The 57,530-nt window shown below is 64.1% G+C and carries 55 protein-coding genes and 1 tRNA gene (1 of these 56 running past the window's edge); 47 read left to right on the forward strand and 9 right to left on the reverse strand.

Annotation, left to right across the window (positions count from 1 at the left end; all coding sequences use genetic code 11):
• Positions 1-122 precede the first annotated feature (122 nt).
• Positions 123-198, reverse strand: a tRNA-Arg gene (locus tag AC5RWO_RS16365).
• Between the two features lie 240 nt (positions 199-438).
• Between AC5RWO_RS16365 and argS the strand changes: the two genes are divergently transcribed.
• From argS to murA, 23 genes are all read left to right on the forward strand, one after another.
• Positions 439-2,082 carry an arginine--tRNA ligase gene (gene argS, locus AC5RWO_RS16370; RefSeq protein ID WP_498732599.1) on the forward strand — a complete coding sequence of 548 codons (1,644 nt, stop codon included), beginning with the start codon at positions 439-441 and terminating at the stop codon, positions 2,080-2,082.
• Between the two features lie 4 nt (positions 2,083-2,086).
• Positions 2,087-3,562 (forward strand): diaminopimelate decarboxylase, encoded by a 1,476-nt coding sequence (lysA, locus tag AC5RWO_RS16375; protein WP_498732600.1) that lies wholly within the window; start codon positions 2,087-2,089, stop codon positions 3,560-3,562.
• Between the two features lie 70 nt (positions 3,563-3,632).
• The gene (locus AC5RWO_RS16380; RefSeq protein WP_498732601.1) at positions 3,633-4,952 is read left to right on the forward strand and encodes a homoserine dehydrogenase; all 1,320 of its coding nucleotides are present in this window, start codon (positions 3,633-3,635) and stop codon (positions 4,950-4,952) included.
• Positions 4,953-6,053 (forward strand): threonine synthase, encoded by a 1,101-nt coding sequence (gene thrC / locus AC5RWO_RS16385; RefSeq protein WP_139004874.1) that lies wholly within the window; start codon positions 4,953-4,955, stop codon positions 6,051-6,053.
• A gap of 7 nt (positions 6,054-6,060) precedes the next feature.
• The gene (thrB, locus tag AC5RWO_RS16390; protein WP_498732602.1) at positions 6,061-7,023 is read left to right on the forward strand and encodes a homoserine kinase; all 963 of its coding nucleotides are present in this window, start codon (positions 6,061-6,063) and stop codon (positions 7,021-7,023) included.
• 310 nt (positions 7,024-7,333) lie between these two features.
• Complete coding sequence (rho, locus tag AC5RWO_RS16395; protein ID WP_498732603.1) at positions 7,334-9,472, forward strand: transcription termination factor Rho; 2,139 nt, start codon at positions 7,334-7,336, stop codon at positions 9,470-9,472.
• 130 nt (positions 9,473-9,602) lie between these two features.
• Positions 9,603-10,682, forward strand: coding sequence for a peptide chain release factor 1 (prfA, locus tag AC5RWO_RS16400; protein ID WP_498732604.1), 1,080 nt, complete (start codon positions 9,603-9,605; stop codon positions 10,680-10,682).
• Between the two features lie 6 nt (positions 10,683-10,688).
• Positions 10,689-11,534: a peptide chain release factor N(5)-glutamine methyltransferase gene (gene prmC / locus AC5RWO_RS16405; RefSeq protein ID WP_498732605.1), complete on the forward strand. Its 846-nt coding sequence runs from the start codon at positions 10,689-10,691 to the stop codon at positions 11,532-11,534.
• 28 nt (positions 11,535-11,562) lie between these two features.
• Positions 11,563-12,288, forward strand: coding sequence for an L-threonylcarbamoyladenylate synthase (locus AC5RWO_RS16410; RefSeq protein WP_498732606.1), 726 nt, complete (start codon positions 11,563-11,565; stop codon positions 12,286-12,288).
• Positions 12,285-14,102: a polysaccharide biosynthesis protein gene (locus tag AC5RWO_RS16415; RefSeq protein ID WP_498732607.1), complete on the forward strand. Its 1,818-nt coding sequence runs from the start codon at positions 12,285-12,287 to the stop codon at positions 14,100-14,102. Before AC5RWO_RS16410 ends, AC5RWO_RS16415 begins: the two co-directional genes overlap by 4 nt.
• Positions 14,099-15,103 carry an MraY family glycosyltransferase gene (locus AC5RWO_RS16420; protein ID WP_498732608.1) on the forward strand — a complete coding sequence of 335 codons (1,005 nt, stop codon included), beginning with the start codon at positions 14,099-14,101 and terminating at the stop codon, positions 15,101-15,103. The genes AC5RWO_RS16415 and AC5RWO_RS16420 overlap by 4 nt, the downstream gene beginning before the upstream one ends.
• Before the next feature lie 107 nt (positions 15,104-15,210).
• A complete protein-coding gene (locus AC5RWO_RS16425; RefSeq protein WP_498732609.1) occupies positions 15,211-15,708 on the forward strand; it encodes a Cg1360 family ATP-synthase-associated protein in 498 nt (165 codons plus the stop codon).
• A complete protein-coding gene (locus AC5RWO_RS16430) occupies positions 15,708-15,974 on the forward strand; it encodes a hypothetical protein (protein ID WP_498732610.1) in 267 nt (88 codons plus the stop codon). The genes AC5RWO_RS16425 and AC5RWO_RS16430 overlap by 1 nt, the downstream gene beginning before the upstream one ends.
• Positions 15,975-16,060: 86 nt before the next feature.
• Positions 16,061-16,867, forward strand: coding sequence for a F0F1 ATP synthase subunit A (gene atpB / locus AC5RWO_RS16435; RefSeq protein WP_074701682.1), 807 nt, complete (start codon positions 16,061-16,063; stop codon positions 16,865-16,867).
• Positions 16,868-16,932: 65 nt separating this feature from the next.
• Complete coding sequence (atpE, locus tag AC5RWO_RS16440; protein ID WP_074701684.1) at positions 16,933-17,136, forward strand: ATP synthase F0 subunit C; 204 nt, start codon at positions 16,933-16,935, stop codon at positions 17,134-17,136.
• A 46-nt stretch (positions 17,137-17,182) separates the two neighbouring features.
• Positions 17,183-17,746: a F0F1 ATP synthase subunit B gene (locus tag AC5RWO_RS16445; protein ID WP_074701685.1), complete on the forward strand. Its 564-nt coding sequence runs from the start codon at positions 17,183-17,185 to the stop codon at positions 17,744-17,746.
• Positions 17,746-18,561 (forward strand): F0F1 ATP synthase subunit delta, encoded by an 816-nt coding sequence (locus tag AC5RWO_RS16450; protein WP_498732611.1) that lies wholly within the window; start codon positions 17,746-17,748, stop codon positions 18,559-18,561. Before AC5RWO_RS16445 ends, AC5RWO_RS16450 begins: the two co-directional genes overlap by 1 nt.
• A 113-nt stretch (positions 18,562-18,674) precedes the next feature.
• Entirely contained in the window at positions 18,675-20,312 is a 1,638-nt protein-coding gene (gene atpA / locus AC5RWO_RS16455) for a F0F1 ATP synthase subunit alpha (RefSeq protein WP_498638383.1), read from the forward strand.
• A gap of 94 nt (positions 20,313-20,406) precedes the next feature.
• Positions 20,407-21,300, forward strand: a complete 894-nt coding sequence (locus tag AC5RWO_RS16460; RefSeq protein ID WP_498638381.1) for a F0F1 ATP synthase subunit gamma — start codon at positions 20,407-20,409, stop codon at positions 21,298-21,300.
• Between the two features lie 73 nt (positions 21,301-21,373).
• On the forward strand, positions 21,374-22,834 hold the full coding sequence (gene atpD, locus AC5RWO_RS16465) for a F0F1 ATP synthase subunit beta (protein ID WP_498732612.1): 1,461 nt from the start codon (positions 21,374-21,376) through the stop codon (positions 22,832-22,834).
• A gap of 4 nt (positions 22,835-22,838) precedes the next feature.
• Entirely contained in the window at positions 22,839-23,126 is a 288-nt protein-coding gene (locus AC5RWO_RS16470) for a F0F1 ATP synthase subunit epsilon (protein ID WP_074701693.1), read from the forward strand.
• 18 nt (positions 23,127-23,144) lie between these two features.
• Positions 23,145-23,576: a DUF2550 domain-containing protein gene (locus AC5RWO_RS16475; protein ID WP_498732613.1), complete on the forward strand. Its 432-nt coding sequence runs from the start codon at positions 23,145-23,147 to the stop codon at positions 23,574-23,576.
• A gap of 75 nt (positions 23,577-23,651) precedes the next feature.
• Complete coding sequence (gene murA / locus AC5RWO_RS16480; protein ID WP_498732614.1) at positions 23,652-24,953, forward strand: UDP-N-acetylglucosamine 1-carboxyvinyltransferase; 1,302 nt, start codon at positions 23,652-23,654, stop codon at positions 24,951-24,953.
• A gap of 76 nt (positions 24,954-25,029) precedes the next feature.
• Here murA and AC5RWO_RS16485 read toward each other — a convergent pair whose 3' ends face one another.
• Together AC5RWO_RS16485 and nucS are read right to left on the reverse strand one after the other, a co-directional pair.
• Positions 25,030-25,233 (reverse strand): cold-shock protein, encoded by a 204-nt coding sequence (locus AC5RWO_RS16485; protein ID WP_074701697.1) that lies wholly within the window; start codon positions 25,231-25,233, stop codon positions 25,030-25,032.
• Between the two features lie 288 nt (positions 25,234-25,521).
• Positions 25,522-26,217 carry an endonuclease NucS gene (nucS, locus tag AC5RWO_RS16490; RefSeq protein ID WP_498732615.1) on the reverse strand — a complete coding sequence of 232 codons (696 nt, stop codon included), beginning with the start codon at positions 26,215-26,217 and terminating at the stop codon, positions 25,522-25,524.
• A 58-nt stretch (positions 26,218-26,275) separates the two neighbouring features.
• Between nucS and AC5RWO_RS16495 the strand changes: the two genes are divergently transcribed.
• A complete protein-coding gene (locus AC5RWO_RS16495) occupies positions 26,276-26,602 on the forward strand; it encodes an Rv1322 family protein (protein ID WP_498732616.1) in 327 nt (108 codons plus the stop codon).
• A 21-nt stretch (positions 26,603-26,623) separates the two neighbouring features.
• On the opposite strand, the gene AC5RWO_RS16500 is transcribed toward AC5RWO_RS16495, so the two are convergent.
• Positions 26,624-27,910, reverse strand: a complete 1,287-nt coding sequence (locus AC5RWO_RS16500) for an AI-2E family transporter (RefSeq protein WP_498732617.1) — start codon at positions 27,908-27,910, stop codon at positions 26,624-26,626.
• A gap of 281 nt (positions 27,911-28,191) precedes the next feature.
• On the opposite strand from AC5RWO_RS16500, the gene AC5RWO_RS16505 reads away from it, so the two are divergent.
• The 8 genes from AC5RWO_RS16505 to AC5RWO_RS16540 all read left to right on the forward strand — a co-directional run bounded on the left by AC5RWO_RS16505 (position 28,192) and on the right by AC5RWO_RS16540 (position 38,246).
• Positions 28,192-29,913 (forward strand): DUF8094 domain-containing protein, encoded by a 1,722-nt coding sequence (locus AC5RWO_RS16505; protein ID WP_498732618.1) that lies wholly within the window; start codon positions 28,192-28,194, stop codon positions 29,911-29,913.
• A gap of 59 nt (positions 29,914-29,972) precedes the next feature.
• Complete coding sequence (locus AC5RWO_RS16510) at positions 29,973-30,941, forward strand: co-chaperone YbbN (RefSeq protein WP_498732619.1); 969 nt, start codon at positions 29,973-29,975, stop codon at positions 30,939-30,941.
• A gap of 11 nt (positions 30,942-30,952) precedes the next feature.
• Positions 30,953-32,065 carry an NADH:flavin oxidoreductase/NADH oxidase gene (locus AC5RWO_RS16515; RefSeq protein ID WP_498732620.1) on the forward strand — a complete coding sequence of 371 codons (1,113 nt, stop codon included), beginning with the start codon at positions 30,953-30,955 and terminating at the stop codon, positions 32,063-32,065.
• A gap of 48 nt (positions 32,066-32,113) precedes the next feature.
• Positions 32,114-32,986, forward strand: coding sequence for an ABC transporter ATP-binding protein (locus AC5RWO_RS16520; RefSeq protein WP_498732621.1), 873 nt, complete (start codon positions 32,114-32,116; stop codon positions 32,984-32,986).
• On the forward strand, positions 32,968-34,539 hold the full coding sequence (locus AC5RWO_RS16525) for a transporter (protein ID WP_498732622.1): 1,572 nt from the start codon (positions 32,968-32,970) through the stop codon (positions 34,537-34,539). The genes AC5RWO_RS16520 and AC5RWO_RS16525 overlap by 19 nt, the downstream gene beginning before the upstream one ends.
• Before the next feature lie 99 nt (positions 34,540-34,638).
• Positions 34,639-34,947 (forward strand): DUF3039 domain-containing protein, encoded by a 309-nt coding sequence (locus AC5RWO_RS16530; protein ID WP_074701707.1) that lies wholly within the window; start codon positions 34,639-34,641, stop codon positions 34,945-34,947.
• An 84-nt stretch (positions 34,948-35,031) separates the two neighbouring features.
• Positions 35,032-36,468, forward strand: a complete 1,437-nt coding sequence (locus AC5RWO_RS16535; protein WP_498732623.1) for an MFS transporter — start codon at positions 35,032-35,034, stop codon at positions 36,466-36,468.
• The gene (locus AC5RWO_RS16540; protein WP_498732624.1) at positions 36,465-38,246 is read left to right on the forward strand and encodes a DEAD/DEAH box helicase; all 1,782 of its coding nucleotides are present in this window, start codon (positions 36,465-36,467) and stop codon (positions 38,244-38,246) included. The genes AC5RWO_RS16535 and AC5RWO_RS16540 overlap by 4 nt, the downstream gene beginning before the upstream one ends.
• A gap of 27 nt (positions 38,247-38,273) precedes the next feature.
• On the opposite strand, the gene AC5RWO_RS16545 is transcribed toward AC5RWO_RS16540, so the two are convergent.
• Positions 38,274-38,906, reverse strand: a complete 633-nt coding sequence (locus AC5RWO_RS16545; protein ID WP_498732625.1) for an isochorismatase family protein — start codon at positions 38,904-38,906, stop codon at positions 38,274-38,276.
• Positions 38,903-40,243: a nicotinate phosphoribosyltransferase gene (locus AC5RWO_RS16550; RefSeq protein WP_498732626.1), complete on the reverse strand. Its 1,341-nt coding sequence runs from the start codon at positions 40,241-40,243 to the stop codon at positions 38,903-38,905. Before AC5RWO_RS16550 ends, AC5RWO_RS16545 begins: the two co-directional genes overlap by 4 nt.
• A 90-nt stretch (positions 40,244-40,333) precedes the next feature.
• Between AC5RWO_RS16550 and clpS the strand changes: the two genes are divergently transcribed.
• The 7 genes from clpS to AC5RWO_RS16585 all read left to right on the forward strand — a co-directional run bounded on the left by clpS (position 40,334) and on the right by AC5RWO_RS16585 (position 45,325).
• On the forward strand, positions 40,334-40,684 hold the full coding sequence (clpS, locus tag AC5RWO_RS16555; RefSeq protein WP_498732627.1) for an ATP-dependent Clp protease adapter ClpS: 351 nt from the start codon (positions 40,334-40,336) through the stop codon (positions 40,682-40,684).
• Positions 40,685-40,686: 2 nt separating this feature from the next.
• Positions 40,687-41,262: a DUF2017 domain-containing protein gene (locus AC5RWO_RS16560; protein WP_498732628.1), complete on the forward strand. Its 576-nt coding sequence runs from the start codon at positions 40,687-40,689 to the stop codon at positions 41,260-41,262.
• A 117-nt stretch (positions 41,263-41,379) separates the two neighbouring features.
• Complete coding sequence (gene murI / locus AC5RWO_RS16565; RefSeq protein WP_498732629.1) at positions 41,380-42,348, forward strand: glutamate racemase; 969 nt, start codon at positions 41,380-41,382, stop codon at positions 42,346-42,348.
• The gene (locus AC5RWO_RS16570) at positions 42,345-43,139 is read left to right on the forward strand and encodes an MBL fold metallo-hydrolase (protein WP_498732630.1); all 795 of its coding nucleotides are present in this window, start codon (positions 42,345-42,347) and stop codon (positions 43,137-43,139) included. The genes murI and AC5RWO_RS16570 overlap by 4 nt, the downstream gene beginning before the upstream one ends.
• Before the next feature lie 28 nt (positions 43,140-43,167).
• Entirely contained in the window at positions 43,168-43,938 is a 771-nt protein-coding gene (rph, locus tag AC5RWO_RS16575) for a ribonuclease PH (RefSeq protein WP_074701717.1), read from the forward strand.
• Positions 43,935-44,570, forward strand: a complete 636-nt coding sequence (rdgB, locus tag AC5RWO_RS16580; protein WP_498732631.1) for an RdgB/HAM1 family non-canonical purine NTP pyrophosphatase — start codon at positions 43,935-43,937, stop codon at positions 44,568-44,570. The genes rph and rdgB overlap by 4 nt, the downstream gene beginning before the upstream one ends.
• Positions 44,571-44,644: 74 nt before the next feature.
• Positions 44,645-45,325 (forward strand): DedA family protein, encoded by a 681-nt coding sequence (locus AC5RWO_RS16585; protein ID WP_498732632.1) that lies wholly within the window; start codon positions 44,645-44,647, stop codon positions 45,323-45,325.
• A 16-nt stretch (positions 45,326-45,341) separates the two neighbouring features.
• On the opposite strand, the gene AC5RWO_RS16590 is transcribed toward AC5RWO_RS16585, so the two are convergent.
• Positions 45,342-45,944, reverse strand: coding sequence for an HAD family hydrolase (locus AC5RWO_RS16590; protein WP_498732633.1), 603 nt, complete (start codon positions 45,942-45,944; stop codon positions 45,342-45,344).
• A gap of 191 nt (positions 45,945-46,135) precedes the next feature.
• Between AC5RWO_RS16590 and AC5RWO_RS16595 the strand changes: the two genes are divergently transcribed.
• The 4 genes from AC5RWO_RS16595 to AC5RWO_RS16610 all read left to right on the forward strand — a co-directional run bounded on the left by AC5RWO_RS16595 (position 46,136) and on the right by AC5RWO_RS16610 (position 49,278).
• Complete coding sequence (locus tag AC5RWO_RS16595) at positions 46,136-46,525, forward strand: GntR family transcriptional regulator (protein WP_498732634.1); 390 nt, start codon at positions 46,136-46,138, stop codon at positions 46,523-46,525.
• Positions 46,522-47,457, forward strand: coding sequence for an ABC transporter ATP-binding protein (locus AC5RWO_RS16600; RefSeq protein WP_498732635.1), 936 nt, complete (start codon positions 46,522-46,524; stop codon positions 47,455-47,457). Before AC5RWO_RS16595 ends, AC5RWO_RS16600 begins: the two co-directional genes overlap by 4 nt.
• Positions 47,454-48,143, forward strand: a complete 690-nt coding sequence (locus tag AC5RWO_RS16605; protein ID WP_498732636.1) for a hypothetical protein — start codon at positions 47,454-47,456, stop codon at positions 48,141-48,143. The genes AC5RWO_RS16600 and AC5RWO_RS16605 overlap by 4 nt, the downstream gene beginning before the upstream one ends.
• Before the next feature lie 115 nt (positions 48,144-48,258).
• Entirely contained in the window at positions 48,259-49,278 is a 1,020-nt protein-coding gene (locus AC5RWO_RS16610) for a 3'-5' exonuclease (RefSeq protein WP_498732637.1), read from the forward strand.
• A gap of 5 nt (positions 49,279-49,283) precedes the next feature.
• Here AC5RWO_RS16610 and AC5RWO_RS16615 read toward each other — a convergent pair whose 3' ends face one another.
• Positions 49,284-50,210, reverse strand: coding sequence for an oxidoreductase (locus AC5RWO_RS16615; protein WP_498732638.1), 927 nt, complete (start codon positions 50,208-50,210; stop codon positions 49,284-49,286).
• Between the two features lie 29 nt (positions 50,211-50,239).
• A complete protein-coding gene (locus tag AC5RWO_RS16620; RefSeq protein WP_498732639.1) occupies positions 50,240-51,292 on the reverse strand; it encodes an ADP-ribosylglycohydrolase family protein in 1,053 nt (350 codons plus the stop codon).
• A gap of 169 nt (positions 51,293-51,461) precedes the next feature.
• On the opposite strand from AC5RWO_RS16620, the gene AC5RWO_RS16625 reads away from it, so the two are divergent.
• The 4 genes from AC5RWO_RS16625 to AC5RWO_RS16640 form a co-directional block, all read left to right on the forward strand.
• Positions 51,462-52,502, forward strand: coding sequence for an MIP/aquaporin family protein (locus AC5RWO_RS16625; RefSeq protein WP_498732640.1), 1,041 nt, complete (start codon positions 51,462-51,464; stop codon positions 52,500-52,502).
• 136 nt (positions 52,503-52,638) lie between these two features.
• Complete coding sequence (locus tag AC5RWO_RS16630) at positions 52,639-53,799, forward strand: exonuclease SbcCD subunit D (RefSeq protein ID WP_498732641.1); 1,161 nt, start codon at positions 52,639-52,641, stop codon at positions 53,797-53,799.
• Positions 53,796-56,873 carry an AAA family ATPase gene (locus tag AC5RWO_RS16635; protein WP_498732642.1) on the forward strand — a complete coding sequence of 1,026 codons (3,078 nt, stop codon included), beginning with the start codon at positions 53,796-53,798 and terminating at the stop codon, positions 56,871-56,873. Before AC5RWO_RS16630 ends, AC5RWO_RS16635 begins: the two co-directional genes overlap by 4 nt.
• Before the next feature lie 72 nt (positions 56,874-56,945).
• Positions 56,946-57,530 carry the beginning of an MFS transporter gene (locus AC5RWO_RS16640; RefSeq protein WP_498732643.1) on the forward strand. 735 nt of this gene lie beyond the right edge of the window, so 585 of the gene's 1,320 nt are visible here — the first part of the coding sequence; it begins with the start codon at positions 56,946-56,948; the stop codon falls past the right edge of the window.

The raw sequence follows: 57,530 nt of genomic DNA on the forward strand, positions 1-57,530 counted from the left end.
CGCCCTAGTCGCCGAAGAAGGACTCTGGATCCGCTCCGGATGGGCAGGCAGGCCATGAAACACGCCCGGGTCATACACACTTTTTTGCCTATAAGCCGGTATTCCAGCGGCGGGGTTTTCTGTGGTGCCCTCGATAGGATTCGAACCTACGGCCTTCTGCTCCGGAGGCAGACGCTCTATCCCCTGAGCTACGAGGGCGCGGTGCCGGGTAAATCTGCCAGCACCTTTTGGGACGTCAATGAGCTTATCAGGAACTACCCCCACAGACACAAACTGTCAGCGTCCGAGGAAGGCATCGCGGTGAATTTGGCGAACTGCCGGGTGGAAAACCCTGGAGAAACCGTGCGACGGCACCTGTCCTGCAGGTCTTCCGCGGTGGCAGCCACAGGCCACGGGGCGGCGGCAGAATCCAGTTTGCACTGCACTTATGCTTAACGGGTGACTCCTGAAGAACTTTCCGCTGCCATTACCGCCTGCCTGCAGGATGCCGTCGACGCAGGTGACTTCACCGTCGAGATGCCCCGCGAGGTGCGGGTGGAGCGACCGAAGAGCCGCGAGCACGGTGACTGGGCCACAAACGTGGCCATGCAACTGGGCAAGAAGGCGGGAATGAATCCGCGCCAGTTCGCCGAAATCCTAAGTGCCCGGCTTTCCAAGATCGACGGCGTTGCCAAGGTCGACATCGCCGGTCCCGGGTTCTTGAACATCACGCTGGATGCCGCGGCCGCAGGATCACTGGCCCAGACTATCGTCGAAACCGGCGATAGCTACGGAACCGGTGAGGAGTACGCCGGCACCAAGATCAACCTGGAGTTCGTCTCCGCCAATCCCACCGGGCCCATCCACTTGGGCGGGACACGCTGGGCTGCCTTGGGGGATTCGCTGGCCCGTATCCTGCAGGCGCAGGGGGCAGAAGTTACACGCGAGTACTACTTCAATGACCATGGCAACCAGATTGACCGCTTTGCCCGGTCCCTGCTCGCCAGCGCCAAGGGCGAGCCCGCACCGGAAGACGGCTACGGCGGCGACTACATTGCGGATATTGCCAACGCCGTGCTGGCCCAGAATCCGGACGCACTCTCCGCTGCAGACCCGCAGGAAGAGTTCCGCAGCCGGGGCGTCGAGCTGATGTTTACTGCCATCAAAAAGTCGCTGCATGAGTTCGGCGTCGATTTTGATGTCTACTTCCACGAAAACGCGCTCTTTGAAGACGGCGCCGTCGACGCGCTGCTGGAACAGCTCAAGACCTCCGGCAGCCTCTACTTCGACGAGGGCGCCTGGTGGCTGAAGTCCACGGACTTCGGCGACGACAAGGACCGGGTGGTCATCAAGTCGGACGGCCATGCAGCCTACATCGCCGGCGACATCGCCTACTTCAAGAACAAGCGCGACCGCGGCTTCGATCTGTGCATCTACATGCTCGGAGCCGACCACCACGGCTATGTGGCGCGGCTGAAAGCTGCTGCCGCCGCCATGGGCGACAGCGCGGACCGTGTTGAGGTCCTCATCGGCCAGATGGTGAACCTGGTCAAGGACGGCAAGCCGGTCCGGATGTCCAAGCGCGCCGGCACGGTGGTCACTATGGAGGACCTGGTGGAGGCAGTTGGTGTGGACGCGGCCCGCTATGCGCTGACCAGGTCGCACGCAGATTCCAATATCGACGTCGATCTGGACCTGTTGACCAAGCGCAGCAACGAGAACCCGGTGTTCTATGTGCAGTACGCCCATGCCCGTACCTGTGCCGTTGCGCGCAACGCCGTAGCCGCAGGGGTGGACCGCAGCGCCTTCGACGCATCCTTGCTGGACCACGCCACCGAAAACGAACTGCTGGCCTACCTCGGCGCCTACCCGTCCGTCGTGGCCACCGCGGCCAAGCTGCGCGAACCGCACCGGGTGGCCCGCCATCTGGAAGTCATCGCCGGCGCCTACCACCGCTGGTACGATTCCTGCCGCGTGACGCCGTTGGGCGATGGCGAAGTAACTGACCTGAACCGCACCCGACTGTGGCTCAATGACGCAACCACGCAGGTTCTGGCCAATGGCCTGGGCCTGCTGGGCGTCAGCGCGCCGGAACGGATGTAAGCACATGACTTCAACAATTCGCGAAGCCTCCCCGCTCGCTCCCCAGTGGCTGAGCTATCCGGAAGACGCCAACCAACTGCAGCCGAAGATGTGGGCCCGCGGCGTGGCCCGCGGTGCCAGCGGCGAGTTGGAGATCGACGGCGTTGGCGTCAGTGACCTCAAGGCCCGTTTCGGCTCGCCGCTCTTCGTCATGTCGGAGACGGACTTCCGCGCCCGCGCCCGGGACTTCAAGGACTCCTTCGACGCCGCTTTTGCCGACCTGTGCGGGGGAGTGGACGTCTACTACGCCGGAAAGTCCTTCCTCTGCATCGAGGTAGCGCGCTGGGTGGAGCAGGAAGGCCTGCGGCTGGATACCTGCTCCGGCGGCGAACTGGCCGTGGCTGCCCGCGCCGGCATTCCCGGCGAGAAGCTCGGCCTGCACGGGAACAACAAGTCCGATGCGGAACTGAACCGGGCCCTGGACATGAAGCTGGGCCGGATCGTGGTGGACAGCCTGGATGAACTCCAGCGGCTGGCAACCATTGCCGCCGCCCGGTCCGAGCGGGCCAACGTCATGCTGCGCCTAACGCCCGGCGTGCACGCCCACACGCATGAGTTCATCGCCACCGCGCACGAGGACCAGAAGTTCGGCCTCTCCATGGCAGGAGCGGACACCGAGTCCGGCACAGCGAACGACGGCGGGACGTCGCCTTCCGCGGGCAACTCACCGGCCGCACGGGCAGTCAGCCAGGCCCTGGCATCCGAGTCCATCAATCTGCTGGGACTGCATTGCCACATCGGTTCCCAGATCTTCGAACCCGAAGGTTTCGCCCTGGCTGCGGAGCGGCTGCTGACCTTCGTCGCCCAGATCCGCGATGAACATGGCGTGGAGCTCCCGGAGCTGGATCTGGGCGGCGGCTACGGCATCGCCTACACAGAGGTCGATACGCCGCGCCCGCCGGCCGAACTCGCGGAGGCGATGGCCGCCGTCGTTAGTTCCACCTGCCGCAGGCTGGAACTGAAGGTCCCGCGGATCTCGATCGAACCGGGGCGCGCCATCGTGGGTCCGAGCACGTTCACTCTGTATGAAACGGGCACGCTGAAGACCGTGAACGTGGACAGTGAGGACGGGCGGACCTATCCGCGGCGTTACATTTCAGTGGACGGCGGCATGAGCGACAACGCCCGCCCGGTTCTATACGACGCCGACTATTCGGCTGTGCTGGCTTCCCGTGTGACGGATGAAGACCCGATTATTTCCCGCGTGGTTGGCAAACATTGCGAAAGCGGTGACATTGTAGTCAGGGACGTTTATCTGCCTGGTGACGTAGCCGCCGGGGATCTGCTGGCGGTGCCGGGCACCGGTGCGTACTGCTGGGCGCTGGCCAGCAACTACAACTATGTGGCACGGCCGCCGGTTGTTGCGGTTAGTGACGGCCAGGCACGGCTGATTGTGCGCGGCGAAACAGAAGAGGATCTTCTGGCCCGCGACTTGGGCTGAAGCCCGGTCAGTCTGCTCGGGGGCGGCGGATTTCTTGGAAACAACAATGGCTTTGGGAGTAAGTACAGCAATGAACACGCTGAAAGTGGCACTGTTGGGATGCGGAAATGTCGGATCCCAGGTGGCCCGGATTCTCCTGGACGACGCCGCTGAACTGGCCTCGCGTTCGGGAGCCCGGCTGGAGCTGGCCGGAATCGCTGTTCGCAACGTTGACGCGCCGCGCGACGTCGACCTGCCTCGGGATCTGTTCACCGACGACGCCGAGACGCTGGTCAAGGACGCGGACATCGTCATTGAGCTCATGGGCGGGCTGGAACCGGCGCGTTCGCTGATCCTGCGCTCCATCGAGCACGGTGCCTCCGTGGTCAGCGGGAACAAAGCGCTGCTCGCGGCCGACGGGCCCGCCCTGTACGAGAAGGCTTCTGCCGCCGGCGTCGAGCTTTACTATGAGGCGGCCGTGGCCGGAGCCATTCCGATTCTGCGCCCCATTCGGGAAAGCCTCTCCGGGGACCGGATCAAACGGGTGCTGGGCATCGTCAACGGCACGACCAACTACATTCTCGACCAGATGGACACCACCGGCGCAGCCTTCGAGGACGCGCTGAAGGCCGCCCAGACCCTCGGCTACGCCGAGGCGGATCCAACGGCCGACGTCGAAGGGCTGGATGCCGCGGCGAAGGGCACCTTGCTTGCCTCGCTGGCTTTCCACACCATGTTCCCGCTGGACGCGGTCAAGTGCGAGGGCATCACCGGCATCACCGCCGCCGACATCGACGCGGCCAAAGACACCGGCTTCGTGATCAAACTGCTGGCGATCGCCGAGAAGCAGCCGACCAAGGACGGCGGCGAAGGGGTGTCCGTGCGCGTGCATCCGACCCTGCTGCCGCGTACCCACCCACTGGCTGCTGTCCACGGCGCCTTCAACGCCGTGTTCGTCGAGGCGGAGAACGCCGGCGAACTGATGTTCTACGGCCAGGGAGCCGGCGGACGTCCCACGGCCTCGGCCGTACTCGGCGATGTTGTCAGCGCCGCCCGCCGCATGGTCAGCGGCGGCCGTGGACGCACCGAAACAACGGGCAAGCACCTGCCGGTCCTGGGCGAAGACAGCATCCTCACCAGCTACTACATCGACATCGATGCAGCGGACCAGCCCGGCGTCCTGGCCAAGATTGCCCACGTCTTCGCCGACCATGGTGTATCGATCGAAGTCATGCGCCAGACCATGCACACGGAAGACCTGGTCTCGATCGCCGACGGGACGGCGTCCGCGGAACTGCGCATCATCACCCACCGCGGCACTGAGGAATCGCTGGCCGCGACGGTGGAAGCCATCAAGGATCTCGACATTGTTAATTCAGTTACTTCCGTACTGCGAGTAGAAGGAGTCTAAGTGGCCCACCAATGGCGCGGCGTTATCCGCGAGTACGCCGAACGTCTGCCCGTCACGGACCGGACCGAGATCATCACACTCGGTGAAGGCGGAACGCCGCTGGTCCATGCCAAGGCCCTCTCCGAGCTGACCGGCTCCGCCGTGTACCTGAAGGTGGAGGGGATGAACCCCACGGGCTCCTTTAAGGACCGCGGGATGACCATGGCCATCACCGCGGCCGTGGAGGCCGGAGCCAAGGCCGTAGTGTGCGCGTCAACGGGCAACACCTCGGCTTCCGCTGCCGCCTACGCCACGCAGGCGGGCCTGAAGTGCGCTGTCCTGGTGCCGGCCGGGAAGATCGCGATGGGCAAGATGAGCCAGGCCATCGCCCACGGCGCCGAGATCATCCAGATCAACGGCAACTTCGATAACTGCCTCGAAGTTGCCCGGAAACTTTCGGAGGCGTACCCGGTTTTCCTGGTCAACTCCGTCAACCCCGCGCGGATCCAAGGCCAGAAGACGGCTGCCTTCGAGACTGTCGACTTCCTCGGAGATGCCCCGGACATCCACGTGATGCCCGTGGGCAACGCCGGCAACATCACGGCGTACTGGAAGGGCTACCAGGAGTACGCCAAGCCCTACGAGTCCGAGACTGCCGGCACCCTCGAAGCCGTCGCCACTAAGACGCCCACGCTGTGGGGCTTCCAGGCTGCCGGTGCGGCACCGTTGGTGCTGGGACACCCGGTCACCGAGCCGGAAACCATCGCCACCGCCATCCGGATCGGCAACCCCGCGTCCTGGGATACCGCGATTGCCGCCCGTGACGAGTCGGGTGGGCTGATTGATTCGGTGACTGACGAGGAAATCCTCAACGCGCACCGCTGGCTGTCCTCCAAGGAAGGCGTGTTCGTCGAGCCGGGTTCGGCAGCGGGCGTTGCGGGCGTCATCAAGAAGCACGCTGCCGGAGAAGTTCCTGCAGGCAAGACCATTGTGATCACGGTGACCGGCCACGGCCTGAAGGATCCCCAGTGGGCCTTGCAGACCGAAGACGGCCATGAGGTTACACCCGTCAAGGTTGATTTCGACGTCGTGAGCGTGGCTGCAGCTCTTGGTCTCGAATAACACCGCCGTGAGGACCGCAGAGCGTACCGCCGTGGTGCCCGGGCAGCGCGTAAGCGTCCGGGTGCCGGCGACCAGCGCCAACCTCGGGCCCGGCTTCGACAGCCTCGGCCTGGCCGTAAGCCTGTATGACACGGTCAGCGTTGAAACCACCGACGACGGCGTATTCCATGCCGAGATCTCCGGTGAAGGCGCCGCAAACCTGCCCACGGATGAAAGCCATCTGATCATCCGCACCATCCAGGACACGCTGGGACGTGCGGGCTACCGTGCGGAAGGCTTGCGGCTGCAGGCCGAGAACGTGATTCCGCACGGCCGGGGACTGGGATCCTCTGCAGCGGCCATCGTCTCCGCGGTGCTGCTTGCCAACTCGTTGCTGCCCGTGGCTGCCCGGCTCAGTGCCCAGGAAGTCCTGCAGCTTTGTTCCGCCCAGGAAGGCCATCCTGACAACGTGGCACCGGCGCTGGCGGGCAAGCTGGCCATTTCCTGGGAATCGGCGGGTTCTTTCTTCAGCACTGCCGTTGATGTCGCTACGGAAATTGTTCCGGTCGTGGCCATTCCATCCTATGAATTGTCAACCGAAATGGCCCGGAACCTGCTGCCGGTCTCGGTGCCGCACCATATCGCCGCGGCCAATGCCGGACGGGCGGCTCTGTTGGTGCAGGCGCTCACGCGTGACCCGGAACTGCTGCTCGCGGCGACGGTGGATGAGCTGCACCAGAGCCACCGGGCGCCTGCCATGGCACCGAGCGCAGACCTGCTGCAGTCGCTGCGTGCGTCCGGTTTCGCCGCTGTTGTCTCCGGTGCCGGACCGACGGTGATGACGCTGGCTGCAGGGTCCGCGCAGGCGGATGAGGTCGAGCGGCATATCGCCGCCGCATTGGAGTCCTCGCAAATGCCGGACGGCTGGCGTGTCCTTAAACTGACGGTTGACACAGATGGTGCTAAAGTGGAAGTGCACCGCCGGAAATAACCGGCTTGGCAATCTGTCGAAAGTCCCGCGTGGACATACAACATCCGGCAGCGAACCAAAGATCGGTGCAACCTTCCAGGATCCGTCACGGAATTACTGAGTGCTGTAAGTGCGCGTAAGAGTGCGGGCAGCATATCCCTAAGACCATGGTGAACGAGATCCATTCAAGGTTTTTCTCATGTCACTCGGCGTTGCCTGGTCTCACACTTGGGCAACCCCGACCCGGCCTTGTTTCTTATGCATAGGCCGGGACGCAAACAACGCGGTCCACTTCACATGCGGACCGCCCGACGAGGGGGAAGGATCCTTCGTGACTGAAACCACTGACCTGGCTGCAGGTGTGGATACATCATCAGACTCTGCTGCGCCGAAGAGCGCAGGACTTGCCGGACTCAAGCTTGCCCAGCTGCAGGCCTTGGCCGGCCAGCTCGGCATCACCGGCGGTTCCAGGATGCGCAAGAGCGACCTGGTGGCGGCTATTTCGGACCACCAGCGTGGTTCCGCAGTAGCCGACCGTCCTGCCAAGAAGACCACCGGCCGTGCAAGTGCCAAAGAAGCTGCTCCCGCAGCTGAAGAGCCCGCGGCTCCTGCAGCCGATACCGCGGACAAAGCGGAGGCGAAAGACAGCGGTGACCTCAACAAGGCCGCCGAACGCGTCAGCCGGACCCGCAACCGCAATCGCCGCGCGACCAGCGACGGCAACGTGACGCCGGAAACGGCGCAGGCACCCGCTACAGCCGAAACGTCAACAGACGGCGAAGGTGCCGGCTCCAAGGCTGCCGACGCCCAGCGTGCCGACGCCCAGCGCGCCGATGTGCAGCCCGCCGAGGCGAAGCCGGAATCCGAAGGCGGCCGCGAGGGCCGTCGTAGCCGCGGCCGTAGCCGCCGCGAGGACCAGCCGGAGCAGCAGGCCGAAAAGCCCGCTGACAAGCCGGAACCGTCCGAAACTCCTGTTGAGGGTGCGAAGGAAGGCCAGACCGAGCGCGCTGACCGCGGTGAGCGCAGCGACCGTAACGATCGTGGCGACCGCAATGACCGGCGTGAGCGCAGCCGTACCCGCGGCCGCGACAGCGAGTCCGCCGGCAGCGACAACCGGGAAAGCCGCAGCGACAGCCGCAGTGACAACCGTGGCGAGGACGGGGACGACGGCGGCCGCGGACGCAACCGCCGCAACCGGAACCGCCGCGACCGCGACACGGATACCAGCAACCGGTACCGTGACCGCAACGAGCGCCGCCGCGGACGCGGCCAGAACCCGGACGTGGACGATACCGAGGTTACCGACGACGACGTGCTGCTGCCCGTGGCTGGCATCCTCGACGTCCTCGAGAACTACGCGTTCGTGCGCACCTCCGGCTACCTGCCCGGTCCGAACGACGTCTACGTTTCGCTGGCACAGGTCAAGAAGTACAACCTGCGCAAGGGCGACGCCGTGGTTGGTGCCATCCGCGCCCCGCGGGACGGCGAAAACGCCAACCAGAACAGCCGCCAGAAGTTCAACGCCCTGGTGCGTCTGACCTCCGTCAACGGCAAGCCTGCCGAAGATAACAAGGACCGGGTCGACTTCACCAAGCTGGTTCCGCTGTACCCTTCGGAGCGCCTGCGCCTCGAAACGGAACCGAAGAAGATCGGCCCCCGCGTTATCGATCTGGTCGCGCCGATCGGCAAGGGCCAGCGCGGTCTCATCGTTTCGCCGCCGAAGGCCGGTAAGACGCTGATTCTGCAGTCCATTGCCAACGCCATCACCATCAACAATCCTGAGGTCCACCTCATGATGGTTCTGGTTGACGAGCGTCCCGAAGAAGTCACCGACATGCAGCGCACGGTCAAGGGCGAGGTCATTGCCTCCACCTTCGACCGTCCCGCCGACGACCACACCACGGTTGCCGAACTCGCCATCGAGCGCGCCAAGCGCCTGGTGGAAATGGGAATGGACGTCGTCGTTCTGCTCGACTCGATGACCCGTCTGGGACGCGCCTACAACCTGGCTGCTCCGGCTTCCGGTCGTATTCTCTCCGGTGGCGTGGATTCCTCCGCGCTGTACCCGCCGAAACGCTTCTTCGGTGCTGCCCGCAACATCGAAAACGGCGGTTCTCTGACCATCCTGGCCACCGCGTTGGTTGAAACCGGTTCCAAGATGGACGAAGTCATTTTCGAAGAGTTCAAGGGCACAGGCAACATGGAGCTTCGCCTGTCCCGCAATCTGGCGGACAAGCGGATCTTCCCTGCCGTGGACGTCAACGCTTCCGGCACCCGTCGCGAGGAGAACTTGCTCTCGTCGGAGGAAGTCAAGATCATGTGGAAGCTGCGCCGGGTCCTTTCCGGACTCGATACGCAGCAGGCGCTTGAGCTCCTCACCAACAAGATCCGGGACACCCAGTCCAACGTCGAGTTCCTGATGCAGGTACAGAAGACGACGCTGGGCGCGAAGTCCGACAACGACAAGTAGCTGCCCTGACCGCTCATGATCTCTCCGGTCCCGCAAATGCGGGAGCGGAGAGATCTGGGCGGTTCGTTGTTTAAGCGGCCGGTTGGTGTCTTATCTAGACTTATTGAAGAAGTCGAAAGAGGTTTGAGAAATGTTTGAGTCCGTAAAGGGATTGCTCGAGGAGCATGCAGAGCTGCAGAAGCGGCTGAGCGATCCGGCCGTATACGCGGATCAGGGACTGGCTCGCAAGCTGGGCCGCCGGTCGGCGCAGCTGAACGGAATTGTTGAGGCGTACAACCGCTGGAGCCAGCTGGAGGGCGACCTGGGCGCGGCACGGGAAATGGCCGCAGAGGACCCCGAGTTCGCAGCCGAAATCCCTGGGCTTGAAGCTGATCTCGAGACAGCACAGGCAAGACTGCGCCGGTTGTTGATACCGCGGGATCCGGACGACGCACGAAATGTCATCATCGAGGTCAAGGGCGGTGAAGGTGGCGACGAAGCCGCCTTGTTCGCCGGTGATCTGCTGCGCATGTACACCCGTTATGCGGAACAGCGCGGCTGGAAGACCGAGATCATCTCCGCCACCGAGTCTGATCTGGGCGGGTACAAGGACGTGTCCATGGCGATCAAGGGTTCATCCAACGATCCTGCGGAAGGTGTCTGGGCCAGGATGAAGTTCGAAGGCGGCGTGCACCGGGTCCAGCGCGTTCCGGTCACGGAATCCCAGGGCCGTATCCACACCTCCGCCGCAGGCGTCCTGGTCCTGCCGGAGGTGGACGAGCCGGAAGAAGTCGACATCAGCCAGAACGATCTGAAGATCGATGTCTACCGCTCCTCCGGGCCGGGCGGGCAGTCGGTCAACACGACGGATTCCGCGGTCCGCATCACGCACATCCCCACCGGGATCGTGGTCGCGATGCAGAACGAAAAGTCCCAACTGCAGAACCGTGAAGCAGGCATGCGTGTGCTGCGTGCCCGGTTGTTGGCGCACCAGCAGGAGCAGATCGACGCAGCCAACTCCGAGACCCGTAAATCGCAGATCCGGACCATGGACCGCTCGGAACGCATCCGCACGTACAATTTTCCGGAAAACCGCATCGCGGACCATCGCACCGGCTACAAGGCCTACAACCTTGACGCCGTCATGAACGGGGAGCTTGAACCTGTCATCCAATCAGCTATCGAGGCGGACGAGCAGGCGCGGCTTGAGGCACTCGGCGAGGATCGCTAGGCACCGGTGACCGGAGAAACGCTTGCCGAGGCTCTCGCCGAGGCAACTCAGATATTGGAACGGGCGGGAGTGCCCAGTCCACGCGTAGATGCCGAGCTTCTGGCGGCGCACCTCATGGCGGAGTCCTTGGGGAGGATCAGATCGCTGGCGCTGACCGGCGCATTGGTCCCGCCAGAGTTTGGTGAGCTTGTGGCGGAACGGGCGCGCCGCGTCCCGCTCCAGCACATTACGGGTAAGGCGTATTTCCGCCACCTCGAACTGCAGGTTGGACCTGGCGTCTTTATCCCGCGGCCGGAGACGGAGACCGTTGCCCAGTACGCCATTGACCGCGCCGCGAAGATCAGGCGTGCGAAGGTCGTTGATCTTGGTACTGGATCGGGAGCGATTGCGGCGTCCGTTGCGCAGGAAATTCCCGAGGCGGATGTCTTCGCCGTGGAACTGAGCGACCTCGCCCATGCTTGGGCAGGACGCAATCTGGAGCCGTGGGGCGTGACGCTGGTCCAGGAAGATCTACGAACCGCGCTTGCCGGACACGAAGGAACCTTCGACGTCGTTGTTTCCAATCCTCCGTACATTCCCTCCGAAGCCGTACCGAGGGACCCGGAAGTGGCGGAACATGACCCGCAGATTGCGCTGTATGGTGGCGGCGCCGACGGTCTCCAGTTGCCGGCGGCCACGGCCATCACCGCCGCACGGCTGCTGAAATCCGGCGGTTACTTCATCATGGAACATGCGGAAGTCCAGGCCGAAGCTGTGTCGCACCTGCTGCACAGCGCCGGGTGCTGGGACGATGTTGCCACAGTCTACGATTTGACCGGACGCGAACGGGCCACCGCCGCCGTCCGGCGGTAGCGCTGCCCCGAAATGAAAGAATGATCCTGTGACCACCACATTCAACTGCACGGACGAGATCGAACGCAGTAAAGGCCTTGCCGCCGCGCAGACGGCGATCGCGTCAAAACAGTGCATTGTCATGCCTACGGATACGGTATATGGCATCGCTGCGGACGCGTTCTCGCCACAGGCAGTTGCCACGCTGTTGGCAGCCAAGGGCAGGGGCCGCACCATGCCCCCTCCGGTCCTCATTCCCCGTCCGCAGACCATGGACGGGCTCGCGGTGGACATCGCCGAGGAGGCCAGGCGCCTAGCGGACGAATTCTGGCCCGGCGGCCTGACTCTGATCTTCCACGCCCAGCCGTCATTGACCTGGGATCTGGGTGATACCAAGGGCACGGTGGCACTGCGCATGCCCGATGACCGCCTGGCGCTGGACCTGCTGGCCGTAACAGGTCCGCTGGCGGTCTCATCAGCGAACCGCACCGGCCAACCGGCAGCACGGACAGCCGCCGAAGCCCACGTGCAGCTTGCTGAATCCGTGGAGGTTTATCTGGAAGACGGACTGCGCGGTGATACCGAAGACAGCCAGTCCCTGCCGTCTACTATTGTCGACTGCACTTCACAGCCCTTCCGCGTGGTCCGTGACGGTGCCATACCGGTAGACCGGCTGCGCGAAACCGTGCCGGACCTCCTCGGCGTTGGGGAAGAACCGGCAGGAGTAACGCCTGACTTTGAAGCGGAAACGCCGGGGGAGAGCAGCCAGCTATGAGTATTGGACGTGGCACCGCATCCGGTAAGACTGCCAGTAGCGACAAGGCCCTCTGGCTATGGTCGCAGTTCCTGCTCGACTCATCCGCTTGGATCGTTTCGATCGTCCTGGCCGTCTTCCTGCGGTACGAGATGGTGCTGCATCCCTCGAGGATCCCCGATATCATTGTCCTCTGCGCCATAGCGATCGCCTCGCAGTTCGCAGTAGGCTCGGCCTTCGCCTTGTATAAGGGCCGGTACAGCTTTGGCAGCTTCCACGAGGCAAAGCTGCTTGTGATCGTTACGGTGGCTGTTTCGGCCATCATCACGGTGGTGCTGCTGTTCTTCGGTATCTCCATGGGTATCGCCCGTGGTACAGGTATCATCGCCTTCCCGTTTGCCTGCCTTTTCATGGCAGCTATCCGTTACCTGAAGAGGATGTACGTTGAGAGCAAGGCCAAACCCGGTGAAGAGGCCGCCCGGACCCTGATCTATGGCGCCGGTTTTGTGGGAAAGTCCATTGTGACCCGCATGTGCAACGACCCGCAGTCGCCCTGGCTGCCTGTCGGCCTGATTGACGATGACCCAGCGAAGAAACACCTGCGTATTGTCAGCGTTCCGGTGCTTGGCCGCATGGAGGATCTGCCGGAAATCGTTGCCAGGACAAACGCCACGGTCCTGTTGATTGCCATAGCGGACATCGACGCCAAACAAGTCCGCCGGATCTCCGACGCAGTCGCGGGCCTGAACATCAAGGTGCTGGTTGTCCCGCCGCTGAAGGACATGTTGACAGGCGGGTCCGACTTCTCCTTCCGCGAGGTGGCAATCGAGGATCTGATTGGACGGCAGCCGGTCGACATCCATGTTGATGAGATCGCCCATTACGTCAAGGGAAAGCGCGTGCTGATCACCGGGGCCGGCGGCTCCATTGGATCGGAACTATGCCGGCAGATCAACGAATTCGAGCCGCGCGAATTGATCATGCTGGACCGAGACGAAACCGGGCTGCAGTCCACCCAGATATCGATTACCGGCCAGGGCCTGCTCAACGGCAAAGACACCGTGCTGGCCGACATCCGCGACGCGGCTGCCCTGGAGGAGATCTTCCTGGACCGCAAGCCCGAGGTGGTGTTCCACGCAGCGGCGCTCAAACACGTTTCCCTGCTGGAGCAGTATCCCGAGGAAGCATGGAAGACGAACATCCTCGGCACCTTGAACGTTCTCCAGGCCGCCCGTCTGGCCGATGTCCAGACCTTCGTCAATATTTCGACCGACAAGGCCGCGAATCCGACGACAGTGCTGGGACATTCAAAGCGGGTTGCGGAGAAGATCACAGCGTGGCTCGCACAGCAGACCGGATTGAAGTACGTTTCGGTCCGTTTCGGAAATGTCCTGGGTAGCCGCGGTTCAGTGCTGCCCCTCTTCAACCAGCAGATCCGCAACGGGGGACCGGTGACGGTGACCGATGCGGACGCAACCCGTTTCTTCATGACGATACCGGAAGCGTGCCAGTTGGTCATTCAGGCCGGAGCCATCGGACGCGGGGGAGAGGTCCTGATTCTGGACATGGGTGAACCAGTCCGGATTCTCGACGTCGCCCAGCGCATGATCGCAATGTCCGGCAAAGAGATAGACATCGTCTTCACCGGTCTGCGTCCAGGTGAAAAGCTGCACGAGGAACTCATCGGTATCGGTGAAGACGATTCGCGTCCGCTGCACCCGAAGATTTCGCATGCTTCCATTGACGCCCTGGATCCACACCAGATGAGTCTTGAGGAGTGGAAAAACCGGCAGCACCTGCCACTGGCCAGTAACGAGCCGGAGTCGGCCAAATGACCGAAGTGCTTTCAGGTGCTGTTGCCCTCGTCCTCAGCCTGTCGCTGCCCCTTGCCTTGAAACCACTGCTGCTCAAGCTGGGCGTGCTGGACATACCGAACGAGAGATCGTCGCATACAAAAGTAGTTGTCCGGGGTATGGGCATCACCGTGGCGGTCGGCCTCCTTGGCGGGCTGCTCACGGCAGTGCTGACCGGAGCCGCCGCCGATGGTGTGGCAATCATTGCTACTGTGGCCGGCGTTTGCGCAGCCGCCTCTGTGCTGGGCTGGCTGGAGGACTTCCGAGGTGTAGCCATCTCCGTACGCTTCCTGCTGCAGTTGGCAATTGGTGCCGCCGGTACTGCCACTATCGTGGTCCTGACCAACACCTCCTGGTTGTGGATTCCGGTCGGCGCGCTGGCCATTGCCGGCTACATCAATGTTGCGAACTTCATGGACGGGGTGAACGGCATATCGGGCCTGCATGGGCTGGTCGTAGGACTGTTGTTTTCAGTGGCGGGGATGATGTCATCGCTTGACTGGCTGACGGTCTCGGGGCTTGTGGTGGCCGCCGCGTTTGCGGCTTTTCTGCCCTGGAACCTCTCCGGCAGCAACTTCCTTGGCGACGTCGGCAGCTATCTGCTGGGTGCCTCGCTGGCCGTCCTGGGCGCTGCGGGTTTTCTCAGCGGAGTCCAGCCGGAGTATCTGCTGGGGCCGGTGACCATCTATCTTGCCGATACAATGACCACCTTGCTGCGCCGGATCAGTGCGGGGGAGCGGTGGTACGCGGCGCACCGCCAGCACGTCTATCAACGGCTGACCGACGTTGGGCTCAGCCATGTGCAGTCGGCCTTGGTGGTCGCGGTTTGCTCGCTGCTGACCGGGTTGTGCGGACTCGTGGCTGCCGCCAGCAACGTACCGGGCAAGGCGTCAGCGCTGCTGGTTTGTGCCGCCGTCGTACTTTTTTACCTGCGCTCGCCACGCATCTTCGGCCGCCGGGCCGCCGACGCTGCGACTGGATAGCGTCAGCAGCAGGACATGCATTCACAGGCTGACTTCTATCTCGTGTAGAATTCTTGTCGGCCGGTCTACCGGTCATCATCCCCGCCTGTGCACCCGATCGGACAGCTATGAGCACACATCATTCCAACGGCAACAGTGCCGCTGGCAGTGCCGTACCTGTCTCCGGTCCCACGGCTACACCATGGCTGAAGATCCTGAAGACTTCCTCCCTCGGTGCCGCTGCAGCCACTCTTCTGGTGGTAGTGCTGGCATTCCTTGTGGCGGGCGGTGTGGGTGCCCTTAGCGCCGTGCTCGGTTCGGCGCTGGTAGTACTCTTCTTCGCCATCAGCCTTTTGATCGGCCATGTCGTCGGGCGGAGAAATCCCTCCGGCGCGATTGGTGCCTTCATCGCCACGTACGTGCTCAAGGTTGTTGGTTTCGGCGCTGCGCTCTTTATTGTCGGCACGCCGGACTGGCTCGAAACGACCTGGTTCTTCATTGCTGCCGTCGTCAGCGTTGTGGTGTGGCAGATTGCAGAAGTTTTCGCATTCTCCCGCGTTCGATACCAGATCTACGATGATCCGGAAGACGGCGAAAGCACTGCAGCCGGGAAGGGAGCTCGCTAATGCCTGCCCAGAATTCCCACAATTCAGATCCCGGTGGCAGTAACTCTGGCTACCAGGGCGGCAACACGGTCTTGACCTATGTAGTTGGCGGGATCATAGCCTGGGGTTTGATAGGCTGGGGGCTGGACTATCTGTTGAATACCCGGTGGCTGTTCATCGTTGGTGCCGTTCTAGGCGCTGGCGGTGGATATTATCTGGCCCGAAAACACAACCTCACCCGCAGCGCTAAGCGCCGCCATGGGGACGGTCAAGGGAACAACATCTAAATGTCAGAAAACTTCATATGGTGGCGTGCCGAGACGGCAATCCACCCTGAAACGCCCAATGATGGACACTGCAGAGAGGAAACGCGTTGATCGCGCTTGCGCTTCCGGCGGCCGCTAATGAAGGTGGCTTCGTTCCACCGACCCTCGAAGATATGCACCTTCCGGAGATTCTCCCTTGGGCTGCCGAGTACGGAACAGGTTTCGGCAAGCAGATGCTGCTGGTCCTGCTCTCTGTTGCACTGATTGCCTGGTTCTTCCTGGCCGCGTCACGCCGCGGTCAGCTGGTGCCAGGCAAGCTTCAGCACCTGGGCGAAATGAGCTACAACTTCGTCCGCAACTCCGTAGGTAAGGACATCATCGGTGAGCGGGACTACCGGCCGTATGTTCCACTGCTGTTCTCCCTATTCTTCTTTATCCTGGTAAACAACCTTTTCGGGTCGATTCCGCTGCTTCAGATCCCGACGCCGTCGCATGTCGGCACGGCCTACGCCTTGGCCGGGATCGTTTACATCACCTGGATCGTCCTGGGTCTGAAGAAGCATGGCATCGGCTACTTCAAACTTGCTGTCGTGCCGGCAGGCGTCCCGAAGGCAATTCTGCCGCTGATCGTCATCATTGAGATCATCTCCACCTTCCTGGTTCGGCCCGTCACCCACAGCCTCCGTCTTTTCGCCACCATGCTGGCCGGACACCTGATCATCATGCTGGCGGCCGCGGGCTCCGAATTCCTGATCATGGATGCCGACTTCTGGTTCAAGCCACTTGGCATTCTCACGATTGCCGGCGGTGTCGGCATGTACATGTTCGAAATCCTGATCCAGGTCCTCCAGGCGTATGTCTTCGTCCTGCTGACCGCGATCTACATCCAAGGCTCCCTGGCCGAGGAACACTAAATTTCCCCGCTGGGGAAGCACCTGAACCAAACAACCTGCCCACTGGGCATCTTGAAAGGAAAATAATGGAAGGCAATATCAACCTCGTAGGTTACGGTCTCTCCGCAATCGGCGGTGCCATCGGTGTGGGCCTCGTTTTCGCCGCTTACATCAACGGTGTGGCACGTCAGCCGGAGGCACAGCGTGTGCTGCAGCCGATCGCCTTCTTGGGCCTGGCGCTGACTGAAGCTCTGGCCATCCTCGGTCTGGTTTTCGCGTTCGTTCTCTAGTAGGCAACGCTTACTTTTCAAACCGAGTAGATAGGACGGGTGAGATATGAAACAGGCAGTTATCCTCGCCGCCGAAGAGGGCGTCAACCCTCTAGTCCCTAATATCTGGGAAATCGCGGTAACACTGCTTGGCTTCGCCGTACTTATGTACATCGTCACGAAGTTCGTCGTTCCGGCGTTCGAGAAGACGTATGCAGAGCGCGCCGAAGCTATTGAAGGCGGCATTGCCAAGGCTGAGGCCGCCCAGGCCGAGGCCAGCGCCGCTTTGGATGAGTACAAGCAGCAGCTGCTGGACGCACGCACTGAAGCCAACCGCATCCGTGAGGACGCGCGTGCCGAAGGTGCCCAGATCCTCGCAGAGCTGAAGGACAAGGCCGCTGCTGAAGCTAATCGCATCAGCGAGCAGGCGCAGGTGCAGATTGCAGCCGAGCGTCAGGCAGCCGTTACTTCGCTACGCAGCGAAGTCGGCGTGCTGGCCACCGAACTGGCCGGCAAGATTGTCGGGGAATCTCTCAACGATGACGCGCGTTCCGCACGTGTTGTTGACCGCTTCCTGGCCGATCTTGAAGCTTCGGCTCCGGCATCCCAGAATGCAGGTGCTTCGAACTAATGGCTGGTGTATCGAGCGAGTCACTGAAAGCGGCACAGCAGGAGCTGGAAGCAAAGCTTCCCACCGCTCCGCTGTCCCTGGCAGAGGAACTCTTTGCAATTCTGGGTCTGCTGGACAGCAATGCCGGACTGCGCCGGAGCCTTACGGACCCGGCTCGCAGCGGCGAGGACAAGGCACGGCTGGTTTCCCAGCTGGTCGGCGGCAATGTCTCGGCTGATGCCCGGGCCATAGCTGAAGGCCTCGCCGCATCCCGCTGGGGCTCTGCACGTGACATTGGTGATGCTCTGGAAACCCTTGCGGCTACCACTGCTATCGCTGTTGCGGAGAGCAAGGGCGCTGGAGTTGACGGACTCGAAGGTCTGGAGAACGACCTGTTCCATTTCATCCGGCTCGTCGAGGCAGATCACGATCTGCAGCGCGCGCTGGTTGAACCGCAGGCATCGGCCGAGGCTAAATCGGCTCTGGCTCTGAAACTGGTTCCGAACGCCGGACCCGAGGCGCAGGTCTTGATCCGCCAGGCAGTTACTGCCCCGCGCGGGCTCAAACCGACCGCTCTGGTCCGCCGCTTTGTGGAACTGGTTGCCCGGCGCCAGCAGCGTTGGATCGCCAACGTCAGCGTTTCCCGTCCGCTGACCCAGGAGCAGATCTCACGTCTGCAGGCCGGGCTCAACGGGTTGTACGGCCGCGAGCTGAAGATCAATGTCAACGTTGACCCATCACTAGTTGGCGGAGTCCGCGTGCAGGTAGGCGACGAAGTGGTTGATTCCTCGGTTGTCACCCGCCTGTCCGAACTTCGTCGGAAGCTCGCGGCTTAGCACTCGTCCCTTCGGGGAATGAGGAGCTGGAGCCGGAAGCCTCAATACAGACTGATATACACACAGGTCGTCGCCACGGCGATGATCACAACATAGGAGAGCAGGGACTGCAGATGGCCGAATTGACCATCAACGCCGACGACGTCCGTAATGCGTTGAACGAGTTCGCGGCGTCCTACGAACCGGGCAGCGCCGAGCGCGTTGAAGTTGGCCGCGTAACGACCGCCAGTGATGGCATTGCCCGTGTTGAGGGTCTTCCCTCGGTAATGGCCAACGAACTGTTGCGTTTCGAGAACGGCATTCTGGGCCTGGCCCAGAACCTCGACACCCGCGAAATCGGTGTCGTCATCCTCGGTGACTTCACCGGCATCGTCGAAGGCATGGAAGTTCACCGTACCGGTGAGGTTCTGTCCGTTCCCGTGGGAGATAACTTCCTCGGCCGCGTTGTCGATCCGCTGGGCGAGCCCTTGGATGACATGGGCCCCATCGAATCTGAAGGCCGCCGCGCTTTGGAGCTGCAGGCACCGGGCGTGACCCAGCGCAAGTCGGTTCACGAGCCCATGCAGACCGGCATGAAGGCCATCGATTCCATGATCCCGATCGGCCGCGGACAGCGGCAGCTGATCATCGGCGACCGTCAGACCGGTAAGTCGGCGATCGCGATCGACACGATCATCAACCAGAAAGCCAACTGGGAGTCCGGCGACGTTAACAAGCAGGTCCGCTGCGTCTACGTCGCGATCGGCCAGAAGGCCTCCACCATCGCTGCAGTCCGCAAGTCGCTGGAGGAGAAGGGCGCGATGGAGTACACCACCATCGTGGCGTCTCCGGCTTCCGACCCGGCCGGCTTCAAGTACCTGGCGCCCTACGCCGGTTCGGCAATCGGCCAGCACTGGATGTATGGCGGCAAGCACGTCCTGATCGTGTTTGATGACCTCTCCAAGCAGGCAGAAGCCTACCGCGCCGTGTCGCTGCTGCTGCGTCGTCCGCCGGGACGTGAAGCCTATCCGGGTGACGTCTTCTACTTGCACTCCCGTCTGCTGGAGCGTTGTGCGAAGCTCTCCGACGAACTGGGTGCGGGCTCGATGACCGGTCTGCCGCTCATCGAAACCAAGGCCAATGACGTCTCGGCGTACATCCCGACCAACGTCATCTCGATCACTGACGGACAAATCTTCCTGCAGTCGGATCTCTTCAACGCCAACCAGCGTCCTGCTGTCGACGTGGGTATCTCCGTTTCCCGCGTTGGTGGTTCGGCACAGGTCAAGGCCATGAAGAAGGTCTCCGGTACGTTGAAGCTGGAACTGGCGCAGTACCGCGACATGCAGGCGTTCGCAATGTTCGCGTCTGACCTCGATGCTGCTACCAAGCAGCAGTTGAACCGTGGCGCGCGACTGACCGAACTGCTAAAGCAGGGACAGTACTCGCCGTTCCCGGTTGAAGACCAGGTTGTCTCCATCTGGGCCGGTACCAACGGCCACCTGGATGAGGTTCCGATTGAGGACATCAACCGTTTCGAAACCGAGTTCCTTCAGCATCTGCGCCACCGTTCGTCGGTCCTGACCACGATCGCGCAGACCAACCTGCTTGAGGACTCTACGGTCCAGGAACTTAATCAGCAGATCACGGAATTCAAGAAGGGCTTCTTCGGGGAAGGCGACAACCAGCTTGTCGGTGCAGGCCACGAAGAGTATGACGCTCTGGCCGAGGAAGCCGTGGATCAGGAAAAGATCGTCCGGCAGAAGCGCTAATTCATTTTCGTTGATTGAGCGGGGTCGAAATCCTGACGCCGTCATGCATAGGAATCGACTTCGCTCAATCAGCGAGGATTAGGAAAGGAAAAGTATGGGAGCCCAGATTCGGGTCTACCGCCAGAAGATCGCTTCGACCACGTCGATGCAGAAGATCTTCAAGGCGATGGAGCTGATCGCTGCCTCGCGCATTGGAAAGGCCCGCACCCGTGTGGCTGCGTCACTGCCCTACGCCAATGCGATCACCCGTGCCGTTTCTGCTGTGTCGTCACAGTCGGAGATCGAACACCCGCTGACCACCGAGCCGGAGCAGATCCGGCGCGCGGCCGTCGTGGTAATGACTTCCGACCGCGGTCTGGCAGGAGCGTACTCTGCTTCGATTCTGAAGCAGGCACAGTCGCTGACCGAACTGCTGCGGGCAGACGGCAAGGAAGTGCGCCACTACGTTGTTGGCCGCAAGGCGCAGGCTTACTTTGATTTCCGCAGTCTTCCTTACGAGCAGGTCTGGACCGGCGGCACAGATGCGCCGGCCTTTGAGGTTGCCCGCGAGATCGGCGACGCCGTACTCGCAGACTTCAACACTGCTTATGAAGAAGGCGGTGTCGACGAGATTCACGTCGTCTACACGCGTTTCAAGTCCATGGTGACCCAGGAGCCGACGGTTATTCGTCTGCTGCCCCTGGAAGTCGTGGAGGAGGAGGCTGCCTCGGAATCGGATCTGCTGCCGTTGTACGAGTACGAGCCGGAACCTGAGCAGGTACTGGACGCGTTGCTGCCGCGCTACATTGAGTCGCGTATCTTCGCAGCCATGCTGCAGTCCGCCGCCAGTGAACTTGCCGCCCGCCAGCGGGCCATGAAGTCTGCCGGCGACAACGCTTCGGACCTCATCAAGAAGTACACAAGGCTCCGGAACAACGCACGTCAGGCCGAAATCACACAGGAGCTGACCGAGATTGTCGGCGGTGCGGACGCGCTAAGCGCGTCCTGACCTTCGGCGTCGAAGGCGCCTCAGGCCAAAGTAAACTTTAACCCACGCCATCTAACTGAATGAAGTGAGAGAGATGACTGCCCAAACTATCGAGCACGGAACCGGTTCCGTCGGCTCGGGCGCCACTGGCCGTATTGCCCGTGTGATCGGCCCGGTTGTCGACGTCGAGTTCCCGGCTGATGCCATTCCCGGCATTTACAACGCACTGACCGCTGAGATCACGCTCAACGGCGACACCCACACCATCACCTTCGAGACCTCGCAGCACCTTGGCGACAACCTCGTTCGTGCTATCTCCCTGCAGGCCACCGACGGTCTCGTGCGCGGCACCACCGTCACGGACACGGGTTCGCCCATTACCGTGCCTGTTGGTGATGGCGTCAAGGGACACATCTTCAACGTATTGGGCCAACCGCTCGACGTTGAAGCCTCCGAGCTGGAAATCAGCGAGCGCTGGCCGATCCACCGCAAGGCTCCGAACTTTGCCGATCTGGAAAGCTCCACGGAGATCCTCGAGACCGGCATCAAGGTCATTGACCTCCTCACCCCGTACATCAAGGGTGGAAAGATCGGCCTGTTCGGCGGTGCCGGTGTCGGCAAGACCGTGCTGATCCAGGAAATGATCACCCGTGTTGCCCGTAACTTCGGTGGTACCTCGGTATTCGCCGGTGTCGGCGAGCGTACCCGTGAAGGTAACGACCTCTGGGTCGAAATGGAAGAAGCCGGTGTTCTGAAGGACACTGCCCTTGTCTTCGGCCAGATGGACGAACCGCCGGGAACGCGTCTTCGCGTGGCGCTGTCGGCGCTGACCATGGCGGAATACTTCCGCGATGTGCAGAACCAGGACGTTCTGCTCTTCATCGACAACATCTTCCGCTTCACGCAGGCCGGTTCCGAGGTCTCCACGCTGCTGGGCCGTATGCCCTCCGCCGTTGGTTACCAGCCGAACCTTGCTGACGAAATGGGCCTGCTGCAGGAACGTATTACGTCGACCAAGGGCCACTCGATCACCTCGATGCAGGCGATCTACGTCCCGGCCGATGACTACACCGACCCGGCTCCGGCAACCACGTTCGCGCACCTGGATGCGACCACGGAACTGTCCCGTGAAATCGCTTCCCGTGGCCTGTACCCCGCTGTGGATCCGCTGACCTCCACGTCGCGAATCCTGGATCCGCAGTACATCGGCCAGGCGCATTACGACGTCGCTGTCCGCGTCAAGCAGATCCTGCAGAAGAACAAGGAACTTCAGGACATCATCGCCATCCTCGGTATCGATGAACTCGGTGAAGAAGACAAGATCGTCGTAGCGCGTGCTCGCCGCATCCAGCAGTTCCTGTCGCAGAACACCTACACCGCCAAGCAGTTCACCGGCGTGGAGGGCTCCACCGTTTCCATCAAGGACACCGTTGAAGGCTTCAAGGCCATCTGCGACGGCGACCTGGACCACGTTGCGGAGCAGGCGTTCTTCAACATTGGTGGACTGGACGACGTAGAGCGCCAGTGGGCAAAGATCCAGGAACAGAGCAAGTAAGCCAATGGCTAACGAAGCGGCTGAACTGGAAGTAGAGATTGTGGCGGCGGACCATTTCGTGTGGTCCGGTGCGGCAACTTTGGTCAAGGCTCGTACGGCTGAAGGCGAGATCGGAATCCTGCCCGGCCACTCGCCGGTGCTGGCTATTCTGGCTCCCGGCGAACTGGGGATTAACCCGGTCAACGGCGAGCGGATCAACGTGACTGTGGACGGTGGATTCTTCTCCGTTGACAGCAACCGCGTGGTCATCGTGGCGGATAACGCCACGGTCAATGACCTGGCCACGGCTTAGGTACAGCTAGCGGCGACAGTGGAAGAAGTCGGTTACACGTTCGCTCTTCTGGCGGCACTGTTCCTGCTGCTGCTGCTGACGCTGCTTGCCTTCGGGGTGCGCCGCTATCAACTGCGGCGCGCCCTTGGCACTTTTGACGCCTCCATCTGCATGCTGCCTGGCAGCTGGCAGATGGGGGTTTGTCGTTATGCGGACAAACACCTGGAGTGGCTGCGGCTCTTTTCCCTGAGTCCCAGACCGCGCTACAGATTCCGGCGCAGCGCCTTGGAGCTGCAGGGGTGGCGCCAACCTACGGAGGCCGAGCGGGCGAAGATTCAGCCCGGGGCCATTGTGGTAATGCTTCGCCATGACCAGCAGGAATTACTGCTCGCCATGAGCTTCGATGTTTACGCGGGTCTGTCTTCCTGGTTGGAGGCCGGTCCGGTGATAGGTATCGGTACCTGGCGTTGAAAATGCTTTCGCGGCGCGGCTCCTCACCGGAGCCGCGCCGCTGTTCTTTACGGACCGCTCATTAGGATGGGGACTATGGAAGATGTGATCGTCGTCAACGGACCCAGCACCCTGTCGGGGCGGGTTGAAGTGGCTGGGGCGAAGAACAGTGTCTTGAAACTGATGGCCGCCGTGCTGCTGGCCGAGGGAAAATCCACGATCACCAACGTGCCGAATATCCAGGACGTGTGGATCATGGCGGAGTTGCTGCGAAGGCTTGGCTGCACAGTTGATTACGACGTCCATGCCTCCTGCGTGCACATTGACGTTCCTGCTGAGCCGGCCCATCAGGCTGACTATGACCTGGTCCGGGCGATGCGGGCGTCGATATCGGTGTTGGGACCGCTGGTAGCCCGCTGCCACCAGGCAGAAGTAGCACTGCCCGGTGGAGATGCCATTGGCTCCCGCGGCTTGGACATGCACCGCAGCGGCCTGGAGCTGATGGGGGCGGAGATAGTCATCGACCACGGCTATCTTGTCGCGCGTGCGCCTGACGGCCTGCACGGCGCCCACCACAGGCTCCCGTTTCCTTCGGTAGGGGCAACCGAGAATCTGATGATGGCTGCGACCCTGGCACACGGCGTCACGACCATTGACAACGCGGCACGGGAACCGGAGATCTGCGATATCGCCGAGTTGCTGGTGGCCATGGGCGCGGAGATCGAAGGGATCGGCTCGCCGACGTTGGTGATTACCGGCGTCGAACGCTTGCGCCCCGTCACGCACCGGACTGTTCCGGACCGAATCGTTGCGGGCACGTGGGCGTTCGCCGCTGCCATGAGCGGCGGGAGCGTCGACGTCTGCAACGCGGTTCCGGAACATCTCTCCGTGGTGCTGGACAAGCTTGCCCAGGCCGGCTGCACAATCACTACCCGCGCGGACGGATTCATCGTCGAGGGCAATGGCCGTCCGGCCCCCATCAACGTCTCCACGCTGCCGTATCCCGGTTTCCCGACGGACCTCCAGCCATTCGTTGTTGCCCTGAACGCGGTGGCGGATGGCAACGGCATGGTGACGGAAAACGTTTTTGAGGCGCGGTGGGGTTTTACCTCTGAACTGGCCCGGCTCGGCGCCGTGGTCCGGTTGGACGGGCACCATGCCTTGATCAGGGGGGTGCCGCAGCTATCCGGGGCGCCCGTGGTGGCAAACGACATCCGTGCCGGGGCCGCCCTGGTGATTGCCGGTCTGGTCGCTGACGGCGTGACCGAGGTCCGGGGCGTGGACCATATAGACCGCGGCTATGAGCGTTTCGACGAGAAGCTGCGCACCTTGGGTGCTGCCGTGGCACGGCAGGGGAGCGAGCCGGAGCCCGGCGCGCTGGCCGGCCGATTGCGTTAACGTCAGAGGTCCCCGGATTCCTCCGGGGACCTCTGGGCAAGTCCGTCGCAGCGGTGCCGCGAGGTGGTATTCGAAATCAGATGACGGTTACGCCGGTGGCCTGCGGCCCCTTGGCGCCCTGCCCGATCTCGAAGGTCACACGCTGGTTTTCGTCCAGGGTCTTGAAACCACCCGTCTGGATTTCAGAGTAGTGGACGAAAACATCGCCGTCGGAATCATCCGGGGTGATGAAGCCGAAGCCCTTTTCAGCGTTGAACCACTTGACGGTCCCCTGTGCCATTTATTTCTCCTCATAGTGGAACTTTTTAGCCCGGCACACCTCGTACCGGACCGGGGTCACTCCGTGGAAGACCTCATGTCCGGCTGGGCGCCGAAACCGTGAGGAGCTTCACACTCGCAACATGTCCTGCGAGCATGAAAAACACACATACACAAAGACTGCGTTAAGCATCACACACGTAAAATGGCAGGTCAACGGCCTGTGGGCGCATTCAATCGTTTGTTAAGCAAATGTTCTCCCGCGGTTGCGGGAGTGCCGCGCCCGCTTTCAAAGGCGGCCCGGACAGGGTCAGAACAAGCGTGCTTCGCTGTCGTCAACGCCGCGCATGGCGTCGTAGTCCAAGGTCAGGCAGTCTATGCCGCGGTCCGATGCCAGCACCCGTGCCTGGGGCTTGATTTGCTGGGCCGCGAAGACCCCCTTCACCGGGGCCAGCAGGGGGTCGCGGTTCAGTAGTTCAAGATAGCGGGTCAGCTGCTCCACGCCGTCGATATCGCCGCGGCGTTTGAGCTCCACGGCCACGGTCGCGCCGGTGGCATCGCGGGCCAGAATATCGACCGGACCGATGGCGGTCATGTACTCCCGGCGGATCAGGCTGTAGCCCTCGCCGAGGGTGTGGATCTGCTCGGCCAGCAAACGCTGCAGGTCTGCTTCGACACCGTCCTTGACCAGGCCCGGGTCGACGCCGAGTTCGTGGCTGAACTCGTGGAGCTGCTCGTGGATCTGGATGACCAGCTTGTCGTCGCTCTTGGCATGCTGGACGTGCCAGACTTCGGCTACTCCGTCGGCAGCATCGGTTTCGTCCGGAGCCTCGACACGGAGTCTGGCGGGCGGGCTCATCCAGTTCAGCGGCTTGTAGGAGCCGCCGTCGGAATGGATGAGAACGGAGCCATCCGCCTTGACCATCAGCAGGCGTGTGGCCAGCGGCAGATGGGCGCGGAGACGGCCGATGTAATCAACTGAGCAGCGGGCAATAACTAAACGCACAGTAGGCCACTTTACGTTAGTTTGTGCGGGCTCCTGCGTGGTGGGGCAGAATTGACCCATGCCCCGTTCAAACCGTCCCCGCCGCCGCACTGGGACGGCGTCACGTAAATGGGCGCAGGGCGCCGAGCTTGACCTGGACGGGGCCCGGGCGGGTATCCCGGAACGGCAGAGCGCGCCGGACGGGGAGTGGAACGTGCGGCGGATAACGCCGGGCAGCGCTGCCAAGGACTACACCTGCCCGGGATGCGGGCAGATGATCCGTCCCGGCGTGGAACACCTGGTGGCATGGCGGCAGGACTCGCTCTTCGGTGCGGAAACGGCCCTGGCCGAACGGCGGCACTGGCACCCGCATTGCTGGAAGACCCGAAGTTTCCGTTACCGCTAGCCGAGGAATTCCCGCGGCAGGCTAGCGCTGGTCTTGCCTGCTAATGATGACCTCCTTGAGCAGCAGCATTACGGCTGCCGCTGCAGGAATCGCCATGAGGGCACCGAGGACGCCCATCAACAGGCCGCCGGCAATGACGGCGATGACCGCTACGGCACCCGGCACGGCGACCGCGCGCTGCATGATCCGGGGCGAGACGAAGTACGCCTCGAACTGCAGGTAGGCGAAGTAGATGATGGCAAAGAGCACTGCCGTCTGCCAGTCCACGGTGAGCGCCACGAGCGAGACCATGATTCCAGCGATCATGCCGCCCACCAGCGGGATAAAGGCCAGCAGTGCTACCAGGAATGCCAGCAACACGCTGAACGGAACGCCGGCGATGGACATGGCGATGAAGGCCACCAGCGCGTTGACGAGGGCGACACAGGCCTGCCCGATCACATAACTGCCGACGCTGCCGGTGATTTCCTCGGCGAGGAACTGGACACGTTGCCGCCGCGATCTCGGCGCCAGCCGGTAAGCCCAGACCTTCATCGCCGGCAACGAGGCGAGGAAATACAGGGTCAGAACCAGCACGATCAGTGCCCCGAAGGCACCTTGGAAGACCCTGCTGCCGACGCCGAGCACGCCCCCGAAGATGCCGGTGACGGCGTCGGAGTTGGCAAAGAACCTGGCCACTTCCTCATCCACGCGGTTGCGGACCTGGAACCGTTCGTCGATGGATTGGAATACCGGCGACTCCAGGAATTCGTCTACGTATCTCGGCGCATTGGCCACGATCTGCGTTGTCTGGTTGACGATTGTCGGAATGAGCGTTGAGAAGAACGCCGCCAGGAGCCCGGCCAACGCGAGGACGACGGCGACAACTCCGGCAGGCCGTGGCAAGCCCTTGAGCTCCAGCCACCGCACCACCGGATCCAGGCCGAGCGCGATGAAGAGCGCGGCGGTGATCCAACCGAGCAGTTCGCCGATGTTGGTGAGGATGAAATACAACAGCAGCGCCATGCCGACACCGACGGTCGCCATGAAACCGAAATGGATGGGATGGTGGGCAGCGGTATAGCCGGAGACAGCGGCGGGAGGCGGTGGCTCGACGTCGTCAGCCTCATCGGGTGTCTGGGCTTCCGGCGGCATTTCGAACCGGAGACGCGGCTGGGCGCGCGGAATGGAGGCGCCGATCCGGCCGAGGGCGGTCAGGACGGATTTCCGGCGGGCATGCGTGGTGACCGGGACCGGGAGTGCGGCCTCCGGTTCACTGGAGTTGTCGTTGCCCTCGGCACCAGCCGGATTTCCTGTATGCTCCCTCACGCGTATTAACCTGTTTCCCTCAGCCCGCGAACGTAGACGGGATGGACTTTGTCGAAGAGTACCAGCGGTTGTCAGCAGCAACCATGGTGGCAGGGCCGGAACGCCGGTGCCCGGGTGGCCGCTGTCACCAAGAAGGCACTCTAACAGTCTTTTTCGTTACCATAGGGTTATAAAAGATCGGCCGATGACGAGCGATGACATTTCTACCCGCGGACTGACCTTGTCCTGCCGCGGTTTGACGCGGGCGTCATGCCCCGCAGCGACGATTGATAGGTATTTTTGTGCGTTTGAAAATTGCAGTGGCCCTGATTGCAGCCGGCCTCCTCGCCGTGGTGCTCGGAATCGCCCTGCGAACCGTCTGGGCACCTCCGGAGACAGTTTCCGCGAACTATTCACCGGCTGAATCGACGGCACCGGTGACGGTGATCGAGCCCGGCGTACTGGGCGTAGATGATGAACGGGTGGACATCACGGTTGAAGGCGAGGGAGAGTTCTTCCTGGCTGTGGGCCGTGCCGGCGACGTCGACGCATGGGTCGGCGAAGCAGCGCATACGTCCATTTCCGCCATCGAAGACGGACAACTGCAGGGCAGTGCGGTAGAGGGGGACGCCAAGGTTCCCAACCCCGCAGGATCGGACCTGTGGGTCAGCGAGGAGACCGCCGAGCAAAGCACCGAGCACCGGTGGATCGCGCCGGCCGAGGGCGAGTGGTCGATCCTGCTGGCCGCGGACGGTACCAAGCCGGCTCCCACGAACGTTACGGTCAGCTGGCCGAACGACACCTCTTCTCCTGGGAGCATTGCCCTGATCATTATCGGCGCGCTGCTGGCAGTGCTCGGACTGGCAATCGCCATCATTTCCCGCCGCGGCGGCGGAGCTGCCCCGGCCGGTGGGCAGGGTAACCGGCCGACCGGCAGCCTGGACGAGACCGCAGTTGTCGGCGGCCGCCGTGTGGCAGCAGGAGGCGGTCCGCGTGACTCTGCCGGAAGGGCTGAATCGCGTGCCGTTACACGTCGTTCCGGCGCCGGTGCCTTGGCCGTCGTGCTCGCTGCCGGAACGGCGCTGACCGCGCAGGTCCTGCCGGCGCACGCCGGCGAGCCTGCCGCTTCGCCCGAGGCAGCAGCGACCGGCTACCCCGTCGTGCTGGACGGGCAGTTGAACCGCATTATGGATGCAGTGGCCGGAGCTGTCACCGCGGGTGACGCTGCCCGCGACGCCGGCGAACTCAACGCCCGGGTCGGCGGCGCAGCCCTCGCACTGCGCGAGGCCAACTACAAGGTGCGTGCAGAGAACGGCGATGTGGCGGCACCCGTGGCCGTTGCCGCCGATCCGGTTCTGACCTCCATGGTCGACAGCGGCCCGGAATGGCCCCGGACCGTTGTGGCGGTGACGCGGGGCGACGATAATCCGGTTCCGCAGGTAGTGGTGCTCTCGCAGGCAACGCCGCGGGAGAACTACAAGATGGTCCACGCCGTGCAAATGCTGCCCGGTACAACCTTCCCCCAGGTCTCCACCGAAAAGGGCGGATCCCCGTCCGTGCCGGCCGACAGCAAGGACGGACTGCTGCACGCGCCGCAGGAGGCCCTGAACCTGCTGGCCGGCTACCTGACGGACGGCAAGAACAAGGAAGCCGTCGCGGAGAATACGTTCGCCGAACAGATCACGTCCTTCCAGAAGGACCAGGTCGCATCCAATGACAATGCGGAGATCTCCTTCAGCCGCAGCGTCGACGGAAAGTCCGTGCGGGCGCTGAAGACGGCCGACGGCGGTGCCATGGTTTACGGCTATATGCGCAACGTCATGAGCAGCGTTCCTTCGGAACCGGGAGCCACCGTCGGACTCTCTGAAGAGTTCGCGGCGCTGGCAGGGGAGAAGTCCACCACGGAGGGCGTGGACGTAACTTACGGTGAGTCCGTAGCCATCTATGTTCCGCCGGCAGGATCGAAGGAGCCGATCACCGTTATCGGCGTGGCCCAGGACTTGGTGGATGTCCGCTTGAAGTAAGACCGAACACCGGCCCGCCGAATTCGGAAGGCCCCGAGGATACGTATTAGTGTGATGTCATGAGCATTCCAGCTTCAGGGCAGGGCCCTGCGCCGTCATCCCTTAATCTCCGCGGAGCCGTGGATCTGTCCGCGCTCAAGCGGCCGCAGCAGCCGGCGGGCAACGCGCCCGGTACGGCGGCGCCTGCCGGTCAGGACGGCAACGGCGCCCGCGTGCCCTACATCGTGGACGTCAATCAGGAGAGCTTCTCTTCCCTGGTGCAGCTTTCCGCGCAGGTGCCGGTGATCGTGGAACTCACGGCCGGATACAGCGATCTCGCCCAGCAGTTGTCCGCCGTGTTCAGGACGGTGGCGGACGAATACGCCGGCCGGTTCATCCTGGCGCGGGTTGACGTGGAGGCCAGCCCCGGCATCGGGCAGGCGTTCCAGCTGCAGAGCGTGCCAGCGGCCGTGGCCTTGCTGAAGGGCCAGCCCATTCCACTGTTCCAGGGCCTCGCCAGCGAAGAGGAGCTGCGTTCGTTCGTCGAGGAACTGCTCAAGGTGGCTGAAGCCAACGGAGTGACCGGGCGCGCCGGTTCTGCCGATGGCCAGGAGGAAGCCCCGGCCGAACCGCCGCTGCCGCCTCTGCATCAGGAGGCGTTCGATGCGATCGAAGCCGGCGACTATGCCGCCGCTGCCGCCGCCTACCGCAAGGCACTGGCCGAGCAGCCCGCCGACAATGAAGCCAAGACCGGGCTGGCGCAGGTTGAACTGATGCAGCGCCTGGAGGGTGCCGATGGCGCAGCTATCCGCACCGCCGCTGCGGAGAACCCGGATGATCTTGCAGCACAGCTGGCGGTGGCGGACCTGGACGTATCCGGCGGCCATATCGAAGATGCATTCGCGCGGCTGGTGAAGTTTGTCGCCAGGAACGCAGGCGATAACCGCGAAGCGGCACGCGCGCGCCTGGTGGACCTGTTCGAGGTTGTCGGAGCTACGGACCCGCGGGTTTCCAAAGCCCGCCAGGCCTTGGCCCGGGCGCTCTTTTAGGGGCGGGCCCGGTGGCTGCCGACGCGACAACCGGACTGCTCAGCCCCATTACCCTGCGGGGCCTGGAGCTGGCGCACCGCGGATGGGTGGCACCCATGTGCCAGTACTCCGTGGACGGCGCGGACGCGCCGGGGGTGCCCAACGACTGGCATCTGATGCATCTGGGCCAGTTCGCGGTCGGGGGAGCAGCACTGATCCTGACCGAAGCCACGGCGGTAAGCGCCGCAGGACGCATCAGCGGCCGTGACACCGGCATCTGGACCGACGCGCAGGCAGATGCCTGGAGCCGGATCACGGATTTTGTCCACCGGCACGGGGCAGCAGGTGCGAAGATCGGCATTCAGCTTGCCCATGCCGGCCGCAAGGCCTCCACCTACTGGCCATTCGCCGTCGAGCATGGAAGTGTCCCGCGCTCGGAAGGCGGCTGGCAGACTCTCGCCCCGACCAGCGAACCGTTCGACGGACTGGACGCACCGGAGGCGCTGGATGAAAACGGAATCCAGCAGGTCATTACGGACTTCAGGGATGCCGCGGCGCGTGCCGTCTGGGCCGGGTTCGACACGATCGAAATCCACGGTGCCCACGGCTACCTGCTGCACCAGTTCCTCAGCCCCCTGGTCAATAACCGGGACGATGCCTGGGGAGGATCGGAGCCGAAGCGGTCAAAGCTGCTGCTTGCGGTCATCGACGCAGTCCGCGGGGTGATCCCTGATGCCATGCCGCTGCTGCTGCGCGTTTCGGCCTCGGACTGGGCCCCGGGCGGGCTGGATCCGGATTCGGTTTCGCGGATCGCGGATGCCGCGCGCGAGCACGGAGTGGATTTCGTCGATGTTTCCAGCGGCGGCGCGGTGCCCGGTGTCCGCATTCCGCTGGCTCCCGGCTACCAGGTCCCCTTCGCCGCAGAACTCCGGCAACGGACCGGGATGCCCGTCGGCGCGGTGGGGCTGATTTCCTCGGCCAGGCATGCCGACCGCATTATTTCCGACGGCGAGGCCGACGCCGTCCTGATCGCGCGCGCCGCCTTGCGTGACCCGCATTGGTGGCAGCGCGCCGCCGTCGAACTCGGCCATGATCTGCCCTGGGCCCCGCAGTACGAGCGGGCTGCCGTGAGGGAGAATTTTTAGTCCTTGCGGATGATGTGAACAGGGAACCGGCGTTGTTACCGTGGGTTCATGACATCCCCCGACGCCTGGCCGCCCGCCGAATCCGGCACGGCATCTCCTGCACCATCTGACTACGTCGAGCCGGTCGAGCCGGCCGGGTCGGCCGGGACAGCCGCAGTTCCGCCGCGCGCACCGGCGCTGGGTGTTCGCGGTCTGGCAAAGCGCTTCGGCGAGAAGATCGCCGTCAACGGCGTGAACCTGGATGTGCCGGCGGGATCGTTCTACGGCCTGGTGGGACCCAATGGCGCTGGCAAGACGACCTCTTTGTCGATGGCAACGGGGCTGTTGCGTCCGGACTACGGCCAGGTCTGGGTGCACGGTGTCGACGTGTGGGCCCAGCCGCTGGAAGCCAAGCGGCTGATGGGAGTGCTGCCCGACGGCGTGCGGCTTTTTGACCGGTTGACCGGCGAGCAGCTGGTCACCTACGCGGGACTGCTGCGCGGGATGGACCGGGAGACCGTGGCCGGCCGGGTGGCGGACCTGCTGCGGGCGATGGACCTGACCAATGACGCGGGCACGCTGGTGGTGGACTACTCGGCGGGGATGACCAAGAAAATCGCTCTGGCTTCGGCGTTGATCCATGCGCCCAAGCTGCTGGTGCTGGATGAGCCGTTCGAGGCGGTAGACCCCGTCTCGGCGGCCAACATCCGGGACATTCTGCACGATTACGTGGACTCCGGCGGCACCGTGATCGTCTCGAGCCACGTGATGGACCTGGTCCAGCGCATGTGCGACCACGTTGCCGTCATCGCCAACGGCAACGTGCTGGCGGCCGGCACCGTGGACGAGGTCCGGGCCGGCGCCAGCTTGGAGGACCGGTTTGTGCAGTTGGTCGGCGGCCGGAACCAGGCGGAGGGGCTCGAGTGGTTGCGCACCTCGTAAGGCTCAAGCTGACCCTGCTGCGCAACGGCTTCAAGCGCAGCCCCTGGCAACTGGTCGGCGTCATCCTCGGCGGCCTCTATGCGCTGGGTGTCCTGGTGCTGCTCGTCGCCGGGCTGGTCCTGCTGGCCACGCATGAACCCGGGATAGGACGGATGGCCGTCATCCTCGGCGGTGCGGCCGCGTTCCTGGGCTGGGCGCTGATCCCCATGGTGGCTACCGGCGTCGATATGACGCTGGATCCGGCCCGTTTTGTCACCTTCGCGGTGCCCATGCGGCAGCTGCTGCTGGGCCTGGCCATCGGCGGCGTCATCGGTATTCCGGGCCTGGTCACCCTGCTGGCGGCCTTGGGCCAGGCGGCCATGTGGTGGCGCCAGCCCGTGGCGATGGTTGCCGCCATACCCTGCGCCGCCGTCGCTGTTTTGACCTGCATTGTGCTTTCCCGGCTGACTACGTCCGCGTCGACCACGCTGGCAAGTTCCCGCCGGTTCAAAGACCTCAGCGGCATTATCGGCATCATTCCGCTAATGCTCCTGGGCCCGATCATCATCGGCGTCACCGAGGGGCTGCAGAGCTCGCGCGATTTCCTCCCCTCGCTGGCCGACACCCTCGCGTGGACCCCGCTGGGGAGCATCTGGGCAGTGCCCGGCGACCTGGCACTGGGGAACTGGGGCGTGGCGGCGGCCCGTTTCGCCATCGGTGCGGCGTTCCTGGCCCTGATCGCCTGGCTGTGGAAAATCAGCCTGGCCCGTGCGCTGGTGACACCGCCGTACAATTCGGTAACCCGCCGGGCCGCCGGCCGCCTGGGCTTCTTCTCCCGCTTTCCGGCCACGCCCACCGGCGCCGTCGCGGCCCGGGCCCTGACCTATTGGTTCAAGGATCCGCGGTATGGCGCTTCGCTGATTTCCGTTCCGCTGATCCCGGTGGTAATGTTCTTCGCCTTCTCGCAGGGCGGCGATTTCGGCTTCATGATCTGGCTCGGGCCGATCATGGCGTTCCTGCTCGCCTTCGGCATCTCGGCCGACATCTCCTACGACAACACCGCCTTTGCCCTGCACCTGACCACCGGCGTCAGCGGCCTCGCGGACCGGGCCGGGCGCGTGCTGGCCTGCGCGGTGTTTGCGCTGCCAGTGACGCTGGTTTTCGCCGTCGTACCCTTCATATGGCTGGACAGCTGGGAACTGTTGCCCGGCGTGCTGGGCCTGTCGCTGGGCACCCTGCTGACCGGCTTCGGGCTCTCCAGCGTGGTGTCGGCCCGCTACACCTACAACGTGCCGCTGCCGGGGGAGAGCCCCTTCAAGACTCCGCCCGGCTCGACCGCCCGGATGATGATTGTGCAGATGGGCGGCATGGCGGTCCAGCTGCTGCTGGTGCTCCCGGAGGCCGGTCTGCTGCTGGCCGCCATGCTCACCGGCGACGCGATCTGGAGCTGGGCCGCGCTGGCTGTCGGCCTGGTGCTGGGCGCTGTGCTGCTCTTTATCGGACTGCGGGCCGGCGGGAAGTGGTACGACCGCCGTGCCCCCGAAGTGCTGCAGGCCGTGGCCGTCAACAAGTAGCCTCCGCTGCATAGAAAAGTCTAAATAACGACGGCGGGGCCTTGGGTTCCGCCGTCGTCCCTACCCCGGGCGCGGGGAAGCGGCGGGTAAGATGGACACATGACTTTGCCTCCTGATCCCTTCGAAAACGACCCGTACCGCGATCCCTCGGGGCCGGGCGGTTCCACCGCGACCATTGAGCGCGAAGAGCAGCGCGAGGAACTCGAGCCCGGAGACCGGGAGCGCTTTGCCCACTATGTGCGCAAAGAGAAGATCATGGAGTCAGCGCTCTCCGGCGAGCCGGTGATTGCCCTGTGCGGCAAGGTCTGGACGCCGGGCCGCGACCCCAAGAAGTTCCCGGTCTGCCCCGAGTGCAAGGAAATCTACGAAGGCCTGCGTCCCGGAAACGACGATTCCGGCAAGAAGTAAGCCTGTCTTCCATTCACCTGCGGCCGTCGGAGGTTCCATCCGGCGGCCGCTGCCCGCTGCCTGAAAGTATGTACTGATTACCAGATGACCGAACCACCAGCCGCCGCCGCAGCCGCAGAGGGAGCGATGTCGGCTGCCTATCGGTCGCTGACCATCGGGCTGCTGGCCATCATCACGCTGGCCGCGTTCGAAGCGATGGCCGTCGCCACGGCGATGCCGGTGGTCGCGCAGGAGCTGCACGGTCAGTCCAGCTACGGGCTGGCGTTCTCCATGTTCCTGACCGCCTCGCTGCTGGCCACCGTTATCGCCGGCATCTGGTGCGACGTCAGGGGCCCGACGCCCTCGCTGCGTATCGGACTGGCGCTGATGGTGGCGGGCTTGGTGCTCTCAGGCGTGGCGGATACGTTCTGGCTCTTCACCGCCGGCCGGGCCATTGCCGGGCTCGGCGGCGGTTTCCTGATCGTGGCGGTCTACGTGATCATCGGGCAGGCATACCCCCACCAAGTGCAGCCGGTCATTTTCGGCTGGCTCGCGGCGGCCTGGGTGGTGCCGTCGCTGATCGGCCCCTACGCGGCCGGACTGCTGGCGCAGTACTTGTCCTGGCGGCTGGTCTTCTACGGCGTGGCACCAATCGTGCTGCTGGCGGTGCTGGTGATCTGGCCCTCGGTGCGCCGTCTCGGCGCGCCGGAAGAGCCAACCATGGACCGGCGCCTGGGCAAGCAGCAGGCAGTCCGCGGACTGGTCCTGGCCGGCGGCGTGTTCCTGGCCCAATGGGCGCTGTACCAGGCAGTCCAGACGCCGGAGGCAGGAACGGCCGCGGCACTTTATGCCGTGGCGGGCGTAGGTACAGTGCTGGCGTTGCTGGCACTGCCGGGTCTCATGCCGGCCGGCACGCTGCGCCTGAAGCGCGGGCTGCCCAGTGTCGTCGCCACCCGAGGCTTCATCAACCTCGCGTTTTTCGGCGCCGAGGCTTTCATCCCGCTGATGCTTGTTGCTTCCCACGGCATCTCGCCGGCGACCGCAGGCCTGGCACTCACCTCGGGCGCGGTGGGCTGGAGCATCGGCTCGTTCGTGCAGGCGCGCGTGCGGACAGACCGGCACTGGCTGCTGGTCATCGGTTCCGGCGTGCTCGCCGCCGCCATGGGACTGATGTCGCTGCTGACCAACCCGGAGGCACCGTTCTGGCTGCTGATTCTCGTGTGGGGAATCGCCGGTTTCTCCATGGGCATGGCGTTGTCCACGACGTCGGTCATGATTCTGAAGATGTCCGCTCCGGCCGAGCGGGGCCGGAACTCGGCGTCGCTGCAGCTGGCGGACCAGCTCGGTGGCGTGGTCGGCACCGCGGGAGCCGGGAGTTTGTTCGCGCTGCTGCGGAACCCGGACAACCCTGCGGACGCCGGCGTGTACGTGGTGATCTGGCTCGCACTGGCCGTCTTCGCCGCGGCCGCCATGTACACTGGCTGGCGCAGTGCTGAACAGGATCCATTAGCTGCAAACCGCAAGGAGTTTCGCAAAGTATGAGCCAGGACACTCTCTTCGGTTCCGGACCGGCGCTACCCCCCGCCTACCCCGAACGGGCTGCCTGGGGTACCGCGCCCAAGCTGCGCCAGTGGCAGGCCGAAGCGCTGGAGAAGTACTTCTCGATGGCGCCGCAGGACTTCCTGGCCGTTGCTACTCCCGGCGCCGGTAAAACCACGTTTGCGCTCCGGGTCGCGACAGAGCTTGTCGAGCGCGGGACGATCAACCGCATCGTCGTCGTCGCCCCGACCGACCACCTGAAGCGCCAGTGGGCCGACGCCGCGGCGCGGGTGGGACTGTCCATCGATCCGAACTTCAAGAATTCCGACGGCGCCCACGGCCGTGACTTCATCGGTGTGGCCGTAACCTATGCGCAGGTGGCCATGAAGCCGATGCTGCACCGGGCCAAGACGGAGGTCGCCAAGACGCTGGTCATCCTGGACGAAATCCACCACGGCGGCGACGCGCTCAGCTGGGGCGACGGCATCCGCGAGGCATTCGAGCCGGCTACCCGCCGCCTGGCCCTGACCGGTACACCCTTCCGCTCGGATACGGCGGCCATCCCTTTCGTCGAATACGCCGAGGACAAGGACGGCATCCGCCGCTCCAAGTCCGACTACACCTACGGCTACGGCAATGCGCTGCGCGACCATGTGGTCCGCCCGGTGATCTTCATGGCGTATTCGGGGCAGATGCGCTGGCGCACCAGCGCGGGCGAAGAGTATGCCGCCTCCCTCGGTGAGGCGGCAGTCACGAAGGACATCACCGCGCAGGCCTGGCGGACCGCGCTGAATCCGCAGGGGCAGTGGATTCCCTCGGTGCTGGCGGCGGCCGACAAGCGTCTGACCGAGGTCCGCCGTGCCGTCCCGGATGCCGGTGGACTGGTGATCGCCACGGACCACGAGGACGCCCGCGCCTACGCCGGACAGCTCAGCCGGATCACCGGCGAATCGCCCACGGTGATTCTGTCCGACGACGCGGGGGCCTCCGAGAAGATCGAAGAGTTCTCAGCATCGGACAGCCGGTGGATGGTGGCCGTGCGCATGGTGTCCGAAGGCGTCGACGTGCCGCGCCTCTCCGTCGGTGTATACGCCACCTCCACGGCGACCCCGCTGTTTTTCGCCCAGGCCGTGGGACGCTTCGTGCGTGCCCGGACGCGCGGCGAGACCGCCTCGGTGTTCCTGCCCTCCGTGCCTAACCTGATGGCCCTGGCCAACCAGTTGGAGCTGGAGCGCGACCATGCGCTGGACCGCCCAGACAAGGACAACGACGAGGGCTTCATTCCCGAAGAAGGCCTGATGGAGGCCGCCAACCGGGAGGACAAGGCTTCGGACTCGCTGACCAAGGGCAAGTACGAGGCGCTGGAATCCCAGGCGTCGTTCGACCGGGTGCTTTTCGACGGCGGCGAATTCGGCACCGGCGGCGAAATCGGGTCCGAGGACGAACTGGACTTCCTCGGCATTCCCGGCCTGCTGGATGCGGATCAGGTGGGCACGCTGCTGCGCCAGCGCCAGCAGGAGCAGCAGTCCCGCAAACGCCTGCGCAGCGGCGCCGCCCCGGAACCCGAGCCGCAGGTGGTGGACCACCGGCAGCTGACGGAACTGCGCGGCCAGCTGGCCAAGAACGTATCAGCCTGGTCCGCTCGCTCCGGCATGCCGCACGGCATGGTGCATTCCGAACTGCGCCGGATCTGCGGCGGCCCGGCAGTTGCCCAGGCCAATGAGGAACAGCTCAACAAGCGGCTGAAGAAGCTCCAGGACTGGTTTATCGGCCGCAAGTAGGCCTCAAGCAGGCCCCGTTGGCAGGGGTCAGTTCTGTATCTGTTCCTGCACTACCTCGATGCCGTTGTCTTCGAGCTCCGCGATGGTCTCGGCCACCCGCTCCTCGTTGATACCAGCCGTCAGGTCTAGCAGGACGGACGTCGAGTAGCCGGCCTGCACGGCGTCAAGGGCAGTGGCGCGGACACAATAGTCCGTGGCGATGCCTGTGACTACCACTTCGTCCACCTCGTTCTGGCGCAGCCAGTCGTCCAGGCTGAGTACCTCCGCATCGTCCTCGTCGCCGTCGTCCTCCAGGTCGCCGGTGGCCACCTCGTCCTCCGGGGCAAGCAGGCCTTCGAAGCCGGAGTAGGCCGCCGCATAGGCGCCCTTACGGAAGTAGGCGTCGATCTCGTCGGTGTCCAGGTCCGGGTGCAGCTGTGCGCCCTTGGTGCCGGCCACGCAGTGCGGGGGCCAGCTGTCCACGAAGTCCGGCGTCTCGGAGAAATGGGTCCCCGGATCGATATGCCAGTCCTGGGTCGCCACGACGAAGTCGTAGTTGATGCCGTGGACCTCCAGATGCTCGCTCAGGTCCGCGGCAACCCGGGCGCCGCCGTCGACACCCAGCGAGCCGCCTTCGCAGAAATCGTTCTGCACATCCACAATCACCAGTGCACGGGTCATGATTCCTCCTCAAACTCCTCGAACTCAGTGGGGATTACCGCTTCGCCGCGCTGCAGGCGGCGGATGGTGCCGGGCAGTTCGGCCATTGACTTGTGGTGCCGCTCGGCCGCACGCTCGACGCCTTCGGCACCGGTCCATCCCGGCAGCAGCTCGCCGTTCTTCATGAACTGTTCGATCAGCGGGCGGTCATTGCCGTCATCCCTGGGCCGGTGGCCGATGCCGACGATTTCCGCGGTGGCGGTGCCGCGTTCATTGAGCCGGCGCAGGGCGTATTTGCGGCCGCCGACGGAGACCTTGTTCTTGGCCGCCTTTGCCACCGGCACCGGGTTTCCGTTGTCATCTTCGCGGCTGACCAACTTGTACACCATGCTCGCTGTCGGGGCCCCGGAACCGGTGACTAGTTCCGTGCCTACGCCATAGGAGTCCACCGGCGCAGAAGCCAGGGCCGCAATGGCGAATTCGTCGAGGTCCGACGTGACGGTGATGTGTGTGTTGTGGTTGCCTAGATCGTCCAGCAGCTTGCGGACCCATTGGGCCTGCGTGACCAGATCGCCCGAGTCCAGCCGCACGCCGCCGAGTTCCGGACCAGCCAGTTCAACGGCCGTCCGGACGGCATTTTCGACGTCGTACGTATCCACCAGCAGCGTGGTGCCCTTGCCGAGGGAAGCCAGTTGGGCCTCGAAGGCGGCCCGCTCGCTGTCGTGGAGCAGGGTGAAGGAATGGGCCGCGGTGCCCACGGTCTTGATGCCGTAGCGGAAGCCCGCCTCCAGGTTGGAGGTGCTGGTGAACCCCGCGATCACCGCTGCGCGCGCCGCGGCCACGGCGGATTCTTCCTGCGTGCGCCGGGAACCCATCTCGATGCAGGGCCGGGCGCCGGCCGCGCTGGTCATCCGGGAGGCCGCCGAGGCGATGGCGCTGTCATGGTTCAACGCGGACAGGATGAAGGTTTCGAGCACACATGCTTCGGCGAATGAAGCTTCGACGATGAGGATGGGCGAGTACGGAAAGTAGGCTTCGCCTTCGGCATAGCCGTAAATGTCCCCGCTGAACTTGAAATCCGCCAGCCAGTCGAGCGTGGGAGAGTCGACCACCTTGGTACGGGCCAGGAAATCGAGCTGGGCTGCGGGGAAGGTGAAGTTCTGGATGCCCTCAAGGATCCGGCCGGTGCCGGCAACCACGCCGTAGCGGCGGCCGTCCGGCAGCCTGCGAGCGAACGCTTCGAAGACGGAGCGCCGGTGGGCAGCTCCGGAGCGCAGGGCGGCCTGCAGCATGGTCAGCTCGTAGTGGTCGGTATACAAGGACGTGCTGGGAGGAACCCAGCCGGATTCGGTACTCACACCACAAACTCTAATCCGGTGTTCGCCGTCTGAGTACCCGGCACGGCCAAAGCGGCGCGGGGAGTCCTGAAGCCTACAATGGAATCCATGATGTCGAGCATTTACCCTGATTTCGCCCTGCCCGCGGTGGTGGTCAACACCATTGTCGACGCCGAAGCAGAAACGGCCCGGGACGCCGAAGTCGAGGAGCTCTCCGCAACGGACGTGCCCTGGGTGGTCATTGTCTGGAATGATCCGGTCAACCTCATGAGCTATGTCAGCTACGTTTTCCAAAGCTACTTCGGCTACTCGGAAGCCAAGGCCAACAAACTGATGCTCGAGGTGCACCAGCAGGGCAAATCGGCAGTGGCCAGCGGCACCCGGGAAAAGGCGGAGCGGGACACCGTGGCAATGCATTCATTCGGCCTGTGGGCCACGTACCAGAAGGCGGACCAGGCGTAAGTATGGCCAAGGCATTCAGGAACACGCGCAAGGGCATTACCGGCGAGCTGGAAGCGGCGGAGCGGGATCTGGTCCGCCGCCTGTTCGAGGACATCATCAGCATGCTCGAGCGCGAGGGGATCGCCGACGAGGATCCGCTGGCGGCGATGGTCGGGCTGGACAGCAAGGCCGTCAAGCCCGAGGATAGCGCCCTGCTCCGCCTGCTCCCGGATGCGGTGAAGAACGACGACGGCGAGGCGCTCGAGTTCCGCCGGCTCACCGAACGTTCCCTGCGGGAAGACAAGGTAGCGGCGCTGCGCGCCAGCTCGCTGCTGCTGGAGCAGAGCCATGTCCAGCTGACCGCCGAGCAGGCCCGGCTCTTCGCCCGCGCGGTCAATGATGTGCGGCTGGTGCTGGCGGACCGGCTCAAGATCGAAACGGATGAAGACGCCCAGGCCCTGCACGGCATCGACGACTGGTCCCAGGCCGAGGATCTGGACACCTACCTGGCCCTGGTCTACAACTTCATGACCTGGCTGCAGGAGACTTTGATGCAGGCGTTGCTGGATGGGCTGGGCAGGCCCGAATCGAACAGTTGATGCCCGCCGGCGTGCTTCCCGCCGCGTCATCAGACTGTGAGATGGCTTACAGCCGCTGCGCGGAAGTTCTGCAATAGCACGGCCAGGACTTATCCTCGTTAGATCATGAGCCCGGACGTGAGTGCGACTTTGAAGAACAGCCAACCCTCTGCCCCCATCGGCATTTTCGATTCGGGTGTCGGTGGGCTGACCGTTGCGCGTGCTGTCATCGACCAGCTGCCGCAGGAGTCCGTGCTGTACGTCGGGGATACCGCGAACGGCCCCTATGGACCCTTGCCGATCGCCGAAGTGCGGGCCAACGCCTTGGGCGTCATGGATGAACTGGTGGATTCGGGCGTCAAACTACTCGTCATTGCCTGCAACTCGGCCTCCGCGGCCGTGCTGCGCGATGCGCGGGAACGCTATACCGCCCGCTACGGAATTCCGGTGATCGAAGTTATCCAGCCGGCAGTCCGCCGCGCCGTTGCCTCGACCCGCAGCGGCCGGATCGGCGTCATCGGTACTTCCGCAACCGTCGGCTCCCGCGCCTACGAAGACACCTTCGCCGCCGCGCCGCATCTGGATGTCACCTCGGTTGCCTGTCCGCGGTTTGTCGAATACGTGGAAGCTGGCGTGACGGCGGGGGACCAGCTCTTGTCCACGGCTGAGGAGTATCTTGCGCCGCTGAAGACGGCGGAGATCGATACCCTGGTGCTCGGCTGCACCCACTATCCGCTGCTGACCGGCGTCATCTCCTACGTGATGGGGGACAGTGTCACCCTGGTCTCCAGCGCAGAGGAAACCGCGAAGGATGTCTACCGTGCCCTGGTGCGCCATGGCCTCCTGCGTCAGGATGGCCTGCCGCCGCAGCACCACTTCATTGCCACAGGCGACGCGGCCGCGTTCGAGGTGCTGGCCAGACGCTTCCTGGGGCCCGAGGTCCGCACCGTGGAGCACGTGGACCGCGTGGCGGCGCAGTATCCCACCGGAGCCATGGCGCGGATTACTGACGAGATGATCGCCGCGGCGAAGTCCGGGAACGACGGGAACGAGGGGGCCAGGCTGTCGCATTTCGTCGGTGCCGGACGTGAGGACGCGGGGATATGAACCTGACCATTATCGGCTGCACCGGTTCGTTCCCGGGGCCGCTGTCACCTGCGTCCTGCTATCTGGTGTCGGCTCACGACGGCGAAAGGACCTGGCGGATCCTGCTGGACCTGGGCAACGGTGCGCTCGGAACGGCCCAGCGTTATATGGACCTGGAAGACATCGATGCGGTCTTCCTGAGCCACCTGCACCCGGACCACTGCATGGATCTGTGCGGCTTGCATGTTGCCGTCCGCTGGCATCCGGACGGCTGGTCAAAGGGCCGCATCCCGGTGTGGGGGCCGGCCGCCACCGCGGACCGGATGGCAACCGCCTACGGTCTCGAACTGGATCCGGGCATGCACGAAGAATTCGATTTCCACAACTGGACGGATAGGGAAAGCGTCAAGCTGGGGCCCTTCACCATCACGCCGTACGCCGTGCGCCACCCCGTGGACGAGGCATACGCCATGCGCGTCGAGGCCACCGAGCCGGGCCCCAACGGTCCGGTCACCAAGATCCTGACCTATTCCGGCGACACGGACAGCTGTGACGCCCTGGTCGAAGCGGCTCAGGATTCGGATATGTTTCTCTGCGAAGCGGCCTACCATGAGGGCCGCGATGACGCCATTGAAGGAATCCACCTGACGGGAAAGCGGGCCGGTGCAGCGGCGACCAAGGCCAATGTCAGCCGGCTGCTGCTGACCCATTTACCGGTGTGGAACGACTCCGTGCGTACGGTCGAGGAAGCCCGTGAGACCTACTCGGGCGGTTTGGCCGTAGCCGTGGCCGGAGTCAGCTACGTCGTTTGAGCCGTGGCCGTGCGGATAAGCTGGATTCATGACTTCAGTTGACTCGAGCTCCGCCCTGCCCGCCGCCATCGTCCGTGCCGATGGGCGCGCACCGGACCAGCTGCGGCCCATCAGCATTACCCGGGGCTGGTCCAACCAGGCCGAAGGCTCGGCGCTGATCGAGTTCGGCAACACCCGCGTGCTGTGCACCGCATCCTTGACGCAAGGGGTGCCGCGCTGGCTCAAGGGCGAGGGCCGCGGCTGGGTCACCGCCGAATACGCGATGCTGCCCCGGGCCACGAACACCCGCTCCGACCGCGAATCCGTCAAGGGCAAGATCGGCGGCCGCACCCACGAGATTTCGCGGCTCATCGGCCGTTCCCTGCGCTCCATCATTGACCTCAAGGCCCTGGGCGAAAACACGATTGTGCTGGACTGCGACGTCCTGCAGGCCGACGGCGGAACCCGTACCGCGGCGATTACCGGGGCGTATGTGGCGCTGGCCGACGCACTGCGCTGGGCGAAGGAAAACAAGCTGGTGGGCCGCAACGCCCAGCCGCTGATCGATACGGTGGCAGCCGTCAGCGTGGGGATCATCGACGGCGTGCCCATGCTCGATCTGCCCTACGTCGAAGATGTACGCGCCGAAACGGACATGAACGTCGTCGTTACAGGGTCCGGAAAGTTCGTCGAAGTCCAGGGCACCGCCGAGGGCGCGCCGTTTGACCGGGACGAACTGAACGCGCTGCTGGATCTGGCCCTCGCCGGCACCGTCGAGCTCGCACAGATCCAGCGCGAGACCCTCGGGGAAAGTGCATGAGCGGCTCAACCCAGCCCGGCGGTGCGGCCCGTCTGGTCCTGGCCACCAGGAACCCCGGCAAGCTGCGTGAACTGCGCGAGCTGCTGCGGGGGCAAGTTCCGGGTCTCGACGTCGACACCCAGGTCATCGACGCAGCCACCGCCGGCGTGCCCGATGTGAAGGAAACCGGTGTCACCTTCGCAGAGAACTCCCTGCTCAAGGCGCGGGTCGTGGCGGCAGCGACGGGGCTGGTCGCCGTCGCCGATGATTCCGGCCTCGAAGTCGATGTCCTCGGCGGGGCTCCGGGCATCTTTTCGGCCCGCTGGTCGGGTTCGCATGGTGATGACGCCGCCAACCTGAAGCTGTTGCTGGCCCAGCTCGAAGACATCGGACCGGAACACCGTGCGGCATCCTTCGTCTGTGCGGCCAGTGTCGTCTCGGCCGACATGGATGCCGTGGTGGAGGGCAGGCTTCGGGGAACGCTCCTGACCGAGCCGCGCGGCGCCGGCGGCTTCGGCTATGACCCGATCCTTCAGCCCGAGGGCATGGACCGCAGCTGTGCCGAGCTGTCGCCGGAGGAAAAGAACGCCATCAGCCACCGCGGACAGGCCTTTCGGGCACTGCTGCCGCACCTGGTCAAGGCCCTGAGCTGAGGCGGTGGGGTTCGTCACGGTGCAGACGTGCCGTTCGGCGAAGCGGTGGAGCGTAAGGCACACTTGAAGGCATCATGAGCATTCAATTCCCCGCTGCCGTTTCCGCCCAGTCCACTGACTCCGCCGCGAACCTTACGGGCGTGGCCCAGTGGGCCGTGAACATGATGGAGACCATCGGGGCTCCCGGCGCGGGTCTGGCTATCGCGTTGGAAAACCTCTTTCCGCCTCTTCCAAGCGAAGTTATCCTGCCGCTGGCAGGCTTCACCGCCAGTCGGGGAAACTTCACGCTCATCGAGGCACTGCTCTGGACGACACTCGGTTCGGTGCTCGGAGCCTGGTTGCTCTACGGGCTGGGCGCTTGGCTGGGCCGCCGGCGGATGTACGCCATTGCTGACAAACTCCCGCTGGTCGACGTCGAGGACGTCGAAAAGGTAGAAGCCTGGTTCAACCGGCACGGTTACAAGGCGGTCTTCTTTGGCCGGATGATCCCGATCTTCCGGTCCCTGATTTCCATTCCGGCGGGTATCGAACGAATGCCAGTGTGGAAGTTCCTGCTCCTGACCACGGCCGGCAGCCTGATCTGGAACGCCATCTTTGTTTTCGCCGGGTTCTACCTCGGCGAAAACTGGCACTTCGTGGAGCAGTACGCGGACATCTTCCAGAAGATCGTCATTGCCGCAGTGGTCATCTTTGCGGCCTACTGGCTCATTTCCAAGATCGTGAAGATCCGCAACAGCCGGAATTCAGCCTCCTGACTCCGACTCCCGGCGGCTAAAGTCCGAGCTCGCGCAGCAGGTCCGTGCCCGGCACATGATGGACCGTGGTCATTCCGAGCGCCTTGGCAGCCGCAATGTTTTCGGCCTTGTCGTCGATGAAGACGATCGCGGCCGGATCCGCGTTCAGCGTTGAGAGCACGTGCTGGAAGGCGCCGGGATTGGGTTTGACCTTGCCGATCCTGGAGCTGTAAAAGCACTGTGAAAAGTACCGGGTCCATGCTGCGGAAGAAAATTCGTCTGCCATGGCCAGCGGCATGTTGGACAGCACTGCCAGCTGAGCGGTGCGCGAACTGAGCAGATCCAGGACATCGAGTGTGTCCAGATTCAGATGGGACCACTGGATGGCGTCCAGTGAATCCAGTTCCATGGCTCTGCCCTCGGAGACGGCCGAGCCGACTACCCGTGTCCAGTAGTCTCTCGAGGAGAGCCGCCCCTCGTCGTACTGCAGCCGGTGCAGCCAGTAAGCGCTGTCCACCTGCCGCAGATTCAGGCCTGCCGCCTCTTCCAACGCCTGCCAGTCAGCTTCTTCCGGGGCGGTGGAAATCACCATGCCGTAGTCGAACAAATACCACTGCGGCCCGGGGGTGAGAGTAGCCATGTGTCAAGGGTAGCGCTGCGCCCGCCGGCTTCTAAGAGCTCCTGTGTTAACACTTCATTAAGCTTCTGCTCCGTTTTCCCCAGCCGCATCTCTTGACCTCCGGCGCAGGAGGTGTTGTATGGTTAGTTACATAAGTAATGAACCCCCTAACCTCGCCGAGGTAAACGGAGGTTGGAAGGGCAGGTGGGCAGGTGATCGATGAATCACGTCCGATCTTCATGCAGATTGCCGAGCTGATCGAGAACGACATTGTCGATGGGGCGCTGGCAGAAGAGGCGCAGGTTCCTTCCACCAACGAATTTGCGGCCTTCTACCGAATCAACCCGGCTACGGCAGCCAAAGGCGTCAACCGGCTGGTGGACGAGGGCATCCTCTACAAGAAGCGGGGAATAGGCATGTTTGTAGCCACGGGCGCCCGGGCTCTGCTGTTGGACAGGCGAAGGGAAGAATTCTTCCGCCAATATGTCCAGCCGCTGGCCCGGGAGGCACGCAAGCTCGGAATCAGCAAGGATCAGCTGGCGCAAATGCTCAGCCGCAGCGAAACAGACACGGAAACCAGTGAAAGGAGTGTGGCACAGTGACGGCCCCAGGCGACTCGACCATCATCGAAATCCGCAATGTCACCAAGCGCTACAAAGACACCACGGCCCTCGACGACGTCAGCATGAAGATCGACGGCGGCAAGATCTACGGTCTGCTCGGCCGGAACGGAGCCGGCAAGACCACACTGATGTCGGTGCTGACCGCCCAGGGCTTCCAGACCTCCGGGGAAATCCGGATCTTCGGCGAGCATCCCTACGAAAACGACAGGGTCCTGAGCCGGATCTGCTTCATCCGCGAGTCGCAGAAGTACCCGGATGATTTCACCGCCGAACAGGCCTTCGCCTCGGCCGCGCTGTTCTTCCGCAACTGGGACAAGGCCTTTGCGCAACGGCTGGCCCAGGACTTCCAGCTGCCGCTCAAGCGCCGGATCAAGAAGCTCTCGCGCGGCCAGCTATCCGCGGTCGGTGTCATCATCGGTCTGGCGTCCCGCGCGGAGCTCACCTTCTTCGATGAGCCGTACCTGGGTCTGGACGCTGTGGCCCGGCAGATTTTCTACGACCGGCTTGTCGAGGATTATTCGGAGCATCAGCGCACCATCATTCTTTCCTCGCACCTGATCGATGAGGTGGCGAACCTGCTTGAGCACGTGATCGTGATCGACAAAGGCAAGATCATGATCGACGACGACGCCGAGGCCATCCGCGGCTCGGCGTTCACCGTAGTCGGCACGGGCACCAGGGTCGCTGCCTTTACCGCCGGCCGTGAAATCCTGCACCGGGAGTCTTTGGCCTCGCTGGCTTCGGTCACCGTTGAAGGCCGGCTGAGCGTAGCCGAGCGGACCGAAGCGGCGGAGCTCGGCCTGGAAGTGGCGCCGGTATCCCTGCAGCAACTCATCGTCCGCCGGACCATGGGCGCTGGCGCCGAACTGTCTATGAACGGGGCGGCTACCGAACTGGAGGTCTCACCATGAACCGCATTGCTAACGTCGCCAGGATGCAGCTCATCAATAAGTGGACCTTCCTGGGCATCCCTGCGGTCATCATGGCGGGAGCCTTCCTGGTCACTTACGCCATCTGGGCGCTGATTCCGGACAGCGAGTCCACCGTGTACTCCGGGGCTGCGCAGGCTGTCATGTGGTATTTCCTGGCCCTGGGGATCCAGTCGCTGACCCTCACCTTCCCGTTCTCGCAGGCTATGAGCGTCAGCCGCAGGACGTTCTATCTGGGCACCGTCGGCTTGTTCGCCGTCGTCGCCCTGGCCATCAGCGTCCTGTACTACATACTCGGTCTGGTCGAGGTAGCGACCAACGGCTGGGGCCAGAACGGGCAGCTCTATGCCCTGGGCTGGATTGCCGGCAGCCACGGCGTAGTCCAGATCCTGTTTTACTTCATCGCCATGCTGGCCCTGTTCATGGTCGGCTTCTGGTTCGCCACCGTCTACAAACGCTGGCGGGCCACGGGCATGCTGATCGTCTGGATTGCGATTGCCTTGGCGCTGCTGGGCCTGGTGGCGTTGACCACATGGCAGGGCTGGTGGCCCGCGGTCGGCGCGTGGTTCGTGGCGCAGACGCCGCTGAGCGTCTCGGGCTGGGTTGCACTCTTCTGCGCCGTCCTCGCCGCGGGCTCCTACCTCACCCTGCGCCGGGCCGAGCCGTAGGAAGCAGAGCTGCCAGCGACACCCAAAATAACGACGGCGGCTGCCGGCCTTGGTGCCGGCAGCCGCGTCGTGTTTATGGCAGGAACTGTCCTGGCGGGCCGGTACTCTTGAGGGCGTGGGAATCGAGTTCACGGCCATAGACTTTGAGACAGCAAACGGGTTCAGGGGCTCTCCATGCTCTGTTGGCCTGACCAAGGTCCGTGACGGGCAGGTGGTGGAAGAAGCCTCCTGGCTGATGCGTCCGCCGGAGGGCTTCGACCACTTCGATCCCCGCAACGTCCAGATCCATGGCATCACCGCTGATATGGTCGCCGGCAGTCCGCGGTTCGGGGAGATCTTTCCCGAGATGGCCGGCTTTATTGGTGCGGATGTCCTGGTGGCACACAATGCGGCGTTCGATATGGGCGTGATCCGGTCGGCGCTGGAAGTCTCGGAGCTCTCCGGGCCCGCCTATGACTACGCGTGCACCGTCATTCTTTCGCGGCGCAGCTACTCGCTGGTGTCCTATTCTTTGCCGTTCGTCGCCGAAGCCGCCGGCGTTCCGCTGCTGAGCCATCACGATGCGGTCGCCGATGCCCGGGCGTGCGCCGGTATCATGGTCGACATTGCTGCCCGGAACTCGGCGGCCAGCATTGCCGAACTTCTGGTCGCCATGCAGCTGCCGGCGTCGCGGCTGCAGGAATACGTCCCGGGCCGCGACGGCCTCTCCAAACCAACAGTCAACGCCCGCAACCGCCAGGAACTCGCCGGCACAGCCGGGGGAGCGGCGCCGAGTACCGCCTGGACCTATTGGTCACAGGAAGGCACCAATCCGCCGGCCAATCCTGAGGCGGACGAGACGCACCCGCTGTTCGGCCAAACCATTGTGTTCACCGGCAACCTCGGGATCGAACGCCAGCAGGCCAAGATCCGGGCGGCCGCACTCGGCGCCCAGCCGGCCAGCACCGTAACGCGCAAGACGAGTGTCCTGGTCGTGGGGGATGGCTTCGTCGCGGCGGACCTCAAGCGGGGCCGGATTACCACCAAGGCCCAGAAGGTCCTGGCGCTTCACGGGCGCGGCCAGCAGGTCGAGGTCCTCTCCGAGGGGGAGTTCCTGCAGATGCTCGGCGGCGAATGGCCGTCCACTAGCTCCTGACCGGGCTAAAGATCCAGCCGGAACCCGGTCAGCTCCTGGGAGAGATCGATCAGCCTTGACGCGGCGTTCCGTTCCAAGGCATGGGCCTGCGGCCGCACCAGCGCGGGCTGGCCCCTGAGCTGGAATAGCCCGTCCGGCCCCCAGTAGTCCCCGTTGCGGACCTCGTCGTCCACGGCGGCGCGCACGAGCGGCCAGGCGCCGGCGTCCTTGCCTTGGGCGAAGGGGCGGCTGAACCGCCGCTGCATACCCGGGGCGGGCCGATAGGTAGCCACGCCGGGCCGGTGCGGAGTGAACATGCTGCGGGAGTAGCCGGGATGGGCCACCACCGAGGTGGCCGGGGAGCCCAGCAATTCCAGCCGGTGCGCCAGTTCAAAACCGAAACTCATGACCGCCAGCTTGGACAGGGCGTAGGAGTGGTAGCTCGAGTACTTGCGGGGATGTGCCGCCGTGGTGAAGTCCGGCCTCACCCAGCGGTGGCTGACGCTGCCCACATGAACAATCCGGCTGCCGTGAGCGGCCAGCGCCGGCATCAATTCGGCGACCAGCGCGAAATGGCCCAGGTGGTTCGTGCCGAACTGGAGCTCGAAGCCATCCGCAGTGTTCTGCCGCAGCGGAGACCCGATGACGCCGGCATTGGCTACGAGACTGTCAATATGCTCCAGCTCCGAAAGCTGCGCGGCCGCGTGCCGCACCGAGGCCAGACTCGCCAGGTCCAGATGCTGGTAGGTCACGGCTGCTTCCGGACAGCGGGCCTTGATCGCGGTGATGGCAGCTTTGGCTTTCTGCGGATTCCGCGCGGCGATGACGACCTTGACGCCTGCTGCGGCCAGCTGCTCCGAGGTGAAATAACCCAGGCCCGCGTTTCCGCCGGTGACGACCACCGTTTTTCCGTGCAAGGGCGGCAATGCGTTGGGGATCCAGTCCTGATTCATGAAACCAGCGTATCGGCCGCTCCGGCTGCTTACGCCGGCGCCTCGGTCTGGGCCAGGAAGCGGGCCGCCATGTCGAGGACCACCTCCGGCGCTTCTGCCGCATCAACCCAGGACCGGGTCAGCGCCGCCTCCCCGTAGAAAGCCCCGAGGATGTTCCCCGTGATGCTCCCGGTGGAGTCGCTGTCGCCGTCGTGATTAATGGCTATGGCGAGGGCGCTGCGGAAGTGCTCTTCCGGCGTCGTACTCCCTTCGGTAACCAGGACCGCATAAAGCGCGACGGCGAGTGCCTCCTCGGCGACCCAGCCCTCACCCAGCGCTGCGGTGAGTTCCGCCGGCGCCACCACGCCTTGCTCCGCCAGGCCGATGGCCGCTTGGAGCCTGGCGGCGAGCTCGGGGGCAGATGTTTCCTGTTCGGCGCGGGTGAGTATGGCAGCTGCGGCGTCGGAGAGTTCGGCGTTCTCGTGGACCAGCAGCCGGATGAGGGAGGCGAAGGCCGCGGCGCTGTGGTGGGCTGCCGGGTGGCCATGGGTCAGGGCCGAGCCGTTGACCGCAAAGGTGTACACCGTCTCCGGCGTGACGAACGGCAGCAGCCCGAAAGGGGCGGAGCGCATCACGGATCCGCAGCCCTTGGACCGGGGATTCAGCGGGCGGGCAAGCGTCCCCATATCGCCCGTGGCGAGCGCCGATAAACATGCCTTGCCCGGGGCGCGGCGCTGCTTGAGAACCGGTTGGGCGTCGATCCAGCGCGGGGCCGGCTCCGGGGCCGACTCGGGAAAAGCGCCTTCCTGGCCGGCGTACCAGCGCAGATAGGCCAGCCACAGGAGTGCCGTCTCGTCGGCGGCAGTGCCGCCGTTGGCCCATTCCAGCGCCTCCACCAGGGCGTCTACTGTATAAAGGGTGAGCTGCGTGTCGTCCGAGATATGGCCCGGGGAATCCAGCTGGGAGAAATCCCGCAGCCCCTCCGGGCCGAAACGTTCCTGGATCTGGTCCCAGCGGGAAAACTCAACGGCATAGCCCAATTGGTCGCCGAGGGCACCGCCCAGCAGGCAGCCACGGACGCGGGAAGCGAAGTTGGTAGTCACCCCTCCAGCTTATCCGTGCCCCATCACCGGTTGGCCGGGGCAGGGCTTCAACACGCATTGTCCAAGCCGTTCAGCGAACGTTCAGCATTTTCCCAGCATCAGGTGAAACGCTGTAGTCGTTTTGTGATCGGACGCCGGTCCAGTACCGGCCCAAGGAGGTAATAACCAGATGTCGACAGAGCAGGCTGAGAACCCCCAGCCACGTCCCGCACCGCCGGCCGTGAGGGAGCTGCCTCCCCGGCTCGGGGAGGGCTATGGGATGTCGGCGCGGATCGCCGCCGAGATTGCGGGTGCCTTTCTGTTGTTCTTCGGTGCCTTGGGCATCGGCATGTTCAACCCGCAGGGCGGATTCGCCGTACCGTTCGGGTTCGGATTGGCCGTGATCGCCGGCATGCTGGCATTCGGCCACATCTCCGGCGGACAGTTCAACCCGGCGATCACGCTGGGCAGTGCGCTCGCGGGCAGGACCAGCTGGAAAAACGTTCTGCCGTACATCATCGCCCAGCTGGTCGGGACATCGCTGGCCGCCGTCGTGCTGTGGGTCATCATGCGCAGCCACCCGGTGGGATCCCAGGCCGCCCAGGTATTCTCCTCCGTGGCCAATGGGTATGCCTCCGGCGAAGACCTCGGCTTCACAATGGCCGGCGTCTTCCTCGCGGAAACGATCGGCACCGCGATGCTCGTGGCCATTTACCTCGGTGCCACCTCTTCGCGCGACCGCCTGCGCAGCGCTCCCTACGCCGTGGGCCTGGCCTTCGCCGTGCTGACCGCCGCCCTGCTGCCGATCTCCAACGCAGGCATGAACCCGGCACGCTCCACCGCCGCGGTCTACTTTGCCGAGCCGGCCGCCCTGGGCGAGCTGTGGCTGTTCTGGGTCGCCCCGCTGCTGGGCGCCGTGATTGCCGGACTGCTGTACCGCAGTGCTGAAACCGTGCCTGCCGTCAAGACGAAAAATGCGGACGACACCGGACGGCAGGCTTCGGCTGCTGCCGATACCTCCACTGCCGGTTCCGTTGCCGGTACGGCTACGGGCACCACAGCCGGCGAAGGCGTCGCCGGGGGCAATGCGGTGGTAGATTCCGTCGAAGACGACAAGAAGACTGCTGACGGCAAGCCTGGCCGGGATGATCTCGGTGCCGCCGAAGCCCGCGACTTCTTCGACCAGAAACCGGCTCCCAAGGACGCCGGCCGCAAGGACTCCACCGAGTAAGGCGCTCCCGCCGCCTGCTTTGAGTAGCTGTGTCCCGTCCCTGCCGCAGGGGCGGGACACAGCTGTGTAAAAGGACACCTGTGGATAACGGCAGGTCTGCGAAAAACTGTCAGAGCCGGCAGGTAGCTTTGAAGCCATGAAGCTTTTGCACACATCGGACTGGCACCTTGGCCGGTCTTTCCACGGCGTCGGCATGCTTGGAGCGCAACAGCACTTCATCGACCAGCTGGTGGATACGGTCCGGGAACACAGCGTGGATGTCGTGCTCATTGCCGGGGATGTGTATGACCGTGCCCTGCCGGGGGTGGACGTCGTGACGATGTTTTCGGACGCGCTGTCCAGAATCCGGTCGGCCGGCGCCAGGATCATCCTGACCAGCGGCAACCATGACTCGGCCTCGCGCCTGGGCTTCGGCGGCGCTATTCTGGCCCACGGCGGCGTCCACCTGCGGACCCGGATTGCCGAACTGGCCACCCCAGTGGAACTTGAGCTGGACGGCGCCACCCTGGCCGTTTACGGCATTCCATACTTGGAGCCGCGGCTGACGGCAGAGGAACTGGAGGCAGCCGCGCCCACGCACACTGCCGTGATGCGTGCCGCACTCGAACGTATCCACCAGGATCTGGAGCGCCGCACGGCACGCGGGCCGATCCGCTCGCTGGTCATGGCACACACCTTCGCCAGCGGCGGATTGACCTCGGACAGCGAGCGGGACCTGAGCATCGGTGGAGTAGGGGCAGTCCCGTTGGATCTCTTCGATGGCCTCGACTATGTGGCGCTGGGCCACCTGCACGGGCGCCAGGAGCTGAGCGCATCGGTGCGCTATTCCGGTTCGCCCCTGCAATATTCGTTTTCCGAAGCCGGCCACCACAAGGGCGGTATCCTGCTTGAATTTGACCGGGGCGGCCTTGTGGGCGCCGAGAACGTCAGTTGGGACACCGGGCGCCGGCTCGCCGTGCTGCGCGGCAGCATGGCGGACCTGCTGGAATCCGACAAACATGCCGCGGCAGAAGATTCCTACTGCCAGATCACGGTTACGGATGCCGAGCGGCCGCTGAAAGCGATGGAACGGCTCCGCGCCCGTTTCGCCCATACGCTTGTCCTCGCTTTCGAGCCGGAAGGAGGCCCACGGACGGACCGCCTGACCTACAGCGAACGTATCGCCAAAGCACAGGATGATCTGGAGGTCTGCTGCGGTTTTCTTGACCATGTACGGTCCCGGTCAGCGGGGGATGCGGAACGAGGTTTGCTGATGGAAACCCTGGCCAAGGTGCAAGCCGCGGAGGTGTCGGCATGAGGCTGCACCGGCTGGAGATCCAGGCCTTCGGCCCGTTCGCGCAACGCCAGAGCGTGGATTTTGATGAGCTCAGTGCCCACGGTCTGTTTCTGCTCAACGGCAAGACCGGCGCAGGCAAGACCAGCATTTTGGATGCGGTATGTTTCGCCCTGTACGGATCCGTTCCCGGTGCCCGGCAGGGCGGCAAACGGTTGCGCAGCGACCACGCGGACCCGGCCTTGGCACCGGAAGTAGTGTGTGAGTTCAGCGCCCGGGGCCGCCGCTTTGAAGTGACGCGCTCGCCGCAATGGGACCGGCCCTCCGCCAGGTCAAGCAAGGGCAGTGTTACCGAACAGGCGCGTACCCTTCTGCGCGAACTCGTCGACGGCAGTTGGATCGACAAATCGGCTAGGAATGACGAAGCCGCCATCGAACTTGGCGACGTGCTGGGCATGAGCCTCGACCAGTTCACCAAAGTGGTGATGCTGCCCCAGGGCGAATTCGCGGCTTTCCTCAGGGCGGATGCCAAAGAGCGGCGTCCGCTGCTGCAGCGTCTGTTCGACACGGACCGCTATGAGCTGATCGAGGAATTCCTGGCTGCAGACGCCGCCGCGGCACGGGCTGCTTTTTCAACCGCCGAATCGGAGCTGGGACACCTGCTGCGCCGTGCGGAGGAAGAAGCGAACCGTCACCTGACGCCGGAACAACTGCCGGAGGACAGTGCACCGGCCGCCGAGAAGCTGCAGCATCTGCACTCGTCCGTCGAGCGGCTCGCGCAGGAGGCAGAGGACGCCGTCGGGAGCGGCCGCAGGACACTCGAAGAACTCAGGAGCGGCATTGCGCGTCAGGAAATGCGCCTGGCCGACCACGCGGACTGGCTTCTCCTGCAGAGTCTGGAAGCGGAGCAGACGGCAGGGGCGAACGGATCCAGCCGGCGCGCCCAGGTACTTACGTCCCACCGGGCCGCGGAACTGCTGCAATCCAGCATCCGGCACCGGGACCAGGCTTCATCCAGGACCGGGGACAGTCTCCACGCGGCACAGACAGCATTCGAACGCGCAGCGCGCCATCCGCTATGCGGCATTTACGCGCCCGATTTCGCATCCGGGAAGCTGGAACTGCCGGCTACGGGAGCCGACCGGGCCCAGGCATTGATCGAAACTGCTGCAGGCACCATCGGCCATGAACTGGGCAGAATCCGCGTGCTCTTACCTGAGGAAGCCCGTCTGAAGGAGGCCAGGGCCCAGGCGGAGAGGCTGCTGCAAACTGCGGATCAGCTTGACCGCCGCTACGAAAAGGTAGATGCGGAGGCAGAAGCTACCCGCGCTGCCGGCGAACAATTCGCCGTCGACCTGGCCGCCGCCGACGGCACGGACTCGGACGTCGAACGGCTCAGGCAGCAGTTGAAAGAGGCAGAGGCGGTCGCGGAAACGGTGTCCGCCTACGGCGCCTGCCGCGCCCGGGCTGACTCTGCCAGGCGGGTGCGCGATGAAGCCAATGCACTGCAACTGCAGTTGAAACAGCACTGGCTCGACCTTCTGGAGCGGCGGCTGGAGCAATCAGCCGCTGAGCTCGCCCACACACTCGAACAGGGTGAATTGTGCCCGGTCTGCGGATCGGACGAACATCCGCGGCTGGCAACAGCAGACAGCGACACCATGGTCAGCCGGGAAGAGGAAGCCGCAGCCCGTCGGGAGCATGCCCAGGCCGAGACTGCCTACGCGAAATCGCAGGAAAGTTTTGCTGCCCTCGGGAATAAGTTGGCGGCCCTGGCGGCCCAAGGCGGGGAAACCGAACCGGAAGCGGCTGCTGCCGCTGTCCGCGACCTGCAGGAGCTCCTTGGCCAGGCACAGGAGGCCGCACAAAACCGCGAGCGTCTGCGCGGTCTGATCGAAAAGAGCCGGGACGAGCTCGCGGCGCTGTTGAGCCAAGGAGCGGAACTGGCTGTCGCTGCTGCCGGTGCCCGCTCGGATGCCGAGGCCGCGGCGCGGCAGGCCGACCAACTGGAGCAGAAGATTGCATCGGTTCTCCCGTCGGGCGGCACACTGCAGGAGCTGGCGGAGGGCTTGACCGCACTGGACGGCCTGCTCAAGCAATGCCGTCAGTCGCTGGGGGAGTACTCGTACGCGCTGGCAACCCTGGAACGGTGCAGCAGTGAGCTTGAGGACGCCATAGCCGGTTCGGAATTTGGCTCGGAAGCGGATGTCCTGGCCGCGCTCCTTCCGGCCCGCGAGCTGGAACAGGCCCAGCTGCAGGACCGTGCGTATGCCTCCCTTGGCCAGCGGATCGAACTGCTGCAGGCCTCGGACCGCGTCGCCCGTGCTCGGCAAGCCCAAACTGATGGGGAACCGTTGCCGGACGAAGCGGAGCTGGAGGATCTACGGCACAAGGCGCTGGTTATGGAAACGGAGCTGCAGGCCGCGGCCGTGCGGCACGGTGTGCTGCGGGAGTCCGCGGAACAGCTGCTCGACTATTGCCGGCGGCTGGAGGCAGCAGCAGTATCGTTGGAGCCGGTCCGGGCACGTTTCGAGCTGGTGCAGTCTGTTGCCGACACGGTCCGTGGCCTGGGCGAAAATGAACGGAAAATGACGCTCACCACCTACGTCCTTGCTGCCCGGCTCGAGCAGATCGCCGCGGCGGCGTCGGAACGCCTGAATGCCATGACGGACGGACGTTACCGGCTCGTCCATGACGACTCGAAGTCGGGCAACAAGAAGTCGGGTCTCGGGCTCCACGTCAGTGACGAATGGACCGGACAACGCCGTGATACCTCGACGCTCTCTGGCGGTGAATCCTTCATGGCATCGCTTGCCCTTGCCCTGGGGCTGGCGGATGTGGTCCAGGCTGAGGCAGGCGGAGTCGATATCGAAACTCTCTTTGTGGACGAAGGATTCGGCAGCCTCGACGAACAGGCGCTTGAACAGGTGATGGACGCCCTCGAAGGCCTCCGTGACGGCGGCAGGGTCGTAGGACTGGTCAGCCATGTGGCCGAAATGAAGCAGCGCATCGGAGCGCAGCTGCAGATCAGCAAAGGCCGCGATGGCTCCACCGTGCGGATGATGACGGCGGAATCACCCATCCTGCAACCGGTGTAGGATTATGCCGTTATCCGGGTTGGGCGCATCGGGAGGCGGGACGATGCGCGGTTCTTGCTATCGGAAAATGACATGACACGAAGTGCGGACTCCACCCCAACTCCCAACGCCCCAGCGGCTGAGGCCACGGGCGACGTGCCGGAAGTATCATCATCAGGCAGCATTTTCGGCCGTTACGCCCGCCTGCCAGCCTTGGCGGGACCAAGCTTCCTGCCCATTTCCTTCCTCGCACGGCTACCCTTGGCCATGCTCACGGTGGGAGCGCTGACTCTGCTCACCGCCGTTAGCGGTTCCTACGCAATCGGTGGCTTCGCCGCCGGCGCAGTCGGCGTCGGATCCGCCATCGGCGCTCCGGCGATCGGATATTTCGCCGACCGGGCGGGCCAACGCCCGGTCCTGCTGATTTCGGCTGTTGCCCACACACTGAGCATTGGCCTCGTCCTTGCCGCAGCCTACCTCACCGCCAATTTCGCCGGGCCGGAAATCTTTTTCGCCCTCGGCGCTGCTCTGCTTATGGGAGCCACATGCCCGCAAGTGGGTCCGCTGGCGCGCGTGCGGTGGATGGCGATGACGAGGAACAACAAGCAGGAACTCGATACGGCCCTGTCCTACGAAAGTACTGCCGACGAGCTGACCTTCGTGCTGGGGCCGGCACTG

It is taken from the genome of Arthrobacter sp. B055-34 (assembly GCF_059090425.1).

Coding starts and splice junctions, on each gene's coding strand:
- AC5RWO_RS16415 (WP_498732607.1), top strand. CDS start 12,285: ATGAGTATTGGACGTGGCACCGCATCCGGTAAGACTGCCAGTAGCGAC.
- prfA (WP_498732604.1), top strand. CDS start 9,603: ATGTTTGAGTCCGTAAAGGGATTGCTCGAGGAGCATGCAGAGCTGCAG.
- atpE (WP_074701684.1), top strand. CDS start 16,933: ATGGAAGGCAATATCAACCTCGTAGGTTACGGTCTCTCCGCAATCGGC.
- AC5RWO_RS16460 (WP_498638381.1), top strand. CDS start 20,407: ATGGGAGCCCAGATTCGGGTCTACCGCCAGAAGATCGCTTCGACCACG.
- AC5RWO_RS16605 (WP_498732636.1), top strand. CDS start 47,454: ATGAACCGCATTGCTAACGTCGCCAGGATGCAGCTCATCAATAAGTGG.
- AC5RWO_RS16485 (WP_074701697.1), bottom strand. CDS start 25,233: ATGGCACAGGGGACCGTCAAGTGGTTCAACGCTGAAAAGGGCTTCGGC.
- AC5RWO_RS16430 (WP_498732610.1), top strand. CDS start 15,708: ATGCCTGCCCAGAATTCCCACAATTCAGATCCCGGTGGCAGTAACTCT.
- AC5RWO_RS16450 (WP_498732611.1), top strand. CDS start 17,746: ATGGCTGGTGTATCGAGCGAGTCACTGAAAGCGGCACAGCAGGAGCTG.
- clpS (WP_498732627.1), top strand. CDS start 40,334: ATGTCGAGCATTTACCCTGATTTCGCCCTGCCCGCGGTGGTGGTCAAC.
- AC5RWO_RS16530 (WP_074701707.1), top strand. CDS start 34,639: ATGACTTTGCCTCCTGATCCCTTCGAAAACGACCCGTACCGCGATCCC.
- AC5RWO_RS16630 (WP_498732641.1), top strand. CDS start 52,639: ATGAAGCTTTTGCACACATCGGACTGGCACCTTGGCCGGTCTTTCCAC.
- AC5RWO_RS16380 (WP_498732601.1), top strand. CDS start 3,633: ATGAACACGCTGAAAGTGGCACTGTTGGGATGCGGAAATGTCGGATCC.
- rdgB (WP_498732631.1), top strand. CDS start 43,935: ATGAGCGGCTCAACCCAGCCCGGCGGTGCGGCCCGTCTGGTCCTGGCC.
- rph (WP_074701717.1), top strand. CDS start 43,168: ATGACTTCAGTTGACTCGAGCTCCGCCCTGCCCGCCGCCATCGTCCGT.
- AC5RWO_RS16470 (WP_074701693.1), top strand. CDS start 22,839: ATGGCTAACGAAGCGGCTGAACTGGAAGTAGAGATTGTGGCGGCGGAC.
- atpD (WP_498732612.1), top strand. CDS start 21,374: ATGACTGCCCAAACTATCGAGCACGGAACCGGTTCCGTCGGCTCGGGC.
- AC5RWO_RS16560 (WP_498732628.1), top strand. CDS start 40,687: ATGGCCAAGGCATTCAGGAACACGCGCAAGGGCATTACCGGCGAGCTG.
- AC5RWO_RS16520 (WP_498732621.1), top strand. CDS start 32,114: ATGACATCCCCCGACGCCTGGCCGCCCGCCGAATCCGGCACGGCATCT.
- atpA (WP_498638383.1), top strand. CDS start 18,675: ATGGCCGAATTGACCATCAACGCCGACGACGTCCGTAATGCGTTGAAC.
- AC5RWO_RS16615 (WP_498732638.1), bottom strand. CDS start 50,210: ATGAATCAGGACTGGATCCCCAACGCATTGCCGCCCTTGCACGGAAAA.
- AC5RWO_RS16445 (WP_074701685.1), top strand. CDS start 17,183: ATGAAACAGGCAGTTATCCTCGCCGCCGAAGAGGGCGTCAACCCTCTA.
- AC5RWO_RS16510 (WP_498732619.1), top strand. CDS start 29,973: ATGAGCATTCCAGCTTCAGGGCAGGGCCCTGCGCCGTCATCCCTTAAT.
- AC5RWO_RS16540 (WP_498732624.1), top strand. CDS start 36,465: ATGAGCCAGGACACTCTCTTCGGTTCCGGACCGGCGCTACCCCCCGCC.
- AC5RWO_RS16590 (WP_498732633.1), bottom strand. CDS start 45,944: ATGGCTACTCTCACCCCCGGGCCGCAGTGGTATTTGTTCGACTACGGC.
- AC5RWO_RS16585 (WP_498732632.1), top strand. CDS start 44,645: ATGAGCATTCAATTCCCCGCTGCCGTTTCCGCCCAGTCCACTGACTCC.
- AC5RWO_RS16625 (WP_498732640.1), top strand. CDS start 51,462: ATGTCGACAGAGCAGGCTGAGAACCCCCAGCCACGTCCCGCACCGCCG.
- AC5RWO_RS16535 (WP_498732623.1), top strand. CDS start 35,032: ATGACCGAACCACCAGCCGCCGCCGCAGCCGCAGAGGGAGCGATGTCG.
- AC5RWO_RS16635 (WP_498732642.1), top strand. CDS start 53,796: ATGAGGCTGCACCGGCTGGAGATCCAGGCCTTCGGCCCGTTCGCGCAA.
- AC5RWO_RS16495 (WP_498732616.1), top strand. CDS start 26,276: ATGCCCCGTTCAAACCGTCCCCGCCGCCGCACTGGGACGGCGTCACGT.
- murA (WP_498732614.1), top strand. CDS start 23,652: ATGGAAGATGTGATCGTCGTCAACGGACCCAGCACCCTGTCGGGGCGG.
- AC5RWO_RS16545 (WP_498732625.1), bottom strand. CDS start 38,906: ATGACCCGTGCACTGGTGATTGTGGATGTGCAGAACGATTTCTGCGAA.
- AC5RWO_RS16425 (WP_498732609.1), top strand. CDS start 15,211: ATGAGCACACATCATTCCAACGGCAACAGTGCCGCTGGCAGTGCCGTA.
- lysA (WP_498732600.1), top strand. CDS start 2,087: ATGACTTCAACAATTCGCGAAGCCTCCCCGCTCGCTCCCCAGTGGCTG.
- AC5RWO_RS16570 (WP_498732630.1), top strand. CDS start 42,345: ATGAACCTGACCATTATCGGCTGCACCGGTTCGTTCCCGGGGCCGCTG.
- AC5RWO_RS16420 (WP_498732608.1), top strand. CDS start 14,099: ATGACCGAAGTGCTTTCAGGTGCTGTTGCCCTCGTCCTCAGCCTGTCG.